A 56,667-nucleotide genomic window follows, 5' to 3' on the forward strand; every position below is an offset into this window, starting at 1 on the left:
TCGCGGCACAGGATTGGATCACCGTCTACGCTCGGTTGGCGTGCGCGCCAAATGTTGATCGCGCGCTCGATCTGCTCGATATGCAAAACTGTTGTGCTGTTCATCGTTTTCGCTCCGTGGAGTGCGCCGTGTACACGGCGCACGCAGGTTAGTCGATACATTCGTCGAAGTGCCAGCGCGACTCCATTTCCTTGGCGGCACCGATCGCCTCCTGAAGCGTCTCGCGTGGATGGCCGGTGTTCGGCTCGCAATCGCCGCCACGATGAGACACTTCGAGGGCGGGGACATAGCCGTGCCGGGTCAGGCTCACGCTCGGGCGCGTTTCGTTCAATCCGTCCATGTCGCTGAACCATTCTCCAAACCAGACGACCCGACCGCATTCCTCGGCTTCGAAGCCGTCATCCCAATACGGAAGAAGAGTGGGCTCGTCCGCCAGCATCAGCGACATGTCGGACCCTTCGCGGCACGCGCGCACACCGCTCTCTCGGGCGCAGATAACGGCGTCAATCAAGTGCTGCTCCGCGTTCCACTGGTTTCCGGCAATCGCGGCGATGCCGTGCAGCGCAAGCTGTATGCGCGCTTCGAGGGCAAAATCGAAACTGTCGATGGGAGGGCGATCATTTTTCACAGCTCGCTCCGATCGGCGCGCCAGCTTCTGCGCGCCGGCAAGTGGGTCAATGGAAGATGCCGAGCGCTTCACGAACGACGCGTTGAGCGCTCGCGGCGCCGTAGCGCTCGCCGCGCGCGTACGCCTTTTCGTAGATCATGATCGCGACATTGATTTGCCACGCAGTCCAGTCGATCGTGGGCAGCGTAAATGCCAGTTCGCCATCGTCGCCATGATGTACCCCGATGGAGGACGCAGCACGTTCGGAACACGCAATTGCGAAAAATCCTTCGGTGATACCTTCGATCATCAGTTCGTCAGTCTCGTAGCTCATCGTGAGTCTCCGGGTTATTGCCAAACCGGCGACCACGCGCCGGACGAAAGGCGAAACAGGGTGATGCGCTGAGCGCAACCGTCGGTCCTCGTTTCGAGCCGCACAGCGCGCGCGTCGTCATCAGGGCGGGTCCAGCGGTACAAAACGCGAATGGGGGCATCGACCGGGCAGCCGAGCCAGTGCGCGGCGGTCGCGCGCAGGCGATTTTTCGTGTGTCGAATGCCTGCCTGGCGGTGAGCCTCGGGGGGTGCGGGGGGAACGCCCGCGCGTGTGTGCGTGATTCGGTCGGGGGTGGTTGTGCTCACGATTTCGTCCTTTTGTGTCGGGTTGTGGATCTGCCATTGGGAGCCGCCTCGACGCGGGTTTAGCGCGGGCGGGCACGGGTGCAAGGGCGCGCCCGGAGGCCGCATGCGGAGCGCAGGCGTAGCCGAGCACCGAACGGGTGAGGACGTGGGCGGAGCGAAGCGCAGGCTTTACCCTTGCGCCCGTGCCCGCCCGCGCTATGCGTCGAAAAGGGGCGGCTCCCAATGGCAGATCCACGCGCTTAACCCGGCGCAAAAGGATGGAGCGCAACCACGCGGTTTCCCCGACCGGATCGCGCACACGGCGCGGGGCAGCCGGCCCCGCGCCCCCTCGGCCGGCGTAGCCGGCCGCTAGACCTGCTGTCCGCCCGCGCGTAGCGGGCGCGTACTCCACGAGCAAGCGAAGCGCGCAGCGCCGGCACGGCGCGCAGACGTCAGGGATTGAAGCCCGTCAGGGGCGAGACACGCGCAGCGGGGCTCGACGCGCAGCGCGAAAGCCCGGCCCGGAGCGAAGCGGAGGGAGACGCCCCAGCAGCGAGTCAGGAAAGTGCCGCCAGCGCATGCGCCACAGCGACGGGCGCGCATGCGCAGCATCGGAAAGGTGATCCTTTACGGGAGCGGCAGAGAATCGAAAAGTGAGAACTTTCGGGAGTAGATCATCATGCTGCGGACGGCCCGCCGAAGGACACTGACCGGCACACTGCGCCAGCGGGCGTAACGCACCCGCTGGCGTCGATCCGGTCAATCTCGCGGCGGCATGCCTTTGCCTTCCGCTACAGCGGCATCGTCGCGCACGTCGTCGGCCGACACGGCCAGAGCACGGGCGTCGGGCTCCGCTTCCTCAGCGCTCGCCTCGGCATCCGACGCCTTCGCCGGAACGTCCCACAGCTTCACCCGCACGACTTCGGCCTTCGCGAAATGCTCAGGCAACCAGCCGCGCCCCCCGATCAGCCGTTCGGCCTCTGTCGCCGCGTCCCCCTTCTTGAGCTTCGCCACGCGCATCGCATCGGAAGGCGACACGGCCGCGCTCACGACGTCCACGATCCGATCCTTCGAAACATGGTCGAAATATCCCGCCTTCGTCGGTTGCCACGCATCCGCGAGATTCAGCCCGAGCGCCGGGATCAGCGCGTTGATCGCGTGCGGCCGCTCGTCCGGGCGCACGCTGTCCACGCTCGCCGCGACGTACTGCGCGAGGATCAGCTGCAGGCGCTCGTCGGTCTGCTCGATCAGCCAGCGCAGCAGCGCGTCGCTGTCGTGGGGGATTACGCCTCCCCAAACCCGGCGTTGCTCTCGGCGCATGGTGAACGCAAGGTCGTCGTCCAGTTCCGGCGCATGCTTCGTCAGGGTGTGGGAGTGGTCGCGGAACGTCACGTCCAGCGCGCTGCCTTCGGTACTGTGGCCGTACTCGCCCGCCAGCAGCCGGTGCACGAGCGCGGCGAGCGCGACGTGCGGCTGCTGCGCGAGGGCGGCGGCAACGGCCGCCGTGCGATGCGCGTTCAGACGCAGCGCCAGCCGTTCGGAGTGCGGCCCCTTCACGGGCTTCACAGCCGACACGGCGACGCGCGCGGGCTGACCATCTGACGAGTCGTCGTCATCGTCGTCACCATTCTCGCCACTTTCGGTCGTCGCGGCTGCAACCGGCTCACGCGTAACGAGTCCGCGCTCGATCACGGGCTCGCCGTCAGCATCGAGCGAGAGAAGCGCCCCAGCCTGCGCCATGTCGTCGGGATGGTAGACGAGCAGGGACTCTTCGATTTCGTCACGACGCACGGTCAACGCTTCTTCTTCCGCCTCGACGCGCTCGGCGACTTCGTCGTCTCTCTCGTCGGCATCCCAAAATTGGGCGAGTTCGGCCAGCCGCTGATCGATCGCTGTCAGTTCTTTCTCCACCTCATCGGTGGGTTCCGTTCGACGCGGCAGCACCGGGCGGAACTGCGACCGGGTGGCATGGTCGCGTTCCGGCATGGCTTTCACCCACGCCCAGCCTTCGGCCAGCACCGACGCGCCGAGCGCTTCCAGTTGCTCGGTCGCGAGGCGCAGCATCAGCGCATGATCGCGATACCACGCATCCTCGGCTGCGGAGAACAGGTCGCGTCGCACGGCACCGCCAGCCGCTTCGAACGCCTCGACGCCTACGAATTTCGCGACGCGGTTGCTCACGAACGACTGTTCGTCGCGCACGAAGCGGCGGCGGATCGCGTGCGCGTCGCGGTTGTACGGCTCGGCGTCGAACCACGCGGCCTCTTGCTCGTCGTGACTGTCCGACAGCGCGAGCGCCTGCATTTGATCGAGCTTGATTTCACCGGTGCGGAACAGGTCGACCAGCTTCGGAGAGACGCGTGCGAGCTTGAGGCGGCGCTGCACAGTTTTCGGATGCACGCCGTACAGGTCCGCGATTTCCTCGATCGATCGACCGGATTCGACCAGAATCCGGTAAGCGTCGCATGCGTCGGCCGGGTGCATCGGCTCGCGCATTTCGTTCTCGGTTGCCGACAGCAGCACTGCGTCCTCGACCGGCACGACCCGGCAGCGCACCGGGTGGTCGGCGGGGATGTAGTCGTGTTCGAACAGGTAGATGAGCGCGAGGCGGCGGCGTTCGCCAGCGGCCGCGCCGAACGTCTGCGCCCTCCGCGCGCCGACCTTCATTGGATGGACGATCAGGTTCTGGAGCAGACCGACTTTCCAGATATTGAGGGCGAGTTCCTTGATGCCGGTGGGCGGCACGCGCCGCACGTTGTAGGGGGACGCGACGAGCCGTTTAAGCGGAATGTCGCGCAGCTCGTCTGCCGTTCGGTGAGCCTCGGGGGGTGCGGGGGGAACGCCCGCATCGTGGGCGAGGGCCGGGATCTCGGTGGTCACTGCGTTCATAAAAGCCTCCTTTACGTCGGGGTGGAAAAAGCTGCCATTCGGAGCCGCCTCGACGCATGGGGAGTGCGGACGCGCAGGCACTGCAAGGGCGCGAGCAAGGCCGCAGCGCCGCGGCCGCCAGGCCCGGCGACCGGGCGCCGCGCGCGGCAACGCGAACCCTTGCGGTGACGGCGGGCCGCACTATGCGTCGGGATGAGGCGGCCCGATGGCAGCTGATGCGCCGACGGGAGAGGCTGGAACGCGGGGACGGCTGCCGAGACCCGGACATCGCCGGCGCGGGGCCGCACGCGCGGCCCGAGCGCGAACTCCGCGCGGCTCGCCGCGTGGCTGACGGGGCGGCCAGCGCCGGGGCCGGACGCCGGTGGCGGCCGAGCCCCAGGAGCGGACAGCCCGTTTCTCTGGCGCGCGGGTGCCTGCGGCTTGCGTGCCTGGCGCAGCCGGGCGCGCAAGGTGCCGCGCGCCGGCTGGATATTGGGAACGGTGAAGATCCACCGCGGCCAGCTGGGGCGAGCAGTCCCCGCCCGCGCCGGCCGCTCGATGCGGGCGGGGTGGGCCGCCCCGGATCAGTGGAACATCTCGCGGTACGGAATCGGCTTTCCGCGTTCCAGGCGCCGGCCGGGCCCGCGGGCCCACGCCGGCGGTGGAACATGGTCGAGCGGCGAACACCGCCGGCGCCAGGCGCGCGCCGGCCGCCGCGAGTCACTTCGAAGCGTTTCGGCGCCCGTCAATAACGCCAGCGTCGTACGCCGCGGTCAATGCGGCACGGATACACCAGACGGCACAATCGTGGAAATCCAGCCGGTCGCTGTAACGCGTTTCAAGCGTGTCGATGTTCAGATGGATACGCGCGATCGCAAACAGCAACATTTCGAATTCGCCTTTGTTCATGGGTTTCTCTGGAAAGGCCGGCCCCGGGCAAAGCCGGGGCCGGCGAGTGGATTTATCGCCGCGCGCACTGGCCGGCCTGGAACGCTTCCAGCATCGCGTAACGCAACGACGTCGGCAGGACTTCGATTTCCGTATCGGAATCCCATACGTCCGAGATCTCGGGACCGAAGGCGTTTGCAGCGATCGCGGCCAAAATTGCATCAATCAAATATCGGGGCATGCTGTTCTCCAGTTGCGCCGGCCGCAGCGCGCGGCCGGCGCTCGTGTGGTCAAGAAAGCTGCACAGCGCCGCAGTTCTCGGCCAGGCAGAAGGCGAAATACCAATTTCGGTACAGTTCGGCGAACAGGTGATCGCAATCGGCGTCGATTGCCCCAAGGAACTGACTGAAATCGTCGGCCAGCTTTGCGGAAGTCCGAGTGCCGATCGTTCCCGACGTGATCGAGAAATCGATCAGTTCCTTGAACGGGCCGTCCTTTGCCGCGATGGCGCCGTTCGTATGGCAGATCCGCGCGGCGCCGATCGAGATCGCCGGGTAATCGGCGAGCTCGGCCAGGCGCTCGCGGAAGATGTCGTGCATGACGTAGGTGCCGGCGCTGAACTCGAACGAATTCCGGTAGCGGTAGATACGCGCCATGTCCAGGTCGCTGGCGCGGTGCGGGAACCGCGCCGCGGCGTCGAGGCGGACGCAAAACACGTCGACAGGGTCGCCGTTTTCGTTCGTGCGGGGATGGTCGAGCTGCTCGAGACCGGAATAGGCTGAAACGATCAGTTGCATGATGAATGTCCTCTGTTCGGGTCTTAGGCGGCGGCCAACGCGGCGCCGGCGACGGGCGCCGTCAGGCGCGCCTTGGCGGCCGCAAAGTAGGTCGCGTCCAGTTCGATGCCGATATACCGGCGCCCGAGCTCGCGGGCGGCAACGCACGTCGAGCCGGAGCCGGCGAACGGATCCAGTACGACGTCGCCGGGCTGCGTAAAAGCGGAAATGAGTGTGCGCAGCGCGGCGACCGGCTTTTCGGTCGGATGGTGGCGATTGCCGCTGTACGGAAACGGCATGACGTCGGCGATCGGCGCCGCCGGCGCCACGGGCCGCCCCTTGGCGAGCAGGTAGGCGGATTCGTGTTGGTACTTCACCAGGCCGGCCTTGGACGCGTAGGATTTCGTGAAGACGAAGTGGCCGGCCACGCGAAAGCCGGCGGCCTTCCAGGCGTCGAAAAACAGGTCGACCTTGTTCCAGCCGTAGAACGAAATGCACACGGCATCGCGTTTCAGGACGCGGAACATTTCGGCGAACGCCGGCGCCAGCCAGTCGCCGTTCACGTCGTTCGCGATCGAGCGACCGCTCCGATCGCGGAAATTCACGAGGTAAGGCGGGTCCGTCACGATACAGTCGACGGATTCGGGGGCGAGTTTGGGCATGGCGACCAGGCAGTCGCCGTTGTACAAATAGCTCACGGTCAGCTCCATAGAGTTGAGATAGGGGCAGCCGGAGCACAGCCAGAACGATCTGGCTCGCAAACCGTGCTACCCGGAGCTGGCGAGCGCCCGCAGGGGAATGGCGGGCAAGGGGACCGTGGAATACCGGAGTGCGCGAAGCGCGCGAGGATATGCCGCGAAAGCCCCTTGCAGGAGCGGGGCGCCGTGCGACATTCGTCGCGCACGGCGCAGCGGTCCGTCCGCCAGGACACGGCGGGCGAACGTGGGCTCCGGGTTGAAAGGTCGACGGCTGTGGAATGCCGACGGAAGGGGATGGACCTGCAGGACGTAGCGGACCGACGGTGCTGCGTCCCGGTCATGAGCGCCGCGGCGATCTCCGATCGCGCGGCGCGATCGCGATTCCGTCAGCGCGGCCGCGAGAGCGGCCGCCGCGCAAACTTGCCCGTACGACGGCCGAGCAGGTTAAGGTACGGCAGCGTCAGAACAGCGCCAGTTGCTGCGCCTCGAGGCGCACATCTCGACGCTGCACGTCGACGTCGCTCGCGAGCAGCTCGATCGATGCACCATCCGGGTCTTCAACGCTCGCGTCGAGCCGAATGTCCGCACGTCGCGTGGCGTCGGCCGCACAGATGCGCTCGAATTCTGCACGCGTAGCGGCCAAAAGGGCACGCGTGGCATGCTCGGGCAGCACGCAGTCGGCCGACGCGTACTGGCCGTCAAAGAATCGTGTCACGCCATACCGTTCTCCGCCGCCGTGCCTCGGCTGGTATACGACCAGAGCGATACGATCGGCGTCGCGCAGGCCGTTGGACCAGCCCGCTGGCCCGCAAGGCGCTAGACCACATTCAGCGGCGATCGCCGCGCCGCGCGCAATCAGATCGGCGTGCGCACGGTCGATGACGCGATGCAGATTGGGCATCTTCAGGAAAAGTTGATTCATTGGGTCGTCCTGGTCGTGCTCGAGGCAGCCGAACCACGGCGGCTGGCTGCCCGCAAAATGTGAGATCGCGCACCATCCATCATCACCATGTGCGCGACGATCGGCGTCAGCTCATCGGGAACTGTCGGGACGCTCCCGCCACGCCTGCACCTCGTAAACTTTCATGAGCTCGAACGGGGTCTCGCCGTCTGGCTCGATGCCAGGGTTCTCCAGAATGACGTGCAATGCATCTGCGTCGCTCAGGGCGGCCAAGGCCGTCAGGAGCTGCTCGCGGCCAGCCTTGCGCGCACGAGCCCACTCGCTCCCGTCCTCGTCGTTCCAATCCGGTACGGTGCGCAGCTGAAGGCCATACGCGCGGGCCGCTTCAATTGCTGCAGTTTCGATCGCTGTCATGTTTCGCTCCTTGGTCACTCCGGTCAGTGGACATCGCGGCGCACGAATAGACGCGCGGCCGTGGCCGAACGGGGAAAGCCATGCACGTCGGACGTCTCGGCAAGCATTGCGGCGACGTCCATCTGCACGTTAGATCCCGAGCGAACGCTGCCCGCCCGATGCACGCCGATCACCTCGAGCAGCTGCAGGTCGCCCGCGCGATATCCGTCGACCGTCATCGAGGCGCGCACGTCCGGCGCCAGCCGATCGCCGTAGCGCGACGCGAGCCGCGTGAGCACACGCTCAACCGCGCGATCGCTGAATTGTCGCGACAGCGCGATCCGATCTGCGGCGAGGCGGACCGTCCGCCGGCCGCTGGACGTCAACATGAAGTGTTCGACCCGCTCGAGCCTGCCGCCGTCGGCCAGACGGGTGGCCTGCAGCGGCATCACAAGGCGCGCGACCTGGACGTCTCGCGGGCCATCGGTCCAGTCGATGGTCAGCTGCGTGCCGCGTTCGTTCTTTGCGACGCGCACTGCGAACGACGTCGCGGGGAAACCTTCACGCAACACGGTCTGCACCAACTGCGCGGTCTCGACAAGCGTCAGCACGTCGGCCAGCACCGCGGGCGCGGTTGCGGAATCCCGGCTGCCCCGCGCGCGGACGGACTCGGAGATTTGGGTACGGCGATCTGCAATGTGATGGAACATGTTGAACCTCGAATGATGGTGTACGGGACAACGTGAGGCGAGGGCGCCGGCGGCGGCCGCCGGCGCGTTCGGGTTAGCCCTTCAACTTGCGCATCTCTTCGGCGAGCACCCACATGGCGCGATTCAGGCGGAGATCCTGATCGATACCGGTCACACCGCGTGTCGACATCCGACGGCCGGTGGCCGAGCGACCACGCACCCCGCCCTTGATCACGTTCTCCTGCACGCGCTGGAACGTGGTCCAGAGGTCGGGGCGGTTGTCTTCGGTACGACGCGCGCGAAGCAGCTGATCCTCGGTGATCGGCGCGGGCGCTTCGGTCACGTCGTACCGGAGAGCCAGCACCGACCGCGCGAACGCCTGTTGCTCGCCTTCATCAAGCTGCGCGGCTTCCATCTCGCTCTTGCATTCGCGGATCAGGTCGAACCCGTCGAGCACCTCGTGCGCGCCGTCGACGACGTGGTCGACGACGTCGCCTTTGTGCGGCACCCGGATGTCGTGCGTCGTGTCGCCGAATACGAGACCGTTCTGGCAGACGAACCGGAAGTAACCGGCCAGCATCTGGTAGCTGCTCGACCCATCGTGGCTGTTGAGGAGGATGATTTCCGGGGTTTCCGGCGACGCGACCTGCGACGCGTGCCGCAGTCGGAGCATGTGCTTCGTATGCTCGCGCTTCGCGGCGACGCGCACGCGGGTCTGACAAACCATGAAGGGCTGGAACCCTTCTGCGCGAAGCTTCGTGAGGATCTCGATGGTCGGAATGTACGTGTATCGGTCCGACCGTGAGTCGTGCTTGTCCCCGGCGAAAATCGACGGCGCGACCTCACGAATCTGGTCATCGGAGAGCGGCGTGTTCGAGCGAAGGATCGGGGCGTTACTGCCAAACTTGGTTGCGAGTTGCATGGTTTTCTCCAGTGAAGATTCAGGTTCGATGCGAGTCGTTCAGGAATTCGCTGGCGTCCGTCAACACCAGACGACGTGGTCGTAAGCGACGGTGCGCCGGTAGTAGTTCCGTCCATCCCAGGGCGTGTACGTGTATTCCATGTACGCACAGTGCAGGACTCCTATCCAATGGTGCAATCGGTTCGTTTCCATCGTGACCTCCATCTGCGGTTGGTTTGCTCTTCAGGCCGACCGGGACCCAAGATTCCGAGTCCCCACGTAGGGGTTGTGCCGGTGCTGCCTGGACTTCGGCAGAACTGCTGCCGCCAGTCCCCTGAGTTCGTCGTCCCGCGACTGAAGGAGCCTGCCGGCGGGCGTGTTCAAGGGCGGTCGCAAAGCCGCACGCGGAGCGCAGCCCGAAGGGCGAGCACCGAACGGGTGCTGCGGCCGGCGGAGCGGACCCTTGAATGCGAACGACGGTGGGCTACGGTCGCGTTTGGGACGGCGAGCTCAGGGGACTGGCGGAATGCGGATAGTTGAGACGGCACCGGCTCGCCGCGCGGCGAGCGCCCCGTCTTGCGGCCGCGGCCGCAAGACTGGTGAGGTGTGTGCCGCGTGTCGCGGTCGTTCGCGACACGCGGTTGCGCTATCCTTCGGCGTGATCGTGTGAAATCTAAGACGAGTCGATGCTCATTCGAGAACAGGGAAACCTCATCAAGGTGCTGCGCGTCGAGCCTCCCAAGCAACCGCGTGCAAGGGGACGTCGGCGCGAACATGTGCTCGGCACGTTTCGCGCCGACGAGCCGATACCGCCCGAGCTGCTCGCGGCACTAACTCCCGACGAACGCGAAGGGCTCGCACGCTGGCTCTCGGTCTACCGGGAAGGCCAGGCGCGCACGGAGGCGCGTGCGATGCTGGCCTCGGCGCCTGCGCAACTGGAATCGCTCGTCGGTGCACTCGAAGTCGCGGCCGACACCATGTCGGCCGCCGAGGCAGACCGTGTCTGGGCGCAGCTGCAGGCGATCGCGCGTACACTGAAGCGTTCCGGCCATCCGCGGCCGCGCGCTGTGCGCCGGCCGCCGGCGCCGCTTCCCGGACAGCAAGATTTCTTCGGCGAATGCGACGAGCTCGAGCAGCTGGCCGAACAATGAACACGTTCCACGCGAGAATTCGACCCATGCGTCCACACCGTATCGTCAAAGACAGCGGGCGCACGCGAATCCCGACACGCCGGGCAGAAGCTCAGATCGCGCATTTGCCGGGATGGCGACGCTGGATCGCGCGGCTTGCCCGCGCCTTCAGTAAGACGACCAAGGTCCATTGAGGATCGAGCAGACGAGGTCGTCGCCGCGCTGATCACGTGGCACGGGGACCAGTTGGGCGCGAGCCGCTGGCGGTGTTCGTCGAGGCGCTCGAGCGACTTGAGCGGATGCGGGAGGGTCGATCGTACGGCCGGCCGCCCGCGCGGCACCTTGCCACCGGATCCAGGCTCGGCTGACACCGCTGCAATTTCGACCGGATGTTGCGCTCGCCCCAGCCCCCTGATGTATATACAGTGTTTCGGCGGCACCGGCCGCCGCGCGCGAGAAGGTGGGACGGACAATCTGATTCGAGTGATCGACGTTCGAGAGATCGCAGTGCGCTCCCTGGACGGTCTGGCTGCATCGGCGACTACAAGCTGGCCACCGCGCGCGGGAACCTAGTCCGCGTCCCTCGGAGTCAAGCATGATCGCCCCGCTAGGGCACCTGCTTGTAGGCGTCGAGGGTGCGCCCCGTCATCCGCACGAAACCCAGATGCAAGGCAACTGCCAGCCGGTAGAGATGCGAGCGGCGCCCATCGATCAGCGCTCGCTCGCGAGCGGAGAACGTGAAGAATATGTTGAGCTCGAACTCAGAGAGCTCTTGCGGGAAATGCCGCATGCCGAGATACGCCAACTGTCCGTGGTCCATCGCCCGCACTCCCGCGCGAAAAACGGACTGTGCAGCGTAGCGAGAAATTATTCGGCGGGCAATCGCAAACCGAAATATGACAATCGTGCAAGATGTTCAGAGAAGCGAACCTGAGCGAAGCGCAGCTCCATCGCTTCTTGTGATGGAGGTTCCCACGATCGGAAGGTCAAGAGTATTTATTGGGGGTTAGAGCACTTTCAACATGACCGTAGCAGATCCCGGACACACGCCCTGGAACTGGCTGGATGCCAGCAAGAGATGAGGCACGTCGTTGCGCGCGACGCGCATGAAACCTTCCTTTGCGAAGTAGTCCTCGGCCGTCGTCGTGAGCAAGGCAACCGCTTCGACTGCACGGCTGCGGCATTGCGCGAGCAATCGCGAAACAATCGCCTTTCCCACACCGGCTCCTCGCGCCTGTTCCGCGACCGCGATTGAACGGATCAGCGCGAAGTTGCCGTGGAATTCGATGCCGCCGCATGCGACAAGGCCCTGGGAATTCACCACCACAACGAAGTTCGTTAGGTGTTCCGCCGCGCCGGCGGTCGGCAAGTTGGACACGCGCAGGAGTGTCTCGATTGAGACCAGATCGGATACGGCGGCTGCACGAAGTTGCATGGTGTCGGTCCTCAGGTGGTGACGGCATCGGGTGTTCGGATGCGATTGACAATGCTTCGGGCTCTAACGACGTTCATGCGGCCGGCAAGCCGCGGCGAATTCCCGCGGTCACGGCATTTTGGCATGTCAGATACTGCGTTGATTCACGCGCTTAGACAGTTCCTCGGCGCTTTCCTTGCGTTCGCTGTACCGATCGACCAGGTAGGGACCGACGTCGCGCGTGAGCAAGGTTAATTTGACCAGTTCCTCCATCACGTCGACAACCCGATCGTAATACGCCGAAGGCTTCATCCGCCCAGCCTCGTCGAATTCAGCAAACGCCTTCGCGACCGACGACTGGTTCGGGATGGTCAGCATGCGCATCCAGCGGCCCAGCACGCGCATCTGATTCACCGCGTTGAACGACTGCGAGCCGCCGCTGACCTGCATCACCGCGAGCGTTTTGCCCTGCGTCGGCCGCACGGCGCCGACCGACAGCGGAATCCAGTCGATCTGCGACTTCATGATCCCGGTCATCGCGCCGTGCCGTTCCGGCGAGCACCAGACCATCCCTTCCGCCCACATCACCAGCTCGCGCAGCTCGACCACCTTCGGGTGGCTCTCGGGCGCATCATCGGGCAGCGGCAGGCCGCTCGGATTGAACACGTGGACCTCGGCACCCATCGCGGTGAGCAAGCGCTCGGCTTCCTCGACCAGCAGGCGGCTGAACGAACGCTCGCGAAACGAGCCGTATAAAAGCAAGAGCCGGGGCGGATGAGTCGACGGCGTCGCCGGCCGAAGTTGAGCGGCGTCCGGCACGCGAAACAGTGTAGCGTCGAGCTGCGGCAGGTCATTCAGATGCTCAGACACGCTTGCCCTCCGCATCGATCACGACCTCTCCGTCTTCCTTGGTGAACGGTCCCTTCTGCGGGTTCGGCAGAATGTCTAGGACGGCTTCCGACGGCCGGCAAAGCTTCGTGCCAATCGGCGTGACCACGATGGCCCGGTTCATCAAAATCGGATTCTGCCCGATGAAATCGAGCAACTCCTCATCGGTCCACTTCGGATCGCCAAGGCCGAGTTCCGCATAAGGCGTGCCCTTCTCGCGCAGCACCTCGCGCACGGTCAGGCCCGCGTCGGCCAGCAGCTTGATCAACGTTTCCCGCGACGGCGGCGTCTTGAGGTACTCGATCACGACGGGCTCCTCGCCGCTGTTGCGGATCAGGGCCAGCGTGTTACGCGACGTGCCGCAGTCGGGGTTGTGGTAAATCGTGATGTCGCTCATGTAGAGGTTCCTTTGTTTGATAGGTCGATGGCTTGCTGCCGGATTTGCGCGATCGCGAAGCGGAACAGAATCGCGCCCGCCGAGCCAATACCGGCCAAGGCCAATAGCGTGCCGGGATAGCCGTTCCCGGCGGCATACAGAAGTGACGCGACGAACGGGCCTGCTGCGATAGCGATCTGTACCGGGGTCGCCATTGCCCCGCTGATCGCCCCGTACGCAGCTCGCCCGTACAGTTCCGCCGGCAGCGCTCCGCGGACGATGGTCATGATGCCGTTGCTGATGCCATACAGTGCGGCGAATACGACGTACAACGGTAGCCAGTCACCCGATGCAAAGAGCAGGATCAACGACAACGGCAACAGGGAGATCGCTGCCATGCCGACGTGGCGCGTGCTGGCGCGTTTGCCGATCGTCGTCTCGAGCACGCGACCAAGAACCTGCATCGGCCCAACCAACGCACCCACCCATGCCGCGTTCGCGGCGGAAATGCCGTGTGCCTGCAAGACCGGGATCATGTGCAGCGACATCGCGGCGAACACCAGCGCATTGAGCGTGACCGCTGCCGTCACCAGATAGAAAGCCGGCTCGCGCAGGACAGCGATGAGGTTGGTAGCCGGATCTTCCGTGCGCGCCGCTGCAACCCCGTGCGTTGCCTTGCCGCGCTTCGGTAAGGTGGCGTGAATGGGTAGGCAGACCAGCAGGTTCGCCACGGCATAGAGAAGCCATGTCTCTCGCCACCCGGCATGCTGCAACAGGGTTTGCGTCAGCGGCCAGAAAACCGCGCTGGCGAAGCCGCCGAACAAGGTCAGATGCGTGATGGCCCGGCGATAGTTGGTGCCGAACGCCTGCGTAATGACCGCGAACGCGGGCTGATACAGCGTCGCGCTCATTGCGACGCCAATGCCGGCCCATGCGAGATACAGCCCTACAACGCCATGCACGCGTGACAGGCAAGCAAGCATGAGCGCCGCAAGTAGCGATCCGGTTGCCATCAGCAAGCGCCCACCCATGCGATCGATGATGGCGCCAGCCGACGTGGAGCACAGCCCGGAGATCAGTAGCGCCACCGAGTAAGCACCAACGACAATCGGTTTCGACAGCCCCAGCTCGTCCTGCATAGGCTGCATCAGGACGCCGTACGCGTAGAACATCGAACCCCACCCGATGATCTGCGTCAGCCCGAGCGAGGGCGTCAGCCAAGCGCGCGGACGGGGCGTCCTGTTGGACATGTCAGGTCCGGCACTCGTACCAGCCCTTCGACTGGTTCACGATGCGCACCACCAGAAGCATGACCGGTACTTCGATCAGCACACCGACGACGGTGGCCAGCGCCGCACCGGAATGGAAACCGAACAGGCTGATCGCGGCCGCGACCGCCAGCTCGAAGAAGTTCGACGCGCCGATCAGCGCCGACGGGCATGCAATGTTGTGCTTTTCGCCGATCGCACGATTGAGCCAGTACGCGAGCGCCGAATTGAAGAACACCTGAATCAGGATCGGCACAGCGAGCAGCGCGATCACCAGCGGTTGCTTCAGGATCGCTTCGCCCTGGAACGCGAACAGCAGCACCAGCGTGGCCAGCAGTGCGGAGATCGACCACGGGCCGATCTTCGCCATCGCGGCATCGAACGCCGCCTGTCCTTTCGCGAGCAACACCTTGCGCCAGACCTGCGCGAGGATCACCGGAATGACGATGTAGAGCACGACCGACGTAAGCAGCGTCGCCCACGGCACCGTGATCGCGGACATGCCGAGCAGCAGCCCTACCAGCGGCGCGAACGCGATCACCATGATGCTGTCGTTCAAAGCAACTTGGGACAGCGTGAACAGCGGATCACCGCCGGTCAGCCGGCTCCATACGAACACCATCGCCGTGCACGGCGCCGCAGCGAGCAGGATCAGGCCGGCGATGTAGCTGTCGAGCTGATCCGCCGGCAGCATCGGCGCGAACAGGTGGCGGATGAACAGCCAGCCGAGGAATGCCATCGAGAACGGCTTGACCAGCCAGTTTACGATGAGCGTGACGCCGATGCCTTTGACGTGCTGACGCACTTCGTGCAATGCGCCGAAGTCGACCTTGACCAGCATCGGGATGATCATCACCCAGATCAGCAGTCCGACCGGGAGGTTCACCTGCGCGTACTCCATCCGGCCGATCTGCTGGAACAGGCCGGGAAGCACCTGGCCGAGCGCGATGCCGGCGACGATACACAGCGCGACCCAGACGGTCAGGTACCGTTCGAAGAAGTTGATGGAGGGCTTTGCGACGGCCTTGCCGGGCGGGGCGATGTTGGACGTGTTCATTGGACAGGGTTCAGTCTCGAAGTCGTTGGCGGCCGCTAGTTTCGGCAGACCGCCGCGCGAATGATCAGGTTTGCGAGATCTCAGTCAACGCCGTCTGGAGTTCGGCATTGCTCATGCGGTCAAGCGGTAGCGCCAGCAACTGCAGCATGCGGTAGCCGATCGCCTGACGTGTGAGTTCGAACGCGAGGCGCTTGCCTTCGTCACCGCCCGTCGCATTCGACGGATCGGCGTAGCCCCAATGGACTTTGACCGGGCTGCCGGGCCAGTATGGGCAGGTTTCCGCCGCCGCGCTGTCGCACACGGTGATGACGACGCGCATTTCCGGTACGCCGTCGCCGACGAATTCGTCCCAGCTTTTGCTGCGATAGCCGTCGACGTCGACGCCGGCGTTCGTCAGCGCTTCCAGCGCGAACGGATTGAGGCGACCGCTCGGCGCGCTACCTGCGCTGTACGCGCGTACATCCTTGCCGAGCTTCGCGGCCCAATGATTGAGCATCCCTTCCGACAGCACGCTGCGCGCCGAGTTGTGGGTGCAGAGGATCAGTACGTTCGTAGTCATGTCAAAACATCCGGATTTACTGTTGGCCGATATCGCGCACCGATTTCTCCAGTGCGACGTTATCGAGTTTGGTGAGCGGCAATGACAGCAGCAGGTCGATCCGACGCTTCAGCGTCAGCGCGGCGTCGTGCATGGCCTGCTGCTTCTGTTCATCGGAGCCCTCGACATCGGCCGGGTCGGGCACGCCCCAATGTGCGGTAACCGGTTGACCGGGCCAGATCGGGCAGACTTCGCCGGCGGCCTTGTCGCACACAGTGAAAACGAAGTCGAGCGCGGGCGCGTCTGGCGCGGCGAATTCGTCCCAGCTCTTGCTTCGATACCCTTCGGTCGACAAGTGCCACCGTGCCAGCTCGCGCAGTGCGAACGGGTTCACCTCGCCTTTCGGATGACTGCCGGCGGAGTAGGCAACGAAACGCCCGTCGCCGAGCTGGTTCAGTAGCCCCTCCGACAGGATCGATCGTGCGGAATTGCCGGTGCAGATGAACAGCACGTTGTAGCGCTTGTCGCTCATGGTTGGACCTCAGCAGCAGGCAGATTTCACGGCCGCGCCGGTCGGATTGCCGCGCGCAGGAGTACAGCAAGCGGCAGTGTCGGCATTCGATTCGGCCGGCTGCGCATTACGGGATTCGCCATAGGTCGGGACGTTCCCGAGCGTCTGGTACGTCTCCCATGCAATGCCTTGCGGGTCCACCGTCCAGTACTTGTCGGAGCGCGCGTAGCAACACGTCGTACCCGTTTGTTCGTCGAGGGGCAGTGCGGCGTCGCTGAGACGCTCGTGCATTTCGGCCAGCTCGGCATCGTTTTCGACCTGTACGCCGAGGTGATCGAGGCCGGCCGCAGCGCCGCGCTGCGAGATCGCAAAGTTGACACGGGGATCGTCGAGCATCCACTTCGCATAGTCGGTCTTGACGACGGTCGGTTCGGCGGCGAACAGCGCCGAATAGAAATGGATGCTGTCAGCGAGATTCGGCACGCTGAGGTGCACGTGAAAGCGCTTCATGATTGTTGCTCCTTGGATGGAGAACATGCACCAACTGGCGAGCAGGGATTGCCGCCGCAACAGTTCTCCGTGAGATAGGCCAGCAGGCTGTTCATCGTGGCGAAGTTCGCGCAATAGAAAACGAAGCGACCTTCCTGCCGGCTGGTGACAAGCTGTGCATGCGCCAGCTCCTTCAGATGAAAGGAGAGCGACGACGGCGGCACGTCCAGCAGTGTTGCAATCTGCCCGGCCGGCATGCCTTCCGGCCCGGCCTGTACGAGGGCGCGGAAGACGGCGAGCCGGGACTCGTGGGCAAGCGCCGCAAGGGCGGCAATAGTTTGGTTCGTTTCCATGATTCCATATTAGTCGAAATATCGAATTAGAGGCAAGAATTTCGTCCGCTTGCTGATCTCCAGAGCCAGCGGCGCACCCAGAGTCGTGGACGGAGCCCTCTGGAGAATAGATGAAGCGACGATCAGGAAGCCCTTGAATTCGCTGAACATTATTTAAGGGCCTGGCCGCAGACCCTTACCAGGCCTACCGCGCGCAACACCGGTAAAGCGCACGAAAATCAAGGGGAGGCCTTCATCGGGAGCTCGTGGTCGAAGCCGACTCTAACGTAGCCGGCGTGGACATCGATAGGGCGGATTAGGGGGCGCTGGTGAGCGTCCGTCAGTAGTTGTGCGACGAACGGTACTGCAACTCTAGAGGCCAAGTCGCCTGCGTCTTAAGTCGGGGTAGCACGGTACGAATCGCCGTCACGGCGGATCTCGTACCACCTCGTTCCTCCGAATTCGGCCGCCGCGCTGTCCGGGCGTGCATAGAGGAGGCCCAGCATGCGGACGGACTCCCCCTGCCCGGGGAGACGATCGAGGTCACCTCGGAGGATCATGTTCCGACCATTGACAGCAACTGCGAGCGTGCGCCTCCTTGTCATTTGGAGCCCGTCTGGTTGCTCGCGCGTTGCCGGCGATTTCGAACTTCCCCCGGACGCGATTTCCCAAACAGCAAGGTCCGTGAGCGACGGCGTGTGGCGCAGCATCGCTCCCTCGAAAAACCATCCGGCTAGTAACGACATCGTCAGTGCTCCCTATTCAACGGCCGTCGGAAGCAAAAAGCGGTTGCTTGCTGCGTCCGGCGGGTAATACAGCATATTGGACGTTGCGCGATTCTCAACGTATCACTGTATGAAGTGCAGGATCAGTATCGCGCAGCCGCCGACCATACCGACAATCCCCGCAGTTACCCCCGCAGTCTTATTCAACCTTCCGAAAAGATAGATAAGTGCTGCGACAACGGCGATCCAAGCAATCCCGCATCCCAAGATCTCTAGCAGACCTGTTCCGGGCGCGAGAATGCTCCGAGGTTCCAATTCCATTGGCGCTCACCTTATTTGATAGCAATCCGAATGATTTTACATAACAGATACTAACGTCGACATTTTGCACATTTTAAGGTAACGCTCAAGCGCGTCGAGAACTTCGGCTTCAGTCCCGGAAACGTCCCATACTGTCGGCCACCCGCCATACTTATTCACCAGATCGCGCGCCAGATACCAACGACCGCCTGAAGGCGGCCGTTGCCTGGTGCGGGCTTTCGGCATGAAGTCGACGCTCCTGTACCTCGACGTCGGAATGCGTTCCGGCCACCTGCTCGATCATCTGCAGCGACATCAGCGTCAGGCGCGCCTCACCGCATTTCTCTATCGTCGCCTGCAGCTGCGACTTCAGCACCGGCGAACCGTCGCGCAGCGCAGCCGCGACCAAGTCGTCGCGCATCGTACGCAGCGCTGCGCGACGTCGGCCCGCTCATCCGCATCGCGATCGAAGGACAGCCGCTCGATCATCTCGATCGCCAGGCCTTGAACGCGCGCGCGCAAAGCTGTGAATTCGGTACGGCTGTAGCTGCGCAACGGCATCTGTGCCAGCTGCTGCAGGGAACGGTCGGCCATCGTTCAGGCAGTCGCCGGCTGCGTTGCCGCGCCAAAGGCCTCGGCTCGGGATTCGTCCGTGACGGCATCGCGCGTCACGATCGCCGTTGCGCACCGCTTCGAGAGTGGGCGCTTCGCTATTCTCTGAGCGCGCGATCGACGGCTCGTACTAATCTATCCGATGGTTTTCTACGTGCTCGCCCCAAAACTTAATCGGATCGCGACGAACGATTAGTTGCGATCACACTAATCACCAAGCCGCATCGCTACACCTTGGGGCCGCCCGAAAAGCGCGGATTTTACCGCCATCGACTATCAATCAGGCGAATCGATTCCACCAGTGATAGCATCCGCGGCCGCAGAGGCACGGCATCTCATCTGTACGATTGGAATATGCTGGTTTGTCCATCGCGACTCACCAACATGACGTTGTACGGCAAGTGGCGTCCGTTATATGCCGGCCCGTCCATACCAGGAGCCCCAATCGGCATGGAAGGTACAGCCAATCCGATTGCTTTCGGTCGCTCGCGCAGAAGGCGCTTGATTTCACGAGCCGGAACATGTCCTTCGATAGCATATCCCTGCACGATACCCGTATGGCACGAAGCGTAGCGATCAGGCATGCCTGCTTTACGTCTTGCCTCGACTGTATCGTCGACATTTTGCACGGCCACCTTGAAGCCGTTGTTCTTGAGATGTGATACCCAGTCTTCGCAGCAACCGCAGGTTGGTGTCTTCCATACTTGCACGACAGGCTTGCCAGCAGTCTCCTGCGAAAACGCTATGACGGGCAAAAGTGCCAACCCGGCCACGACTGATCGCCTTGCGTGTGAAATCGATCCGACCTTCAAAGGCTTTTTCATACAAACTCCTCCTTAATTGAATGGGTATATCGGCGGAAACTATCCAGTACCGGACATGATCAACTTGCCAAGTATTGAGCGTACTGTACTGTTGCATGGCATTAGCGGATATTACCAGTGTCCCCAAGGGAGTAGCGCCCAGGTTGGGTGTTGATCGCCTTGACGGTGTGGGCGACAATTGCTTCAACGCCGAGCTGCCCGAACTCCGAGCTTGCGTGACGCGGGTCGCCGCCATAGACTCCATCCGCAACCCCGGGTTTAGCCGCGTTGCGCAGTTCTTCGACACGCACCATTTGCGGAACAACCGCCAGTTGCAATGATGTGTCCGCGAGTCCGGCGTGCGTACCGATCTCGTCGCTTCGCACGCGACGCTCGCGCAAAATCTGCGCGTAGCCGTCAAAACTCGACGCATAATATTCTGATGGGACGAACGCACGCGCGCGTGACCCCGTCCAGGGCATGTCGTTATACACAACGTCCTCGTTGTTCGGCGACGGCGACGAAGCCCGTTTACTTTCAATGACATAGAGCGGCGCTTGTAAACTGTCGGCGGATCGCGTCTACTCTCCGCTTTTGAGCGGATGCCTTGGTCACCGAATCGACGCCCTGGACACAAACGGAATTCGAGCAACTGGACCTTGGCGACGCGCGCCTGAACAAGCGAGCGAGGCTTTTGATGGAAAGGATGGCGGCGGACCCGACGGCCAGCGTGCCGCAGGCATGTCACGGTTGGGGCGAAACGATAGCGGCGTACCGCTTCTTCGATAACGAGAAGGTCCAGTGGCATGCGATTCTGGAGCCGCATTGGCAGCAGACGCAAAAGCGGATGCAAACGCATCAGGTTGTGCTCTGTCTTCAAGACACCACCGAGCTTGATTTCAATGGTCAGGATGCGCTCGGATTGGGGCCGCTGACGTATGAGGCGCAGCGCGGGATGTTTGTTCATCCGACCTATGCGGTGACGCCGCAGCGCGAGCCGTTGGGCATCCTTGACGTATGGATGTGGGCCCGCGAGAAGAAGGACGACTCGGGCCGACGTGGTGGCCCGAAGGAAAGTTTGCGTTGGATCGAAGGCTACGAGCGCATCGCCGAGATGGCGCCGGATATGTCCTCGACCCGTCTGCTGTATGTGGCCGACCGCGAAGCGGATTTGATGGCGTTGATGGAGCGCGCCGACGCGTTGGGCAACCCGGCCGACTGGCTGGTACGTGCCGCGCATAACCGCAGCCTGCCCGAAGGCGATAAGTTGTGGGAGTACGCCACGCACGACGAAGCGGTGGGCGAAATCGCCTTCCCGATGGCCGCGCGCCAAGGTGTGAAAGCGCGCACGGTGCGCCAGCGCCTGTGGCTGCGGCGCGTGCAGTTGCCTGCGAGCAAGGGCAAAAGCGTCGCTGCAACGTGCCTGGTCGCGCGCGAGTTTGACGCACCAGCCGGTGTGAAGCCGATCGAATGGCGCTTGCTGACTAACCGTACGGCGACCACGCTGGATGAAGCGACGGAATTGATCGAGTGGTATCGGGCCAGATGGGAAATCGAAATCCTGTTCAACGTTCTGAAGAACGGCTGTCAGGTCGAAGAACTGCAGTTGGGCACGATTGAGCGACTTGAGCGTAAGCGCTCTTTGATTGACGCCATTGCACGGCGAGGCTGATTCACCGAGGCTACGTGTCCATGTTCAATGAGCGTGGACAGGTGTGCATGAACGAGCAACGCGGAGGTTTGCAGAGCCGATTGGTGGTCGATCGCAAGCGAGACGGACGGCGTAAGTACGACGAGGATGCAAAGCGCGAATTGATACAGGCGTGTCTGAAGCCCGGGGTGTCGATCGCGCGGACGGCCATGGAGCACGACGTCAATCCAAACCTCGTTCGGACGTGGATTTCCAAGTATCAGCGCGAACAAGCCGCGGGCGAGATAGTCAGCTCCGTGACGGAGCCGTCACGAGAGGCTCGCGTCGAGCTGCCGGCGGCTTCCGTGCATGAGGAATCAGCCTTTATGCAGGTCGTCACCTCCGCGGTTGCTCCCACTCCGACTAAATTGGCTGCGGCATTCTCACTGAATGTGCACCTGCCAAACGGCGTTTCCTTAGAATTGGGCCCGGCGAACTTCGATGAACTGACGGCCGTTGTGCAAATGCTCGGGAGGCTGCCATGTTCCGGTTCGACGAAGGGCTGAAGGTTTATCTGCATCGCGATCCAGTCGACTTCCGCATGGGCATCAACGGACTGTCGATCCTGGTCGAACAGGCGATGCGCCTGAACCCGATGACCTCGGCGCTGTTCGTCTTCGGCAACCGCCGGCGCGATCGAATCAAGATTCTCGGCTGGGGCGGCAACGGCTTCTGGTTGCTGCTCAAGCGACTCGAAGCCGATCGCTTCATCTGGCCGAACGGAGGCGACACAATCACGCTCAGCGCCGAGCAATTGCACTGGCTGCTCGACGGCATCGACCTGGCCGTGATCCAGAAGCATCCCCAGCGATATTACGCGCGGATGAGCTGAACACCGCGCGGGTGACATGGTCTAATCGGCCATGCCGAACAGCCCCGTCATGCCGAGTGTTGAGGAATACCAGGCACTGCTCGCCGAACGCGATGCGCTGCGCGGTGAGCTTCGACTCGTGACGGCCCAGCGCGATCTGGCCGAAGAGAAGCTGCGGGCCTACAAGCACGAACTGTTCGGTGCATCGAGCGAGGCGCGCCATGCCGACCAGCTCGGCCTGTTCAACGAAGCAGAGGCATTGGCGGCGACTGCCGACGCGCCCGCGCGTGAAGACGTGCCCGGCACCTCGGTCGCCGCCCACACGCGCGGCAAGCGCGGGCGCAAACCACTCAATCCGAGCCTGCCGCGCGAGGTCGTGCGGCACGAGTTGCCAGAAGCTGAACGATTCTGCGCGCACGACGGCCACGCCCTCGTCGAGATTGGCGTAGAAACGAGCGAACAGCTCGACGTGATTCCCGAGCAAGTGCGCGTCGTTCAGCACCAGCGGGTCAAGTACGCCTGCCCTTGCTGTGATCTCGGCATTAAGGTCACGCCAGCGCCGACGCGCATCATCCCTCGCGGGCTGCTCACGGAATCCGCGCTGGCGTGGATCATCACTGGCAAGTACCAATACGGCATGCCACTGTATCGCCAGGCCACGCTGCTGCGTCGCTTCGGCGGCGACATCTTGTCGAACACGCTGGCCGCTAGCGTGGTGCGAGTGGGGCTTGCTACGCAGCCGGTGATCAACCTGATGCGTGACGCGCTGCTCGAATCCGACCTGATCTACGGCGACGAGACAACGTTCCAGGTGCTGAAGGAACCGGGACGAAGGCCGCAGGCAAAGAGCTACCTGTGGGCGCAGGTCAACGGCTCAGGGCCGCCCGTGCGGATGTTCTCGTACTCGCCGGGACGTGGTGCCCAACATGCGCAGAAGCTCTATGCCGGCGTGCAGCCCGACACTGTGCTGATGACGGACGGGTACGAACTCTATAACGGCATCGCCCACGATCACCAGCTCGTGCATCTCGGATGCTGGGCGCATGTACGCCGCGGCTTCATCAAGGCCGAGGAGTCGGTGCCGAAAGCGGCACGCTCATCGGATCTGCTGGCCACGCGCTTCGTTAAGCTGATCGGCAAGCTGTTCACGGCCGAGGCGCGAAGCGCGAAGTGGACGCCTGAACGCCGGCAGCGATTGCGTACCCGATACAGCGCCCGAGTGCTCTCCCTCGTCGAACGCATGATGGTCGAGCATCTGCCCGCCGTCGTGCCGTCGAGTCTGCTCGGCAAGGCGCTGCAATACATGAGCGGGCAATGGCCCAAGCTGGTCCGCTACATCGAGAACGGCAACTGGCCACTCTCGAACAACCTGTGTGAAAACGCGATCAGACCGTTCGTCGTCGGCCGCAAAGGCTGGCTGTTCTCCGACACTGTCGCCGGCGCGCAGGCCAGCGCCAATCTGTACTCCCTCGTCGAGACGTACAAGGCGAACGGCATCGAACCGTATCGCTACCTCGTCTGGCTGTTCACGAAGCTGCCTCTCGCTGCAACCGCCGACGACTACGCGGCCCTCATGCCATGGAGCATGCCTGCCACTCCCAACCTCTGATGGGTGTCGTTAAAAGACCGCATACACTTGAGCGCGCGTTGGCGCTGTTCCTTGTGGTGGCTTGGCGCGTGACCTATCTGATGCGGCTGGGGCGCACCTGCCCTGATTTGGACGCGCGTCTGTTCTTCGATCCCGATGAAATTCGGGCTGCGTACCTGCTTACGAAAACGCCTCGATCTGCGCAACCCAAGCTCAACGAAGTGCTGCGCTTGGTCGCGCGTCTCGGTGGATTCCTCGCTCGCAAGAGCGACGGCGAACCCGGCGCTGAGACGATCTGGAAGGGACTCACGAAAGTTCATATCGCCGCGGAAACCATGCGCTTATTACGCGATGACGGTGACGCCGGCACTTCTGTATAACGACATGCGTCCAGGGCCTATTAAGTCGCGCTACCACGCATTTGATGTCGTCCTGATAGCCGCCATGGTCCCCGAGAAAAACGATATTCACGAAGCCGTGAATTTTGAAACTGTGAGCGGCGGACTCTAGGGTCCTTTCAAATACGTCGTCAGGCACCGTAATCGTACCGGGAAAGCGCATGTGGGACGTGGGTGGCGCATAGCCGCCCTCTGGAACGTAGGCAATCACGGGGGCGACGAGCGCGTTGCCGAGACCCTCCGCGATGCGCCGAGATAGCACCCCGACGCGCGCGTTGTGCTTGCCAAGCGCGACTACGGCCCGCTTTGCTCAGTTCCGCCGATGGGAACGACGATAGTGGTCTTGCCGGCGTGGATCTGATCACGCAGTTCGGTCCAGGTCAAGTCCTCTAGTTGAATCGTCTGAGACGTCTGCGCCAAGACAGAATGTGTCGCTGCCAAAGCGACAGTGGCGGCACAAGCGACTTGAAGGATGAATTGCATACCGGACTCACCAGGCAAATTGGAGAACTCGGCTCACGAGTCTACTCGCACTTTCTACCAAACGAACAGGCTTCGGCACGTCGCGAAGTACAAGTTGGCGTCCGCTCCACTAGCCCGCAATGATTCGCAAAAAAAAGTGCCCCGGACAATACTGCCCGGGGCATAAAAGGTGAGCCACACGGTTAGCGCCTTTCTCGCTTAGACGCTAGGGTGAGGACGACGTGGGATGGCTCACCTGCGTGGACGGTGAAGATCACGGATTGCGGTATAGCGAGCGGTCGTTGATCATGAACGATTCGGAAGCCGAGCGCACACCGCTTTGCGCGGCGCTCGTGGCGTCGTTGCCATAGCCGTCCTGCCCATATTCCTTCCGCACCGTGGCACCAGCTGCTTGTGCGTTGGCGCTCGCGGCTACGCTCGGCAATTGCGGATACTTGTGGTCCGCATCGGCGAATGCCGGTGCAGCGATCAAACTCGAAACGAGCGCGATGGTCAGGGCTACAAAAGCTGCTATCTCTTTCATTTCAATCTCCCAGGCAATTAACTTGAACGATCCGAGGGCCTTCCGTTCTGCATCAAAACCCGCGTGATCGCAATGGTCACAAGCATGCAGGAATTCACCCAATTGCAGCGTGGCAGCAGCATTACATCTTTGTCACATACAGCGCAACGCAAACACGATGGAACGCAGATGAGGCCGCAAAAAAGACCGCATAGAATCCAACCTCGCAAAATTTACCACATTCCTTGATATGTTTGGAGTAGACGAGCACACCCGATTCAAGACTGGAAAGGTTGGAGGGGCACGGAGAGAAGCAAGATCACGGCGCGGGATGGTCGGTCATATTATTTTTTCCTATAAACACCGACAGCATGTTTTGAAAATGTCGATTGAGTCCTATCCTGATGTGACCGCAGATAAGGATCTCGCGTCGATTCGGTCCTTACATGCTTTTGAAGTTCATTGTACTTGCTTTCCGGCATGCCATTCGCAAATGCGGCAGCCGAGATAGAAAGCACACCAAGCATAACTAGCAATCTTGAAGTCTTCATTTCTTCCACCATACCGATTCAAAAAATCTGTTCAGCGGCATCCCGGGACGTCACGTATCTGCCGAACATCATCAGCCCTATCCGGAGTTACCGAGGCGGGCAATTTCCGGTCTTGACGTGAAGATTTTGACAAGGGTACGATTTCGGCACCTGAATTTTCGAGCTCTCCTCGGCTTGGCTGACCTTTCCAGATTCGGCGGTCACACTCCTTGCTGCACAAGCGGAAAGCAGCAACGTGATGCAGCTCGCCAACAGCATGTACTTGTGGCGAAAAGTCTTCATATCTCCTCCAGGCCTTCAATTGCATCGCAAATCTCGTTTTGGGAGCCACCTGAGCGGAATAAAAGCAAATTCACTTCGATCGGCGTACTTGCAAGAGATGCCTTTTCGTATCACCACAATTCCCAAATAGCCATATGCAAGTACCACCGATCCACGGATTTACAGCATCATTTAGTTTGACGAAAAACGTCCCAACCGATAAAGCTCGCGATTTCTCTGGATAGTTGCTTCGCTCGGCGGATAATCCGATTTGCTACTCGGGATTAGACCGTCCTTTTGGGCCTGAATCAGCTCCGCGTATACTTCCGCCCTCGTTTTTCCGCGCACCGGGTTTCCCGATTGGCTATTCGCGGCACTCGAGTATCCGACACCGCTGTCTTGTGACATACCGGAATCAGCGAACGCAGGGTAAATCGTCGCAAAGCTGGCGACTGCGATCAAGATAGTTGCGATTTTCATACAATCCTCCATGTCAGGGAACTACAAATGAATACTACGCAACGCACCCGACGAATGCATGGCTGATAGATTAAGATTCTGAAATCTGAGCGCCATTGAGGATTGTTTCCATGGCCCCAATTCTTGAATGCGATTAACGGCGCTCATATATATGGACGCCGTTGTGTTTTAATTCGATTAAGGGGGCAAAATTTGAGCGAGCTCGCGAGCCTTCGCCCAATAGGAGGAAAACCTTATTGCGGACTTTGGAGGCCGAGTACAGAGACTAACAGGAGGATCGCCGTCGCCGCACCCGACTCGATCAACAAGCTCTTGCGCAAAGCAGCTATTGCACCAACATGATCTCCGATTCGCATTTTCTCTTCGAGACGTGGCGTCAAGTGAAAGCGATTCGCCCCAGCAAGCGCGAGCATCAAAGCGAAAAACCCCAGCTTAGTCAACAAGAGCTGGCCGTACAACGTCGATGTCAAACCACTAAGTGTGAGTCCGGAGATCATGCCGTAGTTGATCAGCCCGGTTGCGGTGAGCGTCAGAACGATCATTGTCCCAATCGCGGCAAAGCCGGCCAATGTCCTTTGCAAAAGCTCGAATTGTTGATTCGGTGATGCATGGTTTACGCGAAGCAGCAATACAAAGGCCGTCAAGGCGCCCACCCATCCGCCCGCGGCAGCAAGATGAAGAATGTCGGCCGACAGATGAAGCACACCTTTGCCACCGCTGTCCATTGCCCCATGACCACCCCAAGCCAAGGTGGCCAACGCGATCAATCCGGCACTGGCGGTGATCGCGAATCCGTACGTCGGGCGACGCACCAAAAGCGGCGTGACTACGAGGGCGACACTGAGTGCGACGAGTCGAAGGACCCATGCTGCGCCCAACGCCGTGCCAGACACAATCATCTCAAAAGCGTGCCGACTCACGCTGAAATAATCTTCCGCGCCCGTCATCATCTTTGCCAGTACGAGCATGCTGAGTAAGGACATCACAATCCCGACTACGGCCGCTCCGCCGAGGATGGCGGAAAATTGTCTCGTGATGTGCAGGGATCGACGCTCGTGATGCTGCAAGGCATACAGACCAAAAAGCGGGAGGCCAAAGAGCAGCATCAGGTCCATGTAAAGAATGAACCGAATTGCGATGTTTACCCAGCTGTCCATAATATTCACTTCACAATAAACGTGATCTTCCCGGTGATCGGGTGCGTGTCGGACGACACGGCGCGCCAGTCGACTCGATACGTACCGGCCGTGAGCGGTTGAGCAGGAGTAATCACCATCGTCTTGGGATCATCGCTTCCGGAAACCTTGGCTGCGATCTTCATGGCGGAATGGTCCGTCATCCCCGGCATGCTCGTCATCACAAGGCCCGCACCGGAGAACTGAGTCATCAGATTCTCCGAAAAGTGAAGTTCGATCTTCTGAGGTGCGGAGCCTTCAGTGTTGTCCTGCGGCGTCGACGAGAGCAGTTTCGGGTGAGCAAATGCAGCCGTTGCGACTACGAGGCCAGCAGCAGCGACGAAAGTTCTCGAAACAAAACGTTGGAGCGACATAGTAAATCTCCCTTTCAAGTAAATAGTGATAGTTATCTTGTTGCCCTACTTTCAATCACCGTACGGCAAGCAAGCTTCTGCGTTTCAGAACCACACACGTACGCCGGCCACGAACGACACCTCGTTCCGGCGCCCGCCCTCGTGCTCAACAAAGCGCGCGGTGTTGCCGTATGAACGATCCCAGGTAATGCCAATGTATGGCGCAAACTGACGATCGACCTCATATCGCAAACGCAAACCCAAGGAACTGTTCGCCAAACCAGCCCCCTGCTCTCTTGCTGCATCGCTTTTTCCATATATGTTGAGTTCCAGCGACGGCTGAAGAATCAGGCGATTTGTGATCAGGAAATCGTAGGTCCCTTCGAGGCGCATCGACGTTTGTCCACTCTGTCCGACGAACGCAGTGGCTTGCGTTTCGAAGTTGTAGAGCGCGAGTCCCTGAATACCAACAGCCGCCCACGTTTGCGACCTTCCCGGCTTGAAGTTATGGCGAACTCCTCCAACCACATCCCACCAAGGGCCGATCGAGTGCCCCCAAAGCGCTTGAACTTCGGCGTCTTCAAGTCCCTTCGTTGTCCGTTTCCCTTCCGACCGCAACCAGAGACGATCGACGTCACCTCCGACCCACCCGGTTCCATTCCAGTTCAGAACACCGCCATCGCTGCCGTTCTGCCACTCGAGGTTATCGAGCAGGAACAGATAGTTGATCTCCTTATCGCCCATATCATGCAAGTGGCCGCCGGTGAAGACCGCTTTACGGTCTTCATCCGTCAATGGCGGTACCGGCGATGGCACGCTTTTCGGCGAGGACTCCATCGGTTGCATGGTCGGCTCCCCCACTCCTGCCGATTGATTCGATCCTGAGGACTCGGCCATTGCCGATACGGGCGCCATGGTGACAAACATTACGGTCGCGGCCGTGGCGGCAAATTTCCCATATTGCTTTTTTTCGAACATGAGAGCCCTCACTCCTCTACAGCCACTTCGCGGAACATGCCAGTCTCCATGTGGAAAAGAAGGTGGCAATGGTAGGCCCAACGACCAAGCGCGTCGGCTGTGACGCGATAGCTACGCTTGGAGCCAGGCGCGATATCGATGGTGTGCTTGCGGACCATGAAACGACCTTGGTCGTCTTCGAGATCGCTCCACATACCGTGCAGATGTATCGGATGAGTCATCATCGTGTCGTTAACCAACACCAACCGGACCCGCTCACCATACTTGAGACGAATGGGCTGAGAATCTCCGAACTTGACGCCATTGAACGACCAGACAAATTTCTCCATATGGCCGGTCAAATGCAATTCGATCGTTCGAGCAGGTTCGCGGCCGTCTGGATCCGCAAACGTACTTCGCAGATCGGAGTATGTCAGCACCCGCCGACCATTGTTTCGCAAACCGATGCCAGGATCGTCAAGCCGCGGGGTTGGGCTCATTGCTTGCGCATCGACGAGCGGATTACCATTTTCCGTCGCAGGATGGGACTGCATTGCGCCCATGCCCTGCATTGAACCGTGATTCATGCCGGACATGGATGCGTGGCTCATTCCCTGCATATCGTCCATGCCCTTCGTTGCACCGCCATCCATTCCGGACATGCCGCTCATGCCTTGCATGGAGCCGTGGTCCATCCCGGACATGCTTTGCATCGAACCATGATCCATGCCGGACATATCACCCATGCCCTTCATTGCACCGCCATCCATTCCGGACATGCCGCTCATGCCTTGCATAGAACCGTGGTCCATCCCCGACATGCTACTCATACCCTGCATCGAGTCATCACTCATGCCTGACATTCCGGACATACCTTGCATCGACCCATGGTCCATTCCAGTCATGCCCCCCATGGAGCCATGGTCCATTCCTGCCATACCCCCCATCCCCATATCGTCCATCGTAACCAACGGACGAGGATCAAGCATCGGAACCGGCGCCGAGAGGCCCTGGCGCACAGCCAACGTCGCTCTCGCGTAGCCCGTCCGGTCCATCGATTGCGCGAAGATGGTGTACGCCGGTTCGGAGGTCGGCTCCACAATGACGTCATAGGTCTCGGCCACTGCGATACGAAACTCGTCGACGCTGACGGGTTTGACCGGTTGGCCGTCAGCGGCAACCACTGTCATTCGCAGCCCGGGGATACGGACATCGAAATAGGTCATCGCGGAAGCATTGATGAAACGAAGGCGCACTCGCTCGCCAGGACGGAAGATTCCCGTCCAGTTTCCATTCGGCGCAAGCCCATTGGCGAGATAGGTGTAGGTGTACGCGCTGACGTCGCCGAGGTCGGTAGGACTCATGCGCATTTCAGCCCACATCTTCCGGTCAGCGATGGTCGCGCTCAGACCGTCCTTCTTGACGTCTCGGATGAAATCCCCGAACGTTCGTTGATGGAAGTTGTAGTAATTCGATTGCTTCTTGAGCTTGGCTTTTACGCGCTTAGGGTTCTCGTCGGTCCAATCCGAGAGCATGACCACGTAGTCGCGATCGTACTTAAATGGCTCAGGATCCTTCGGATCGATCACGAGCGGACCATACACACCGGTTTGCTCTTGCAACGACGAGTGGCTGTGATACCAGTAAGTTCCGTGCTGCTTTACTTTGAAGCGATAGGTATAGGTCTCGCCGGGGTCGATTCCGTTGAAACTCAGTCCTGGCACGCCGTCCATGTTGGCAGGCACGATAATCCCGTGCCAGTGAATCGAAGTTTGATCGGACATACGATTCGCAACGCGTAAGGTAACGACGTCACCTTCCTTCCACCGCAGAACAGGACCGGGCAACGTCCCATTGATCATCGTGGCAGTTCGCGCCCGGCCGGTAATATTGATCGGCGCTTCGGAGATGGACAGATCGAAGTCGTTACCCGCCTGCACGCGAGGCTGGTCCGGGCTTGTCATCGCCCAGACCTGCGGGCGCCAGATCCCCAAACCGCCGACCAAGCCGGCTGCGCCTAGGCCTTTCACGAAGGTTCGTCTGCTGATATTCGATCGCATCTATCAGTATCCAGTTGATATTGGTTTGAGTTTCACCACTTGGCAGCCACGGATTCTAAATCAACAAGCGGCGAGCCCCACGTTCAGCGCTAGAGTCATAGCTGGCGTTTCGACCTGCGACCTCGCTCAACCATCTCAACGACGCCCATCGGATTGTGGCCCCTCGTCGGCACGCGCAGGACGGGCCTTGGGTTACGACGACACGCGACCTCGCGCACCGACCTTGAGAGTAGACAATTGCGCCGCCACTGCGCTCTGACGCTACCAAACCGTTGATGAGGAGACTACCCCCCTCATGTAGTCACACACATTGCCACCAGATGACCATTTTGTCATGAACGTAAGGTCTGGAAATTCCGCACGTTTGGCGATATCTTCTTTCGTCAAAGCGCGCCGGCCGACAGACATTTTTTCGACCGCCGCATTACGAGACGAGACAGCTCACCATCATGCGTATCCTTATTGTCGAAGACGAAGAGAAGATGCTTTCCTACCTCCGCAAAGGTCTCACGGAGGCAAGCTATGGCGTCTCGACCGCAACAAACGGGGAGGACGGCCTCTTCCTAGCATTGAATGAGCATTTTGACCTGCTCATCCTTGACGTCATGCTGCCATGTATGGATGGCTTCGAAGTGTTACGCCGGCTCCGGGAGACAAAGAAGACCCCTGTTCTGCTCCTGACCGCACGCGATAGTGTCGAGGACAAGGTTGCGGGCCTCGAACTTGGCGCCGACGATCACTTAGCGAAGCCGTTCGCTTACGCGGAATTGCTTGCGCGGATACGATCGTTGCTTCGTCGGACGCAGCAAGACGGGCGGGAGGTTTTGCAAATCGCCGACCTAGAGATTGATCTCATCAAACGGCGCGTCCGCAGAACTGGCACACGCATCGATCTCACGGCTCAGGAATTCGCTCTCCTCCAGCTGCTCGCTGAGCGCGAAGGCGAAATTCTGACCCGTGCGTTTATTACCTCTCAAGTGTGGGATATGAATTTTGATAGCGACACGAACGTCGTTGACGTGGCCATGCGGCGTCTAAGAGCAAAAGTTGACTGCTTCGAACCGAAGTTGCTCCACACCGTCCGGGGAATGGGCTACGTTCTGGAAAATAGATCGGAATGAGCCGCACCGCGCAATATTCTTTACTCAAGCGCCTGACTGCGGCGTTCGCAATCGTCGCAGCACTAATATTCTCAATGCTGGGCGCATATCTTTATCAGGCACTATCTTCCAAACTCAACCAACGTGACGATATTGAAATCGCTGGAAAACTAGATCAATTTACAAAATTTGCACGAGAATCCGGCTCACTGGACGGTGTACGGGAAAATTCACTCTTTTTTCACGAGACCCTTTTATCTCACCCCGGCTTGTTTGTCGGCGTATTCGGTCCCGATGGTGCCCCACTGATCCAACATTCCGACATCAAATCGGTGAGTCTGAGTTCGAAGCTGATCAACGGCCAGCAACCGAATAGGCCATTCGAATGCTTCCCACCTGGAATTGGCTTTTCGGAATGCATTTACGGAACCGCATCACTCAGCGACATCAAGGTGATTATTATCATCGCAAGGAGCGCAGATGATCGGCATTCCTTATTGCAAGACTACCGAATGGATGCGTTCATTGCATCAACAATTGGCGCCTTGGCTGTCGCCGTTTTGGGATATATCGTCACGAGGCGCGGACTTCGCCCGATCAAGAATATTGGACATCAAGCATCGAATATCGAAGCCCACCGATTGAGTGATCGATTAAACATCGATCGAGGTCCGATCGAGCTTGTTGAGATTTCATCGTCTATTAATAAAATGCTCGACCGACTGGAGCGAGCATTCACGCGCCTCTCGCAATTTTCGTCAGACTTATCGCACGATATGCGTACTCCGCTGGCCAATATCATCAGCTCCTCTCAAATCACGCTTTCACGCCCCCGCCGAAGCGAAGAATACGAGACACTGATTGAGTCGAATATTGAAGAATGCGAGCGACTACAGCGCATGATTGAAAATATGCTCTTTCTCGCCCGGACAGACAACGCTACTCAACACATCAATCTCGTTAAAATTAAAACAAACGAGGAACTCCCGAAAATCATATCTTACTTTCAGAACACGGCAGATGAGAAAGATGTGACACTGCAGAACAATGGGGCCGCGACGATTTCAGCCGATGCCATTCTCTTTCGTCGGGCAGTTGGGAATCTTCTGTCGAATGCGGTCGAACACGCATCGCCGAATTCCGTTATTTCAATTCGATCATACGAAACTTCGTCAACAGCTTCGATTTGCGTTGAAAACGTCGGGAAAGCGATCCCCCCAGAGCATATCGATTTCGTGTTTGAACGATTCTATCGTGCCGACCATGCAAGGCATGGCTCGGCAAAAAATGCTGGCCTCGGCCTTGCAATCGTAAAATCTATAATGAACCTCCACGACGGCGATGTTACTGTGGTCAGCAAAAATGGGAAAACGTCATTCACGCTAACCTTTAAGGCGCGGGGTACGAACGAATACTCCCCAACCTCTCGAACGTAACCAGAGTTTTGTACTCTGATTCAATAACGCACGACGATGGTGTCAGCGTCGGATAGATACTCCCCCCCTCCAAAGCACAGCCGTGCATTGCGCGGTTAAATCTTGGAATGACGCAGACGCAGCGCATTCATGATGACTGAAGCTGAACTCAAACTCATGGCAAGCGCGGCGATCATCGGTGATAGTAGCAACCCCGTAAAAGGATAAAGCACGCCGGCCGCCAAAGGCACGCCCAACGCGTTATATACGAACGCGAACGCCAGGTTTTGCTTCATGTTCGCGATGGCTGCATCGGACAATTCTCTGGCTCGCGCGATGCCACGCAGGTCCCCCTTTACTAGCGTGACCTGTGCGCTATTCATTGCCACATCCGTCCCCGTCCCCATGGCCACCCCAACATCCGCTTTTGCCAATGCTGGGGCGTCATTGATCCCATCCCCGGCCATCCCCACTACGTGCCCGTCTCGCTGAAGACGCGCCACCAGCGCGAGCTTATCGGCTGGCTTTACCTCGCCATGGAACTCCTCAATTCCAAGCTTTTCAGCGACGGTCTGGGCTGTTCTCAAGCCGTCCCCCGTCGCCATGACAACTCGGATACCGTCGGCCCTGAGGGTTGCAAGCGCTTCACGCGTCGTACTCTTAATCGGGTCTACCACCGACAAGAGCCCCGCCAAGCGACCGTCGATTGCCAGATACATGACGCTCGCACCCTGCGTGCGCAGTCGCTCTGCCTCAGCGGCAATAGGTAGAACAGAAATCGATTCGCTCTGCATTAACACGGTATTGCCCAGTGCAAGTCGATGCGCTCCAATCCTCCCTCTGACTCCCATACCCGTCGACGATTCGAAGTCTGCGGCGCGATCCAGGGCTAGACCTCTCGCACGAGCGGCGGCGACGATCGCGGACGCGAGTGGATGTTCGCTTCCCTGATCGATACTCGCAGCGAATCTCAAGACGTTTTCGTCTGTATACCCGTTCACGCCCAATGCGCACTCGAATGCAGGCCGCCCTTCGGTCAAGGTGCCAGTCTTGTCGACAATCAGCACGTCAACTTTACGCATGTTTTCGATCGCCGCGGCATCACGAAAGAGCACGCCATTCGAGGCGCCCTTGCCACTAGCCACCATGATTGACATCGGCGTCGCAAGACCCAAAGCGCATGGGCATGCGATGATGAGTACTGCGACCGCGTTGATCAGACCGAATACCCAGCTTGGCGCAGGACCGAACATGCCCCATGCGAGGAAGGTCAGCAGGGCGATACCGACGACCGCGACGACAAATGCGCCCGCGACTTTGTCCGCCATGCGCTGCATGGGGGCTCGAGACCGCTGCGCTTCTGCCACCATCTGGACAATTTGCGAAAGGACGGTTTGCGAGCCAACCCTCTCGGATCGGATGACAAGGCTGCCGGAAGTGTTCATGGTCGCGCCAATGACATGGTCACCCACGTGCTTCGTGACTGGAATGGGTTCCCCTGTAATCATCGACTCGTCAAGCGAGCTGGACCCATCGGTCACGACACCGTCTACCGGAACTTTTTCGCCAGGGCGAACCCGGAGTAGGTCTCCCACGTGCACATCAGACAGTGGCACGTCGTCTTCCATGCCGTCGGCACGAAGACGCCGCGCGGTCTTCGGGGCCAGTCCCAATATCGCCTTGATCGCAGCGGACGTTTGCGCACGCGCGCTAAGTTCGAGTATTTGGCCGAACAGAGTCAGCGAAATAATGACAGCTGCAGCCTCGAAATAGACGCCGATCCTGCCGTGGGCAGTGAACGTTGCTGGAAAGGCGCTCGGAAGAGCGGTTGCGATCACGCTGTAGATAAAGGCTGCGCCCGTCCCCAGGCCGATCAGCGTCCACATGTTCGGACTACGGTGGACAAGGGACTGGATACACCTCTCGAAAAACGGAAATCCCGCCCACAGCACGACGGGTGCCGACAGTGCAAGTTCGATCCACGATTGGATGGTCGCTGGCATCCAATCCAGACGATGGCCAAACATCGCCAACACGAACACAATGAGCGTCAGCGGAAGCGTCCACCAAAATCGGCGCCGGAAATCGCTCCTCTCAGGGTTTTCGCCTTCCTCAAGATTCGGGAGAACCGGTTCAAGCGTCATGCCGCATTTCGGGCATTGGCCTGGATGATCCTGCCGTATTTCCGGATGCATTGGGCAAGTGTAAAGTGTTCCACTTGGTGCCGCCGCCGTCGTGGGAGCAGACGGGACAACATATTTGGCCGGTGCCGCTTGAAATTTCGCCAGACAGAGCTCGCCACAAAAGCGGTAGAGGTGCCCCTTATAGCTGTCGCGAAACTGAGCGTCTTCAGTGACCGTCATCCCGCACACTGGGTCTCGAGACTCCACATGCTCATCCGCGCGAGCAGCATGTTCGTGCCCGTGGTGGTGCGTACGGGGATCATGTGTTTGGTCTGCGGCCTCGTGACTCGGAACGCTATTGATATCAGTCTGATGCGAATCCGATGTCGGTTTGTGAGGCGACCCAATTCCGCTGTGTTGATCTGTCACCGTGCGCTCCTCATTCCACTTGTATCGTTCCTTAGACGACCGACCGAATTGCCACCGGTTTCGCGTGGCGAAGCCAGACGAACATTAGTTCCGTCATGTGGTCGACGATTCTGGCCCGGCTCGCACAAAATGACAATCTTGTAATTTGCACGCCATCCAGCTGTCGCCACTAGGTCATCATGCTTACGTATTCATGTCTCGCTGGTGATTATGAATCAGATAGCCGCAATGCGAATGTTCACTCGAGTTGCCGAGACGCTCAACTTTGGCGTCGCGGCGCGGCAATTGGGTGTTTCAAGTGCGATGGTCACAAGAGGGGTCGCTGCCCTGGAGGCGCACTTAGAGGTGCGCCTATTGAACCGAACCACGCGACATGTTTCGCTGACTGATGCGGGACATGCATATTGGCAGGGCTGCAAGGACCTACTATATAGGTTAGATTGCCTCGAATCGACTGTCACGTCCGACGCCCGGGAAACAACCGGGACATTGAAAATCCTAGCGCCGGAAGCATTTGCCGCGAGCGCTCTTGCCGACCTCATTGCTGCCTTCAATCTCATAGAGCCTCGCATAAGCTTTGATGTCGAACTGGTCGAGCGCATTCCGGAGCTGATTACGAACGACTTTGACATCTGGTTCACATTCGATACTCAACTTAAAGATTCTTCTCTCATCTACCGCGCCCTCTCACCAGTTTATGACGTGGTTGTCGCATCCCCAATCTACCTGGCACAACACGGCACGCCGCGACATCCGAGCGATCTCGAGTCCCACCGAACACTCCTTGCAGCAGACAGCACCGAGCGCGTTTGGGAGTTTCAATTTGATGGTATCCCATATCGCTCGTCGCTCCGTCCTGCGTTGAGCGCGCCGAGCACTGTAATGGTTCGCCACGCGGCGATCGCAGGACTCGGCATCGCTTGCCTTCCACATGCGCTTGTCCACCGCGACCTTGAATCAGAGACCCTAAAGGCTGTCCTACCCCAATTCCGAGTCGTCACCGGTCAACGGAAACTGCAAATGCTGTACGCAAGCAACAAATACATGACCCGCAGCGTCCGCCGGTTCATCGACTTCGTGACGGACTTCATTCGCGATGGCACCAGCAAAGCGCAACATCGCCCCGACGACAACGGTAATGTAGGATAGCTACAACACGAATCTGTCACTACAGTATTTCAAAAACCGTAAATTTTTGCACTCTTATCCTTCGGATCTGGACGAAGGCGAAGCGTGCCTCATCCGCGGCTATCCGCCATACACATCCATTTGAAACACTTCAAGAAAAAGGGGGATGCATGAATAAAGTAATCCAGTCGAGCCTTGCCATTGGCATACTGGCTATTCCGTACATTTCGCACGCGCAGTCCAGCGTCACGCTGTACGGTTTGATCGACGAGGGGATCAACTACACGAACAATGTAGGCGGTCACAGCAACTTCGAGATGCAGAGCGGGTTCGCTCAAGGCAGCCGTTGGGGCCTCAAAGGAGTCGAAGATCTCGGCGGCGGCACAAAAGCGGTCTTCCAACTGGAAAATGGTTTCGACGTCAACTCTGGCGCTGCAGGCCAAGGGAAACGGATGTTCGGCAGACAGGCGTACGTCGGCTTGCAGAGTGATCGCTTGGGGACATTGACGTTTGGCCGTCAATACGATTCGGTAGTGGACTACTTGGCGCCGCTGACGGCAAACGGGAACTGGGGTGGCTATCTCCTTTCCCATCCATTCGATAACGACAACACCGACAATTCATTCCGGCTGAACAATTCGGTAAAATTTGCAAGCAACACGTATGGCGGCTTCTCGTTTGGGGGGCTGTACGGGTTCAGTAACCAAGCCTCTGGTTTTGCCAACAATCGCGCATACAGCGTCGGTGCCCAGTATGTAGGCGGCCCGCTTTCAATCGCCGCAGCATACATGCAGATCAACAACCCCGGCGGCACGTCGATTGGATCACTCGCAACGGACGACACCTCGTTCGTCGCCGGTCGCCAACGTGTCTGGGGTGCCGGCATCAATTATCAAATTACGAACGACGCGATGATCGGCTTCGTCTATTCACATACGGACCTCAAAAACACGTCGAGTTCGGTTTATGTCGGAAACTTCGATAACTTGGCAAATTCGCTGAAATTTGATAATTTTGAGATCAATGCGAAATATCAATTCACGAAAAATGCATATATCGGAGGAATGTACAACTATACTCGCGGACGTTTTAACAGCACCGCTGGAAATGTATCCCCGAAATGGCAGCAGGTCGGCCTGATGGTGGACTACCAGCTTTCCAAGCGAACTGACTTGTATGTCCAGGGCATGTATCAACATCTGTCCGGTGGCACCGATAGCATCGCTCCGCTGAATACTGCCTATATCACGGGGGCAGCGTCTTCTTCCTCGACGGCAAATCAAGTCCTTACTCGCGTTGCGATGCGGCACGTGTTTTGATTGGTCTGGGCCGGACATTTCAATATTGAGTCGAGCACAGCCCGCCTAAAAGCGCGACCGGATTCCCAGTGCATGATGCATCTGAGAATCCGCCGCGCACTGTCGACTAAGTGGTCGGCCCTGAACAAATCGTATTGTCGCGCAGATAGGCTCACGCCGGCGACAGCGTAGCAGTGTTGAAATTGAGCAAAGCGGGGAGAATCGGGGCGTAAAATAGCCGCAGCTTGCGCAGTATCATCCGCAGATTGTGGCAGACACGGCACAGCACTGCGTGAATCGCGTCGCCAAGCGCGCCTTTGAGCTAGTTTCGATCGAGCTTGCCGTCGGCCTTCATGGGCCCGATGGCTGGCTCAATCGCGCTTCGGCGCCGGATCATCGCCCGCAGGCCGCGCGTGATGCCTCGTCGCAAACCCGGGTGATAGATCTTCACGCCGTCAATGGCGACTCCCTTGTAGCCTCGGACGGCGACGGCGATCTCCGGTTGGACGTCGCTCAGGATTGCCGCCTGTTCCAGTGCTTCGGCCAGCGTATGTCCGTCGCACGGGTTACCTGGCATCGAGCGCGCCCACCACCAAACCTTCCTTGTGCGTGGTCGTGATCGACACCTTCACGCCGAACTCATACGGTTTGCGTGCCTTGCCCTTCGCCAAGCACTCAACTTCCGGGGGTATGCGCGATCGCCTTCTCCATCACTGTCGTGTCGACGATCACGCACTTCGGACTCGAGCTCTTGACGACTTGGGCCCGTTTGGCTACTCCGATCGTCTCGGCCAGCAGTTCTTCGACGCCGGCTTCGCCCAGCCGCTTGCGCCAGCGCTTCAAGCCCGACGGATCGATCGGCGGCTTCGTCTGCAAGTACATTGCGGATTTCGGTGACGATGATCAGCCGTTTCGGCGAACGTGATCAGTTTGGAAGGTGGTGTTTCGCGGTCAATGGATGGCGGATACCTACGGTGCCCGGCGCCGATATCACGCCGATGTTCGATCGGTCCTGATTACCTGTTCTTAGGGCTTCCGTGCGATGCCTTCGTAAAGGTAAGTAAAGCATCGAGGTCCTGGCGCATATCCGGTACCGATCCGCTCGATACCGAAACCTGCACGCTCGATTAGGGGCAATCGTCCTTTTCGTGCAAAATCTGGCGGTTTATCTAAAAATTCACCTAAAAATCATAAGCTTATGAAACCATCGATTTCGCGGAATTGCGCCCTTCAGGTGCAAAATCTGGCGCTTTAACGCGGCTCTCTGTGGCTCGCCGCTCATTTCCGCGGAGCAAAAGCCTGATCGAACTGCCGAGCCCGCTGCACTTCATCGCTGTGCAGATAGGTCGACGTTGTCGAGATCGACGCGTGGCGTAGATTGTCGCGCACCATGATCAGCTCGGCGCCCCGCGCCAGCGCGTGTGACGCGTGCGTGTGGCGCATCCAATGCGGGCTCGCGCGGCGCAACTTCTCCGCGGTCGCGGGCCGCTCGTCCTGGATCGCATCGGCGACCAGCACGAAGAACCGTCTCAACACCCGCCAAAGCCGCGTGCTTTCGATGCGTGCGCCGTCCTCGTCGAGACTCGCGACGAGCGGCGTCGCCGGGCTCCAGCGCGCGGGCGTGACCGGCAGGCTCCGCTGCACGAGATACTGGTCGAGCGCCGTCCGGGCCAGCGCCGGCAACGTCACCTTCCCACGTCTTCCGCCCTTACCGAGCACGTGCAGCCAGTGATCGCCGTGTTCGTCCCGGCGAATGTCGGCGAGCGTCGCGCCGACCAGTTCGCTCGCGCGCAAGCCGGTTGCGTAGCCGAAGTCCAGCAGGAACCGCAAGCGCTGAGCGGCCGGCACACTCCAGCCATACGACCATTCCAGGCCGTCGGCCAGCGTGCGGATCAGCAACCACTCGCCCTCGGAGAAGCCGCGCGACACGTCCAATCCGGCGCGCGGCGCATGGTTCTTGACCTTCACTCCCGCAAACGGATTCGCGAGCACGTAGCGCTGCTCGATCAGCCATCGAAACAGCGCCGACAGCACGTTCAGGGCGTATGCCGCTGATCGGGGCGCGAGCGCGCCGGTGAACGGTCGCCATTCGACACTGTGCCGCGGCCGCGACGGCCCGACCCACCGTTCGCGCGGTGTCGGGCGGCGCAGGAATGCCCGGTACGCAATCGCGTCGTCGGTGGTGAGCGACGACAGCGCGCGGCCGCGCTCGACAATCGCCCACAAGATCAGCCGCTCCGCTTCCTTGCGGTAAGCGCGCTGGGTGGCGGCCGATTCGTGTAGCGACAGCCAGGACTGGACTGCCTCGTAGTCGTTGGATGCATTGAGCAGGCAGGCGGCCCGCGGTGCGCGGAACTGTCCGTGCGAGCCGTCGACTTCGTGCGGCACACGCAACTGCTCCCACGGCACGATGTCCCCGGCCGGTGCCGCGACGATCAGCGCCCGCGCCCGTTCGGTCAGCGCCGGATGGGCAGCAAAGAACGCCTCCACTCGGCGCGCACTGGCGACGCCGAGACCTGCAATCGCGATCCACCAGCGGCGCCGGCGCGGAATCCGCACGGTCAGCTCGGCCAGCGTCCGGATGCCATGCGCCCGCAGCGCGGCCACCGCGCGCGGCGGCAACCATTGGTCAATCTCGTCGGCGATGTGCGGCACGGGTGCTGGCAGGCTGCGCAACGTCTCGATCGCGCGCGCAACGGTGTCGGCCGACGCGGCGGACCGCTCGCCGAAGGCTTCCGCCAGATCGACCCGGTGACGGCTCGTCGCGAACGCGACCAGCGCGCGCCGGATGCGGCCGAGTACGCCTCGCGCGGAGGCCCCTGGCGCCTTGCGGTCGCCCAGATAGCGGGCGACTGCCGCTCGAGCGCCGAGCCCGGCGTACCAGGCACGCAGCGCGGCCAGTTCGGCATCGTCAGGAAAGGCGATGGGTTCGGTCTCACGCGTTTTCATGCACGCCAGTTTAAGTCAAAAATGTCGCTGGACAGATAATGTTAATTATCGGCCCAAATCTGATATTGGATAGTTCATCAATTGAAATTCATCTACCTGCTGTGCCGCGCGCCGGGGCAGTCTGACACTCGGCATGAAAGGCGGCCGCGACGGCAGTGCGAAGTTCCACGACGTGCTGAATCCGTTCACGCAGCTCATCAACATCGACGATAGAAGTCGCTCGCGATGCTTCCAACCTCGATCGCGCACCGCGGGCTGTCGCCGGCCGAACTCGCGGACGCCGGCGTGAAAGAAGAAGCTGTGCGGCTATCGAACGGCATCGAGCATATCGACGACCTGCTCGGATCTCGACCAATTCCTCGCGCGGGTTTGACCAGAGCGGTCGCGCCGGCTTGCCGGTGCGACCGCATCAAACCGCTTGACCCTGAAGCGGCTTCAAGCTATTCAATCCCCGGTTCGTGCCGAGGCGACACCCGGCGCGTACGATTGTGCAACGCAGCTCCCGCTGCGGCACACCAACCGCTGAGAGGCCTCATGACATCGACCGCGAAGCTTGCGTTGCTCACGTTACCGCCCATCCTGGCGGCCTTTTTCGGCGCCCTCGCGGCCGCGTGGCGCGCGCCTGGGCCAAAAACGTCAAGCGTGATTCAGCATTTCACCGGCGGCATCGTGTTCGCGGCCGCAGCGCTCGAACTGCTGCCACAGGACCGCGAGCATGCGCTGTTTCCGGTCGTCGTCGGCTTCGTGCTCGGCCTTGCGCTGATGCTGGCGATCCACGCGCTGTCGGGCGCGATCGAGACGCGCTTCGAGGCAGCGCGGTTGCCGGTCAGCCTGATCATCGTCACCGCGATCGACCTCGTCGTCGACGGCCTGGTGCTCGGCATCGCTTTTTCCGCAAGCGACGAAAGCGGCATCATCCTGACCGTCGCGCTGACGCTCGAGGTGCTGTTCCTCGCGCTGTCGGTCAGCGCGGCGCTGGCCGCGGCCGACATCGGGCGCTTGCTGTCGATCGTCGTGCCGGTCGCGCTCGCGGCGCTGTTGAGCGTCGCGGCCGTTGCCGGCAATGTGGCGTTCGCCGGGCTGCCGGCGAATATCTATGCGGCGCTGCTGGGACTGGGCACGGTCGCGCTGTTGTACCTCGTCACCGAGGAACTGCTGGTCGAAGCCCACGAAGTGCCCGAAACACCGTTCGCGACGGCTTCGTTCTTCATCGGCTTCATCGTGTTCCTCCTGATCGAAGGATCGGTGAAAGCCGGATGAGCCGCACGCGACGGCGCGACGGCTACCAGGTCGTCGCGCCGGTCGGATAGGTATCGACGATCCGCGTGCCGTTGACCGGCGTGACACCCTCGTTGCGCAGCGCAGTCCACAGATCGATCGCATGCTCGCGCGACTTGCGACTGCCGTCGTCGGTCAGCACGTTCAGCGCGATCACTTCGTCGCGCGTGGTCAGCTGCAGCTGTTCCTTCAGCTTGCGTGACTGATGCGACGCGGTGCGAACGTCGCCGAGCACGATCCATTTCGCCGCGGCGGTCGACTCGTCGCCGACATCGGCAGGAACGAACGTCAGCCGACCGTTGTCGACTTCGCATTGCCCGCGCATGAACGTCGCGGTCCACGCACCGACCGGCACGGCCGCGAATTCGCAACGCATCCGCTCGTTAGCTCGCTGGTCGACGTCGTGTGCCGACGCATGCGACAGCGCACGCTCCGGCCAGCCGGCCGCCATCGCGGCCGTCGACATCAGACATGCCACAAGCACGATTCCTTTCGCGATATTGCGCATGACGCGCTCCTCTTCTTATGGGGTGCGGTGGCCGGCACCGCGGCGGTCGGCCGCGAACGAACGATCAGCGAACCGGAAAGCGGTTGTCGTGCGCATCGACCATCGGCGCCGCCTCGCCGCGATGCAGCGTTGCACGATGGATTTCCTGGTTGCGCGCGACGGTGGCCGGGCTCGCCGGGTAATCTTGTTTCGGGCTTGGGATCACGCCATCGTGGCGCGCGCGCACCGGTTCCTGGCGGACTTCTTGCCGGGTCTTCTGCTGCTCGGCCGCTGCTCGCGAAAAGGCCGCAATCGATAACGCGGCAGCGGCGATGACTATCATCGGTCGCGGCATGTTCAAGGCGTTCGCTCCTTGCTGGAAATCCGTGACTCGAGCCTTCACTTTGATCCGGTGGCGGTGCGGAAACGTGATCGCCGCATGACGGTTTCGTCACCGTTCCGGCATCTCCTGCATTGCACTGCGAATGAAATTCGTCGCATGTTTCGACGCTCATGAGGCGGCGATGACATTTTTCTCATTTGTCCCTCACCTCCACGATTCGAACGCTTTCCAGAATCGCCAGCGCGATCGCGATATTCCGGCCCGCCGCCGCAAAGCTCGGCACCGGGGTCGAACGATGCACGGAACGACCATCTTGAACTTCAGGGACACACCATGAAAACACCAGTTCGGCTTGTGACGATGTCGGCGGCGCTGCTGACGACAGCCCAAGTGGCCCATGCGACGGAAGTCACGCTCTACGGCCTGTTCGATACGTCGCTCACCTATGTATGGAACGCCAGTGCGGACGGCAAGAATCTCGTCGGTCTCGGCAACGGCAATCTGCTCGGCAACCGCTTCGGCGTGAAAGGCGCGGAGGATCTCGGCGGCGGGCTGAAGGCGATCTTCACGCTGGAAAACGGCTTCAACCCGAACACCGGCGCGCTCGGGCAAGGCAGCCGGATGTTCGGCCGGCAGGCGTTCGTCGGACTGGAAAGCTCGCGCTGGGGCACCCTGACGCTCGGCCGCCAGTACGACGCGCTTGCCGATGTCGCGTGGCCCGTGACCGGCGACTTCTATTTCGGCAGCGTGTATGCAACACCCGGCGACGTCGATAACTACGACACGTCGTCGCGAACCGACAACGCGGTGAAGTACACGTCGCCGACGATCGGCGGATTCCAATTCGTCGGCATGTATGCGCTCGGCGGCGTGGCTGGCAAGAGCGGTGCCGGGCAAACTTGGTCGGCCGGCCTTTCATACAGCAACGGCCCGGTCGATGTCGCGGGCGGCTACTACTACGCGGCCAACCGTTCGTCGCTCGCCAACGGCATCCGCACCGGCTGGAACGGCACTTCCGACGGCACGTTCGATGGGTCGCTGGTCAACGGCGGCTACATCTCGGCGAAATCGATCGGCATCGCGCGCGGCGCGCTGCGCTACAACTTCGCGCCCTTCGCGGTCGGTGTCGACTACAGCAATGCGCTGTACAAGGCTGATGCGATGTCGGTATTCCGAAGCACGCAGAAATACGACACCGCACGCGGGTTCTTCAACTACCAGGCAACGGCCAACCTGCTCGTCGGCGTCGGCTACAGCTACACGAAGGCCCGTGGAGATACGAGCGCGACCTACCATCAGGTATCGGCCGGCGCCGACTACGTGCTATCGAAGCGCACCGATCTCTACGCGGTCGGTGCCTGGCAACGTGCGAACGGGGAACAGCGCACGGTCGACGGCGGCACCCAAACGGCGCAGGCGTCGATCGGCTCGTACGGCTATGGCGGCACGCGCACGCAGGGCATCGTCAATCTCGGGTTGCGTCACCGGTTCTGAATCGCGGCGGCCAACCATGCGCGCCTCGTAACGGAAATTTCATGTTCGGATCAGGTCCACGATGCGTCGCGCCGCTACGATCGGAACGGTGACGGGCCACGCTCGTTCACACCCACGCAGCGGGTCGATGTCGTATGGCACGATCCCGCGTTAGGCCCGGACTCGTCGAGTGCCGGGCCATTTTCTCTTTACGCGTGTCCGACGATCACCGCACGGAATTGCGCTGCGGGAATAGGCATGGATGCGTTTTCACATACAGGTTCGGATTGCCGCAGCGATGCCCGGCATAGTCGACCTGCTCGCCAGCCGTCAGGTCGACCGGCGCGGGCTTGCGCGCGGCGGCAGGGGCGGTGGCCGTGGTGCCGGAACGTGTCGACGCGCAGCCCGCGAACAGCGAGACGATCAGGACTGCGATCAAGGCGAGGCGAATGGCGGGACGATGCAATTTTCGACCTGTAATGAAATCGAGGCAGGACCGCCCGCTTTCGATCCTGCTGCTTGCGAACGGCGCGAATGCCGTCCACGCCATCGGCAGGCGGCTGACTCGATGTTCCGCCTTCCGCGCATCGCATTCATGATGCGAACATGACAATTTCGTCATGCCGCACGCATATGCCGCAATTGCCGTGACGCCCCCGAATCTGACGCATTTTTCATCTTTCGATCACGGTAGCGCACGGCCGTCTTTGCATACTGGGCTCATGGTTCGCCACCCGGCGGCCTCGTTCAAATCAAGGAGTATTCACAATGAAGACCGCAAAATTGGCTACTCTGTTCCTCACCGCCACGATGTCGCTCGGCATGGCCGTGCAAGCTGCTCACGCACAGACGCAGGCGCAAGGCAAGACCCGCGCACAGGTCATAGAGGAGCTGAAGCAGGCGCAACATGAAGGCGTCGTACCGGTGGGCAAGACGCAATACCCGCCGACAAAGGACATGGTCTCGCGCAACAAGGAACTGCACGGAATCTCAGTGCATGCGGGTGAGAAAGCCCCGCAGGCCGACCAGCACGATAATCTGGCCCAGCGGTAATATCTCGCTAAGGACTGATCGAGGGTAACGTGGCAGGCGCTAGCGCTCTGGGACCCACGCGCGGCCCCACGTACTGGCGCCGCTATGCGCTAGCGGCCGGCGTCCGCTTCGACTTGGCCGGCCGTCGCGGAAAGCGCAGCCAGAAGGTCGTGCGGCGGCCCGGCTCGCTGTCGACGCCACATTCGCCGCCGTGGTTGTCCATGATCGACCGGACGATCGCGAGGCCGAGCCCCGTGCCCGATGCCGAATTGTGCCGCGACGGATCGACGCGATAGAAGCGCTCGAAAATCCGCCCGACATGCTCGGCGGCAATGCCGGGCCCCGTATCGGACACGGCGATCGTCGTCGCACCACCCTGCTCGACGCAATCGATCGTCACGACGCTGCCGCGCGGCGCATAGGTCAGCGCATTCGACAGCAGATTGCTCAACGCGCGCTGGTACAGCGTCAGATCCGCGTCGACCCACGCGTGGCCGTCGACCTTCACGGTCACGCCTTCATCTTCCGCCAGCGGCTCGTAGTATCCGGCCACCCGCTCCGCTTCCTCGGCCGCATTCAGCCGCCGCACGCTGATCGACGTGCCGGCCTGTTCCGAACGCGCGAGAAACAGCATGTCCTCGATCATCCGCGACAACCGCTGGTATTCGTCGATGCTCGACTCGATCACGCTCCGGTATTCGTCCGCGCTGCGCGGTTGCGACAGCACGACCTGCGCGGCCGCCTGCAGGTTCGTGAGCGGCGTGCGCATGTCGTGCGCGAGATTCGACGAGAACTGGCTCAGCCGCGTGAACGATTCGTTCAGCCGTTCGAGCATCCCGTTGAACGCATGCTCGAGCTCCTTCAGCTCGCCCGACGTATCGAGTTCCGGCAGCGGATGCGCGAGCTGGCTCGTCGACATCTGCTCGGCACGCGCGGCGAACCGCCGCAGCGGGCTCAGCCCGAGCGCGGCGATGCCGTACGCGATCGCGGCCGCGAGCACCACGCCGAACACCTCGATCACGACGATCGTATAAGCATGCGTGCGCAACAGCAGCACGTCGGCGCTGCGATCGTACTGCACGGCGACGCGCATCACGGGCGCACCCGCGCCGGCGAGCGGCACGGCCGTCAGCAGGTACTGGTGCCGTGCGCCCGGCGGCGCGACGCCGACGGGGACGCGCCCTGTGTTCATCGACAGCAGCGGCGCATACGGACGGAAGCCGGGTGTGCCGACGATGCGCGTCCCGGCGGCATCGAAGATCGCGAGGTCCATGTTCGGGTGACCGTGCAACTGGTCGATCCAGATATCGCTGTTGCGCGCGACGTCGGCCGTCGTGCGCGCTTCGGCCAGATGCGTGCCCAATGCGGCGGAAATGCCGGCCATCTGCTCGGCCGACGTCGTTTCGACGCGGTTGCTCAGCGCTTCGTAAAGCGCGACGCCGCTCGACGCGAGGATCACCGACGTCGACAGGACGATCAGCGCGGTCAGGCGTCCGCGCAGCGTGCGCGGCAGCAGGCGCGCGATCATGCGGCCGCGCCGCCGCGCGCTTCGAGCACGTAGCCCATCCCGCGCACGGTGTGGATCAGCTTCGGTTCGTATGCGTCGTCGATCTTCGAGCGCAGCCGCCGGATCGCCGAATCGACGACGTTCGTGTCGCTGTTGAAGTTCATGTCCCACACCTGCGATGCGATCGTCGCGCGCGGCAGGATCTCGCCCTCGCGGCGCATCAGCAGCCACAGCAGCGCGAATTCCTTCGCGGTCAGCAGGATCGTGTCGCCCTGCCGCGTGGCCTTGCGGCGCGTCAGGTCGAGTTCGAGATCGGCCACGCGCAGCGTGTTCGAATCGCGCGGCTGGCCGCGCCGCAGGATCGACTTGATGCGCGCGGTGAGTTCGACGAAGTCGAACGGCTTCGCGAGATAGTCGTCGGCGCCGAGTTCGAGGCCCTTCACGCGATCGCCGACGTCGTCGCGCGCAGTCAGGAATAGCACGGGCGTCGACTTGCTGCGCCGCAGGTTCTGCAGCAGCGTCCAGCCGTCCTGCCCCGGCAGCATCACGTCGAGTACGAGCAGGTCGTACTCCTCCGTTTCGGCCTGATGCTGGCCCGTGATGCCGTCCTCGACCCAGTCGACGACGTAGCCGGCCTCGGTCAACCCCTTGCGCAGATACGCGCCCGTCTTCGGTTCATCCTCGACAATCAGAATTCGCATCACGCATTACCCTTGAAGAAACGCAGCCGGCGCATCATGCCCGCGCCGAACCCGCCGCGCAACGCCGCGCGCCACGACACCGCGTGGCTGACACGGTACAGCACCGGCAGCACCAGCAGCGTCAGCGCGGTGGACGACAGGATACCGCCGATCACGACCGTCGCGAGCGGGCGCTGCACCTCGGCGCCGGTGCCGGTCGCGAACGCCATCGGCAGGAAGCCGAGCGACGCGACCAGCGCGGTCATCAGCACGGGCCGCAGCCGCGTGAGCGCGCCGTCGCGCACCGCGGCGTCGAGCGGCTCCCCTTCGTCGCGCAGGTTGCGGATGAACGAGATCATCACGAGACCGTTGAGCACGGCCACGCCGGACAACGCGATGAAGCCGACCGCCGCCGTGATCGACAGCGGAATCCCGCGCAGCCACAGCGACACGACCCCGCCGCTCAGCGCGAACGGAATGCCAGTGAATACGAGCAAGCCGTCCTTCACGTTGTTGAACATCACGAACAGCAGCACGAACACCATGAACAGCGCGAGCGGCACGACGAGCTTCAGGCGCTCGCTCGCGCTTTGCAACTGCTCGAACTGCCCGCCCCACGACACCCAGTAGCCGGCCGGCACGCGCACGTCCTGCTGCAACTGCTCGCGCGCATCGGCGACGAACGAGCCGACGTCGCGCCCGCGCACGTTCGCGCTGACGACCACTCGCCGCTTGCCGTCCTCGCGGCTGATCTGGTTCGGGCCGGGCGCCACGTCGATCGTCGCGAGCTCCGCGAGCGGCACGTACGGCGCCGCCGCGAGCGGTGCGCCGGCGCCGGCCGTCGGCGCGGGCAGCGCGATCGGCAGCCGCTTGATCGCCTCGATGTCGGTGCGCAGCTCGTCGGGCAACCGCACGACGATGTCGAAGCGGCGATCGCCCTGGAACAGCGTACCGGCCTTCTGCCCGCCGACGGCCGCGGCCACCGAATCCTGCAGGTCGGCGACGCTCACGCCGTAGCGCGCGAGCTTGTCGCGGTCGAGGTTGACGGTCAGCACCGGCAGGCCCGTGGTCTGCTCGACCTTCACCTCCGACGCACCCGGCACCTTCCGCAACGCGGCCGCGATCTGTTCGCCGGTCTGGTTCAGCACGGCCATGTCGTCGCCGAAGATCTTCACGGCGACGTCGCTGCGCACGCCCGAGATCAGTTCGTTGAAGCGCAGCTGGATCGGCTGCGAGAACTCGTAGGCGTTACCCGGCAGCTCGGCGAGCGCTTCCTCGATCTCGCTCACGAGCTGCTCGCGCGGCTTCTTCGGGTCGGGCCACGTGTCGGCCGGCTTCAGCATGATGTAGCCGTCCGACAGGTTCGGCGGCATCGGGTCGGCCGCGATCTCGGCCGTGCCGGTGCGCGCGAACACGCGCTCGATCTCGGGGAAGCGCGCCTTCAGCGTCTTCTCGATCGACTTCTGCATCTCGACCGACTGCGACAGGCTCGTGCCGGGAATTCGCAATGCGGCAACGGCCAGGTCGCCTTCGTTGAGGCTCGGGATGAACTCGCTGCCGAGCCGCGTGGCGAGTCCGAGCGTGGCGAGCACGATCGCGCCCGCCCCGATCATCACGCGTGCCGGGCGCGTCATGAACGCGGCGAGCACCGGTTCGTACGCACGCCGCGCCCAGCGCATCAGCCGGTTCTCCTTCTCCTCGACCCGCTCGCCGATGAATAGCGCGACGGCCGCCGGAATGAACGTGACGGTGAGCACCATCGCGGCAGCGAGCGCCATCACGACCGTGATCGCCATCGGGTGGAACATCTTGCCCTCGACGCCGGTCAGCGCAAAGATCGGCAGGTACACGACCATGATGATCAGTTGCCCGAAGATCAGCGCGCGGCGCGCCTCCTGCGATGCGCCGAACACTTCGGCGAAACGCTCGTCGCGCGTGAGCGGCCGCCCGGCCGCCGCCTGCGCATGCGCGAGCCGCCGCACGCAGTTCTCGACGATCACCACCGCGCCGTCGACGATGATCCCGAAGTCGAGCGCGCCGAGGCTCATCAGGTTCGCGCTCACCTTCGCGTTGACCATCCCCGTGAAGGTCATCAGCATCGACAGCGGAATCACGAGCGCGGTGATCAGCGCCGCGCGGATGTTGCCGAGGAACAGGAACAGCACGGCGATCACGAGCACCGCGCCCTCGAGCAGGTTCTTCTTCACGGTCGCGACGGCCTTCTCGACGAGCACCGTGCGGTCGTACACCGGAATCGCCTTCACGCCGGCCGGCAGCGTGCGGTTCACGTCCTCCATCTTCGCGGCGACGGCCTTCGACACCGTCCGGCTGTTCTCGCCCATCAACATGAACACCGTGCCGAGCACGACTTCCTCGCCGTTCGACGTCGCGGCGCCGGTGCGCAGTTCGCGGCCGACGTCGACCACGCCGACGTCCTTCATCCGCACCGGCACGCCGCCGACGTTGGTCAGCACGATGTTCGCGATGTCGTCGACAGTGCGCGCCTGGCCCGGCACGCGCACGAGATACTGCTCGCCGCGCTTTTCGATGTAGCCGGCGCCGACGTTGTCGTTGTTGCGCTCGAGCGCCCGCACGACGTCAGCGAGCGTCAGCCCGTACGACATCAGCTTCGCCGGATTCGGCGCGACGCGATACTCCTTCACGTAGCCGCCGATCGAGTTGACCTCGGTCACGCCGCGCACGTTGCGCAGTTGCGGCCGCACGACCCAGTCCTGCAGCTCGCGCAGGTCGGCCGCCGTGTAGCGCGTGCCGTCGGGCTTGCGCGCATTGGCGTCGGCTTCGACAGTCCACAGGTAGATCTCGCCGAGGCCCGTCGACGTCGGGCCCATCGCGGGCGCGACGCCGGCCGGCAGCTTGTCCTTCGCTTCCTGGATGCGCTCGTTGACGAGCTGACGCGCGAAGTAGATGTCGGTGCCGTCCTTGAAGATCACGGTGACCTGCGACAGCCCGTAGCGCGAGATCGAACGCGTTTGTTCCAGCCCCGGCAGCCCGGCCATCGCGGTCTCGACCGGATAGGTGATGCGCTGCTCGGCCTCGAGCGGCGAGTAGCCGGGCGCGGACGTGTTGATCTGCACCTGCACGTTCGTGATGTCGGGCACCGCGTCGATCGGCAGCCGCTGGTAGCTGAACACGCCCAGCGCGGCCACGGCCGCGATCGCGAGCATCACGAGCCAGCGGTGCGCAATCGCAAAGCGGATCAGGCGCTCAAACATGTCGGGATTCCTTGAAACGGGGTACGGTCGCCCGTACCGGGCGCGCCGCGCGGCCGGTCACCCGGCGGATCGGAAGGCGCGCCGCATAACGGGCTGCCAGTCGCGCCACGGCGCACGCGTATTGCTGCTCATTCATGTTCCGCGCTCCCCTTGCCGAGTTCGGCCTTCAGCACGAAGCTGTTCGTCGCCGCGTATTCCTGGCCCGGCTTAAGCCCCTTCAGCACTTCGGTCGCGCGTTCGTCGCGCCGCCCCGTTTCGACGGCCTGTGCGACGAAACCCTTCGGCGAACGCACGAACACCGACGGCGCGCCGTCGACGTCCTGCAGCGCGTCGCTCGCGACCGCGAGCGGCACGCCCTGCCGGCCCGCGTCGACCGACACGTTCACGAACATCCCCGGGCGCCACACGCCGTCGGGGTTCGGCAGCACGACGCGCGCCGGCGCGGTACGCGTCTGTTCGCCGAGCAGCGAACCGACGTACGCGATCGGGCCGCTCGAACGCGATTCGAACGCGGTCGCGCTGACGGTCGCATCGCGGCCCACGCGCACGTCGTTCAGCCGCTGCGCCGGCACGGCCATCTCGGCCCACACGGTCGACAGGTCGGAGATCACGAACATGCTCGCATCGGCGGCGATCGCCTCGCCGGGCGTCGCATGCTTCTCGACGATCGTGCCGGCGAACGGCGCACGCAGTTCATAACGGTTCAGCGCGCCCGCGCCCGCCGGCGCGTTCAGCGCGGCGAGCTTCTGTCGCGCGTTCTGCACGGCGATCTCGGCCTCGCGCAACTGCACCTGCGCCTGCTGATAATCCTGTTCGGCCGAGATGCGCTCCTGCCACAGCGTGCGTTCGCGCTCGTAGGTTGCGCGCGCACCCGACAACCGGCGCTCGGCCGTCAGCAGTTCGCTGCGGCGGTCCGCCAGATCGGTGCTCGCGATCACGGCGAGCACCTGCCCTTTCGCGACGTTCTGCCCGAGCGACACCGATACCTGTTCGACGATGCCGGCCACGCGCGGCACCACGTGCGCGGTGCGATCCTCGTTGAACTTGATCTCGCCCGGCAACTGGAACGGCGTCGCAATCTGCGCGGGGCCGGCCTTCGCGAGCGCGATCTTCGACGTCGCCAGTTGCGCGTCGGTCAGCGCGACCGCGCCGTCGGCGCGCGCGAACGGGAACGATGCGGCGTCGTTGCCGGCCTTCACGTCGATCGTCGCATCGAATACGTGCGGCTTCGCGACCGACTGTGCGGACACGAACTTCTGGCCGGCCGCGTCGAACCGCAACGGCTCGTGCGTGCGGTCGTACCGCACCAGCGTGCCGGACACGGTCACGCCGTTGGTCGCGGGCTTGCCGTCGACGAACGGATAGACGACGAGCCGCGCATCGCCGGGCTTTTCCGTCATCACGATCTCGACGGACAGCTTGCCGCGCTTCAGCACGACGCCGCCGTGCGCGCCGGCGCCCTCGGCCGGCTGGGCGGATTCGGCGGTCGTCGGCGCCGATGCGCCGCTCCCGCCCCGCGTGACGGCGAGCGCGCCGATCACGATTCCTGCGCCGCCGAGCACGGCCGCCGCAATGATGAAGATTCTGCTGCGTGACATGATGATCCTTCAGTTAAGAGGGGCGCTCATTGCGCGCCGGCCGCGAGCGGCGTGCCGACGAGCCGGCCGATATCGGCACGGGCCGTATGCGCGTCGGCAAGCGCACGGACGTATTGCGACTGCCCCTGGAACAGCGTGCGCTGCGCGTCGAGCACGTCGAGGAAGCTGAACTTCCCGAGTTCGTAGCCGCGCGACATCGCGTCCAGCGCGACGCGCGCGGCCGGCAGGATGTCGGACTTCAGCCGCTGCGCTTCCTGCTCGGCGGCCTCGAAATTGGCGTATGCCTGCGTCAGTTCAAGCCGCAGCCGCGTGCGTTCGCGGTCGAGATCGGCGTTCGCGCGCTCGGCCTTGTGCGTCGCCTCGAGCAGCGCGCCCTTGTTCGTGTTGAACAGCGGAATCGGGATCGACACACCGACCACCGCCTGGTTGTCGGGCACGCCGCCCGTGGTCACGCGCTTCACGCCGGCGCTGACCGTCACGTCCGGGATGCGGCGCGCGCGCTCCAACGACACGGCCGCGTTCGAGCGCAGCATTTCGGCACGCGCGATTCGCGCGAGCGGCGCATCATCGAGCCGCGCAGTCAGCGCGGACAGCGGCTCGACCGACGGTACGGCTTCGAGGTCGCCGAGCACCGCAAGCGGGTCGTTGCGCGCTTCGCCCATCACCGCGTTCAGCTTCTCGCGCGCAACGTCGACACGGCCACGCGCGGTCACGACTTCGATCTGCACGCCGGCCGCCGCCACCTGGGCCTTGGTCGCCTCGACCGGCGACACCTTGCCGGCCTGCGCGCGACGGGCTGCCAGATCCGCGGAGCGCGCGGCGATCGCGGCCGACTCCTCGGTCACCTGAAGCTGGCGCTGCGCGGCGAGCAGCCCGTAGAAGGCTGCGATCACGTCGGCGCGCACGACGGCGCCCTGCTCGTCGAGCGATGCGCTGGCCGATTCGCGGCCATACGACGCGACGTCGAGCCGCGCGCGACGCTTGCCGCCCAGTTCGATCGTCTGGTTGATCAGCGCGGTCGACGTGCGTTCCGCGCGGCTGAAGCCTTCCTGCAGAAACGACACTTCGGGATTCGGGCGCGCGCCTGCCTGCATCAGCGCGCCGGCCGATGCATCGACATCCGCGCGCGCGCCGCGCAGCGCCGGGTTGTTTCGGGCGGCGACCGCGAGCGCGTCGGCAAGCGTCAATGACGATGCAGGAAGTGCGTCGGACGGCGGTGCGCCGATCGGCGCGGCGGCGGCAGCCGGGGCCGGCCCCGGCGACAGCGATGGCTGCGCATGAGCCGTCGCGGCCATCGCGAAAACGATGGCCACGGCGAGGTTGAGCTTGAACATGTTCAGTTCTGCGGTAACGGTTTGCGACCGATGCTACGGACCGGCCGCAGTGCGAACATGAGGCGAAGATGACAATTCCGTCATGTCCGGCGCGACAGGTGTTGAGGTTGGTAGATCGGCGCGCGTCAATGTAGTTGCCGCCTGATTCATGCAGCCAGAGGCTGTTTGCTGCCGACGTGCGGGGCCATCGCAACGCAGCGTCGCGCCGTTATCGCCGTGCAGCACCAGGCTGTTTTTGTCGCTCGGCACGTTTGCCGTCCATGGACAAGCGGATGCCCGGTGCACATCGAACTGCTGCGCCAGTTCGGCTAGCGTCCGCTCACCTTGACCGCCGCCATCGCCACTTTCGCTTTTAACACGGCTGAGTGCGTCCGTCGGGTTCTCTTCGTCATCTTTCTGGTTCCTTTGTCGGCATTATCGCCGGCTCAGGCCCCGAGCGTTCCACTGATCCCACTGTCCGAATTTGCGCGGCCATCTCTTTCAGACGTCGTGATCGCAGCCGTTACGTTCAGCTAAGCGATAGTGCTCAACATCGGTAAGCACCCGGTAAAGGCACCGAGACTCGTGAGGTGCCGCTGATCAAGCCGCGGCGAGCGTCCAGCGATGCGGAAGCAGCGCCGCGATGTCGTCGGCACGATGCGTGGGCAGTCGGGTAAGCACCTCTTTCAGGTAGGCGTACGGATCATGGCCGTTAAGCTGCGCCGACCGGATCAGGCTCATGATCGCGGCTGCACGTTGCCCCGCGCGCAGTGAGCCGGCGAACAACGCGTGGCCGCCAACCGCGGATATGCTCAGCAATGCGGCGAGCACGACCGGTACGGCGAGCGTCCACAGCCTGCTTGTGCGCGCAACGTTGAGCGCGGCGCTCACCGACAGCGCGAGAAAAAGCACCTCGAGCGTGAGAGCTATCGTGAGGATGAGGCCCGTCTGTTCGCCCGCCGAAAATGCGATACCAAGTACCAGACCATCGACGATGAGGTCGATGGCCGTGACGATGATCAGACCTGTCGGCAGCGTTGCATCTTCCAACCACCTCTCCAGCCGGTCGCACATCTGCCGGATGCCAGCGTCAGCAACAGGCCCAGTACGGAGCCGATGACGACTGGGGTCGTCGTGTGCGTTCTGTCCTGGAGCAGTAACCCCAGGGACGCAGCTGCGAACACGATGCCGCCGGTGAAATGCTGGATGACACTGGTTGTGCGGGCACCGGGCGTCTTCACGGATACGACGAGCGCCCCGGCGCCTGCTGCGAGAAGGGGCGGAAGCGTAAGAAGCGCCAGTTTAACGGCGGGCGTCATCCAGTGACCGGACTGCCGCACTGGCTGCAGAACCTCGCGCCGGTCGCCAGCGCAACATTGCATTTTCCGCATACCACTGGACCCAGCGACGTGGCGCATTGACTGCAGAAACGTGCGCCCTGCGCATTGGCCGTCATGCATTTCGGACAGGTAACGGCGTCCGTGGCACGCTGCGGAGGTGCCGCCGTCCTTCCCCAAGCCTGGTCATGATGACCACCTGAGCCGTGGCCGCCACCATAGCCGTGGCCACCGCCGTGTGCGTCCCGTCCGCCCTCGTGGCTACCGCGGCCGCCATGATGACCACCAAGTATTCTTTCCAACCACCCCATCGCAACCTCCAGTAGAGTCGGGTCAGTTCTGGCACTGCCTGCCGTTCACTTGCGCAGCAGACGCAGGCCGTTGCCCACCACCAGTAGACTGGCTCCCACGTCGGCGAATACCGCCATCCACATGGTTCCGTACCCCGCCACCGTGAGTGTCAGGAAGACAGCCTTGATTCCAAGCGCCACGGTTATGTTCTGCACGAGGATGGAATGCGTCGCTCTGGACAGGCGGATGAAGGCAGGAATCTTTCGCAGGTCGTCATCCATTAGCGCGACGTCTGCCGTCTCGATCGCGGTGTCCGTTCCCATTGCGCCCATTGCGAAGCCAATATCGGCCCGCGCGAGCGCCGGCGCGTCATTGATGCCGTCACCGACCATGCCGACTGTCGCCCCGTCGGCCGCCAATGCATCGACGGCATTGAGCTTGTCTTCAGGCAACTGGTTTCCCTTCGCCTGGTCAATGCCGACCTGCCCGGCAATCGCTTCTGCCGTGTGCGGATTATCGCCGGTGAGCATCGCGGTGCGCACCCCCAGCCGATGCAATTCCG

Annotated in this window: 53 protein-coding genes and 8 pseudogenes (2 of these 61 cut by a window edge); 14 read left to right on the top strand and 47 right to left on the bottom strand. The window is 62.1% G+C overall.

Annotated elements, in window-relative coordinates; all coding sequences use genetic code 11:
• The 12 genes from HWX07_RS33900 to HWX07_RS33955 form a co-directional block, all read right to left on the bottom strand.
• Positions 1-104: the start of a DUF3717 domain-containing protein gene (locus HWX07_RS33900; protein WP_027811054.1), read on the bottom strand. The gene continues 118 nt to the left of window position 1, outside the view; 104 of the gene's 222 nt are visible here — the first part of the coding sequence; the start codon lies at positions 102-104; the stop codon falls past the left edge of the window.
• Positions 105-148: 44 nt separating this feature from the next.
• Positions 149-700, bottom strand: coding sequence for a hypothetical protein (locus HWX07_RS33905; RefSeq protein ID WP_077186813.1), 552 nt, complete (start codon positions 698-700; stop codon positions 149-151).
• Positions 675-941, bottom strand: coding sequence for a hypothetical protein (locus HWX07_RS33910; protein WP_027811052.1), 267 nt, complete (start codon positions 939-941; stop codon positions 675-677). Before HWX07_RS33910 ends, HWX07_RS33905 begins: the two co-directional genes overlap by 26 nt.
• Before the next feature lie 1,043 nt (positions 942-1,984).
• Entirely contained in the window at positions 1,985-4,114 is a 2,130-nt protein-coding gene (locus HWX07_RS33915) for a ParB/RepB/Spo0J family partition protein (RefSeq protein WP_039350079.1), read from the bottom strand.
• Positions 4,115-4,813: 699 nt separating this feature from the next.
• Positions 4,814-5,002 (bottom strand): hypothetical protein, encoded by a 189-nt coding sequence (locus tag HWX07_RS33920; RefSeq protein ID WP_027810081.1) that lies wholly within the window; start codon positions 5,000-5,002, stop codon positions 4,814-4,816.
• 52 nt (positions 5,003-5,054) lie between these two features.
• Positions 5,055-5,222, bottom strand: coding sequence for a hypothetical protein (locus tag HWX07_RS33925; RefSeq protein ID WP_165581456.1), 168 nt, complete (start codon positions 5,220-5,222; stop codon positions 5,055-5,057).
• 49 nt (positions 5,223-5,271) lie between these two features.
• Positions 5,272-5,778, bottom strand: a complete 507-nt coding sequence (locus tag HWX07_RS33930; RefSeq protein WP_027810082.1) for a hypothetical protein — start codon at positions 5,776-5,778, stop codon at positions 5,272-5,274.
• A 23-nt stretch (positions 5,779-5,801) separates the two neighbouring features.
• Positions 5,802-6,455 carry a DNA methyltransferase gene (locus HWX07_RS33935; RefSeq protein ID WP_027810083.1) on the bottom strand — a complete coding sequence of 218 codons (654 nt, stop codon included), beginning with the start codon at positions 6,453-6,455 and terminating at the stop codon, positions 5,802-5,804.
• Positions 6,456-6,915: 460 nt separating this feature from the next.
• A complete protein-coding gene (locus tag HWX07_RS33940; protein WP_027810084.1) occupies positions 6,916-7,377 on the bottom strand; it encodes a hypothetical protein in 462 nt (153 codons plus the stop codon).
• A gap of 111 nt (positions 7,378-7,488) precedes the next feature.
• On the bottom strand, positions 7,489-7,770 hold the full coding sequence (locus tag HWX07_RS33945) for a hypothetical protein (RefSeq protein ID WP_034175683.1): 282 nt from the start codon (positions 7,768-7,770) through the stop codon (positions 7,489-7,491).
• 23 nt (positions 7,771-7,793) lie between these two features.
• Positions 7,794-8,459: an LPD29 domain-containing protein gene (locus HWX07_RS33950; protein ID WP_027810086.1), complete on the bottom strand. Its 666-nt coding sequence runs from the start codon at positions 8,457-8,459 to the stop codon at positions 7,794-7,796.
• 73 nt (positions 8,460-8,532) lie between these two features.
• Positions 8,533-9,360 carry a DUF932 domain-containing protein gene (locus tag HWX07_RS33955; protein WP_027810087.1) on the bottom strand — a complete coding sequence of 276 codons (828 nt, stop codon included), beginning with the start codon at positions 9,358-9,360 and terminating at the stop codon, positions 8,533-8,535.
• 665 nt (positions 9,361-10,025) lie between these two features.
• Here HWX07_RS33955 and HWX07_RS33960 point away from each other — a divergent pair.
• Entirely contained in the window at positions 10,026-10,490 is a 465-nt protein-coding gene (locus HWX07_RS33960; RefSeq protein WP_027810088.1) for a hypothetical protein, read from the top strand.
• Positions 10,491-11,079: 589 nt separating this feature from the next.
• Here the strand turns inward: HWX07_RS33960 and HWX07_RS33965 are convergent.
• The 13 genes and pseudogenes from HWX07_RS33965 to HWX07_RS34025 form a co-directional block, all read right to left on the bottom strand.
• Positions 11,080-11,289, bottom strand: a pseudogene (locus HWX07_RS33965) (DUF4158 domain-containing protein); the annotation flags it as partial.
• A gap of 186 nt (positions 11,290-11,475) precedes the next feature.
• Positions 11,476-11,904, bottom strand: coding sequence for an arsenic resistance N-acetyltransferase ArsN2 (gene arsN2 / locus HWX07_RS33970; protein WP_027810089.1), 429 nt, complete (start codon positions 11,902-11,904; stop codon positions 11,476-11,478).
• 126 nt (positions 11,905-12,030) lie between these two features.
• Positions 12,031-12,768 carry an arsenical resistance protein ArsH gene (gene arsH / locus HWX07_RS33975; protein ID WP_077186795.1) on the bottom strand — a complete coding sequence of 246 codons (738 nt, stop codon included), beginning with the start codon at positions 12,766-12,768 and terminating at the stop codon, positions 12,031-12,033.
• Entirely contained in the window at positions 12,746-13,168 is a 423-nt protein-coding gene (gene arsC, locus HWX07_RS33980; RefSeq protein WP_027810091.1) for an arsenate reductase (glutaredoxin), read from the bottom strand. Before arsC ends, arsH begins: the two co-directional genes overlap by 23 nt.
• Positions 13,165-14,397, bottom strand: a complete 1,233-nt coding sequence (locus HWX07_RS33985; protein ID WP_027810092.1) for an MFS transporter — start codon at positions 14,395-14,397, stop codon at positions 13,165-13,167. Before HWX07_RS33985 ends, arsC begins: the two co-directional genes overlap by 4 nt.
• Position 14,398: 1 nt before the next feature.
• Complete coding sequence (arsB, locus tag HWX07_RS33990) at positions 14,399-15,472, bottom strand: ACR3 family arsenite efflux transporter (protein ID WP_027810093.1); 1,074 nt, start codon at positions 15,470-15,472, stop codon at positions 14,399-14,401.
• Between the two features lie 64 nt (positions 15,473-15,536).
• Entirely contained in the window at positions 15,537-16,031 is a 495-nt protein-coding gene (locus tag HWX07_RS33995) for an arsenate reductase ArsC (RefSeq protein WP_027810094.1), read from the bottom strand.
• A 16-nt stretch (positions 16,032-16,047) separates the two neighbouring features.
• Positions 16,048-16,542, bottom strand: a complete 495-nt coding sequence (locus HWX07_RS34000) for an arsenate reductase ArsC (RefSeq protein ID WP_027810095.1) — start codon at positions 16,540-16,542, stop codon at positions 16,048-16,050.
• Between the two features lie 9 nt (positions 16,543-16,551).
• On the bottom strand, positions 16,552-17,031 hold the full coding sequence (locus HWX07_RS34005; protein ID WP_027810096.1) for an ArsI/CadI family heavy metal resistance metalloenzyme: 480 nt from the start codon (positions 17,029-17,031) through the stop codon (positions 16,552-16,554).
• Positions 17,028-17,363, bottom strand: a complete 336-nt coding sequence (locus HWX07_RS34010; RefSeq protein WP_027810097.1) for a metalloregulator ArsR/SmtB family transcription factor — start codon at positions 17,361-17,363, stop codon at positions 17,028-17,030. The genes HWX07_RS34005 and HWX07_RS34010 overlap by 4 nt, the downstream gene beginning before the upstream one ends.
• Before the next feature lie 1,287 nt (positions 17,364-18,650).
• A pseudogene (locus HWX07_RS34015) lies at positions 18,651-18,961 on the bottom strand (integrase); the annotation flags it as partial.
• Positions 18,962-19,314: 353 nt separating this feature from the next.
• A complete protein-coding gene (locus tag HWX07_RS34020; RefSeq protein WP_077186796.1) occupies positions 19,315-19,803 on the bottom strand; it encodes a DUF411 domain-containing protein in 489 nt (162 codons plus the stop codon).
• A 101-nt stretch (positions 19,804-19,904) separates the two neighbouring features.
• Positions 19,905-20,276, bottom strand: coding sequence for a creatininase family protein (locus HWX07_RS34025; protein WP_306172480.1), 372 nt, complete (start codon positions 20,274-20,276; stop codon positions 19,905-19,907).
• A gap of 113 nt (positions 20,277-20,389) precedes the next feature.
• Between HWX07_RS34025 and HWX07_RS34030 the strand changes: the two genes are divergently transcribed.
• The 5 genes and pseudogenes from HWX07_RS34030 to HWX07_RS34050 form a co-directional block, all read left to right on the top strand.
• Entirely contained in the window at positions 20,390-21,454 is a 1,065-nt protein-coding gene (locus tag HWX07_RS34030; RefSeq protein WP_077186797.1) for an IS4 family transposase, read from the top strand.
• A gap of 47 nt (positions 21,455-21,501) precedes the next feature.
• Positions 21,502-21,978 carry a transposase gene (locus tag HWX07_RS34035; protein WP_027810101.1) on the top strand — a complete coding sequence of 159 codons (477 nt, stop codon included), beginning with the start codon at positions 21,502-21,504 and terminating at the stop codon, positions 21,976-21,978.
• Positions 21,954-22,304, top strand: a complete 351-nt coding sequence (gene tnpB, locus HWX07_RS34040; protein WP_027810102.1) for an IS66 family insertion sequence element accessory protein TnpB — start codon at positions 21,954-21,956, stop codon at positions 22,302-22,304. The genes HWX07_RS34035 and tnpB overlap by 25 nt, the downstream gene beginning before the upstream one ends.
• Positions 22,305-22,335: 31 nt before the next feature.
• Positions 22,336-23,892, top strand: a complete 1,557-nt coding sequence (locus HWX07_RS34045; RefSeq protein ID WP_046544050.1) for an IS66 family transposase — start codon at positions 22,336-22,338, stop codon at positions 23,890-23,892.
• Positions 23,856-24,251: pseudogene (locus HWX07_RS34050) on the top strand (IS4 family transposase); the annotation flags it as partial. The gene HWX07_RS34045 and the pseudogene HWX07_RS34050, both read left to right, overlap by 37 nt.
• Positions 24,252-24,267: 16 nt before the next feature.
• Here the strand turns inward: HWX07_RS34050 and HWX07_RS34055 are convergent.
• From HWX07_RS34055 to HWX07_RS34085, 7 genes and pseudogenes are all read right to left on the bottom strand, one after another.
• A pseudogene (locus HWX07_RS34055) lies at positions 24,268-24,752 on the bottom strand (creatininase family protein); the annotation flags it as partial.
• Positions 24,753-25,005: 253 nt separating this feature from the next.
• Positions 25,006-25,377, bottom strand: a complete 372-nt coding sequence (locus tag HWX07_RS34060; RefSeq protein ID WP_143282329.1) for a hypothetical protein — start codon at positions 25,375-25,377, stop codon at positions 25,006-25,008.
• A gap of 881 nt (positions 25,378-26,258) precedes the next feature.
• Positions 26,259-26,546: a DUF4148 domain-containing protein gene (locus HWX07_RS34065; protein WP_075687087.1), complete on the bottom strand. Its 288-nt coding sequence runs from the start codon at positions 26,544-26,546 to the stop codon at positions 26,259-26,261.
• A 233-nt stretch (positions 26,547-26,779) separates the two neighbouring features.
• Positions 26,780-27,706: a copper homeostasis membrane protein CopD gene (gene copD, locus HWX07_RS34070; RefSeq protein WP_027810008.1), complete on the bottom strand. Its 927-nt coding sequence runs from the start codon at positions 27,704-27,706 to the stop codon at positions 26,780-26,782.
• A gap of 2 nt (positions 27,707-27,708) precedes the next feature.
• Positions 27,709-28,095: a copper homeostasis periplasmic binding protein CopC gene (gene copC / locus HWX07_RS34075; RefSeq protein ID WP_027810007.1), complete on the bottom strand. Its 387-nt coding sequence runs from the start codon at positions 28,093-28,095 to the stop codon at positions 27,709-27,711.
• A gap of 84 nt (positions 28,096-28,179) precedes the next feature.
• A complete protein-coding gene (locus HWX07_RS34080) occupies positions 28,180-29,052 on the bottom strand; it encodes a copper resistance protein B (protein WP_089444650.1) in 873 nt (290 codons plus the stop codon).
• Positions 29,053-29,060: 8 nt separating this feature from the next.
• A complete protein-coding gene (locus HWX07_RS34085; protein WP_027810005.1) occupies positions 29,061-31,091 on the bottom strand; it encodes a copper resistance system multicopper oxidase in 2,031 nt (676 codons plus the stop codon).
• 449 nt (positions 31,092-31,540) lie between these two features.
• Between HWX07_RS34085 and HWX07_RS34090 the strand changes: the two genes are divergently transcribed.
• Both HWX07_RS34090 and HWX07_RS34095 read left to right on the top strand, forming a co-directional pair.
• The gene (locus HWX07_RS34090; RefSeq protein WP_046544051.1) at positions 31,541-32,212 is read left to right on the top strand and encodes a heavy metal response regulator transcription factor; all 672 of its coding nucleotides are present in this window, start codon (positions 31,541-31,543) and stop codon (positions 32,210-32,212) included.
• Positions 32,209-33,627, top strand: coding sequence for a heavy metal sensor histidine kinase (locus HWX07_RS34095; protein ID WP_080289663.1), 1,419 nt, complete (start codon positions 32,209-32,211; stop codon positions 33,625-33,627). The genes HWX07_RS34090 and HWX07_RS34095 overlap by 4 nt, the downstream gene beginning before the upstream one ends.
• Positions 33,628-33,722: 95 nt before the next feature.
• Here the strand turns inward: HWX07_RS34095 and HWX07_RS34100 are convergent, their stop codons facing one another.
• On the bottom strand, positions 33,723-35,996 hold the full coding sequence (locus HWX07_RS34100; protein WP_223274452.1) for a heavy metal translocating P-type ATPase: 2,274 nt from the start codon (positions 35,994-35,996) through the stop codon (positions 33,723-33,725).
• Between the two features lie 390 nt (positions 35,997-36,386).
• Here HWX07_RS34100 and HWX07_RS34105 point away from each other — a divergent pair, with 390 nt between their 5' ends.
• Together HWX07_RS34105 and HWX07_RS34110 are read left to right on the top strand one after the other, a co-directional pair.
• Positions 36,387-37,307 (top strand): LysR family transcriptional regulator, encoded by a 921-nt coding sequence (locus tag HWX07_RS34105; protein ID WP_159068963.1) that lies wholly within the window; start codon positions 36,387-36,389, stop codon positions 37,305-37,307.
• 149 nt (positions 37,308-37,456) lie between these two features.
• Positions 37,457-38,605 carry a porin gene (locus HWX07_RS34110; RefSeq protein WP_027810002.1) on the top strand — a complete coding sequence of 383 codons (1,149 nt, stop codon included), beginning with the start codon at positions 37,457-37,459 and terminating at the stop codon, positions 38,603-38,605.
• 151 nt (positions 38,606-38,756) lie between these two features.
• Here the strand turns inward: HWX07_RS34110 and HWX07_RS34115 are convergent.
• Positions 38,757-39,463: pseudogene (locus HWX07_RS34115) on the bottom strand (IS5/IS1182 family transposase); the annotation flags it as partial.
• 399 nt (positions 39,464-39,862) lie between these two features.
• Positions 39,863-41,533: a phage integrase family protein gene (locus HWX07_RS34120; RefSeq protein WP_027810000.1), complete on the bottom strand. Its 1,671-nt coding sequence runs from the start codon at positions 41,531-41,533 to the stop codon at positions 39,863-39,865.
• Positions 41,534-41,648: 115 nt separating this feature from the next.
• On the opposite strand from HWX07_RS34120, the pseudogene HWX07_RS34125 reads away from it, so the two are divergent.
• Together HWX07_RS34125 and HWX07_RS34130 are read left to right on the top strand one after the other, a co-directional pair.
• Positions 41,649-41,906 (top strand): annotated as a pseudogene (locus HWX07_RS34125) (PLP-dependent transferase); the annotation flags it as partial.
• A 161-nt stretch (positions 41,907-42,067) separates the two neighbouring features.
• Positions 42,068-42,793 carry a hypothetical protein gene (locus HWX07_RS34130; RefSeq protein WP_027809999.1) on the top strand — a complete coding sequence of 242 codons (726 nt, stop codon included), beginning with the start codon at positions 42,068-42,070 and terminating at the stop codon, positions 42,791-42,793.
• Positions 42,794-42,815: 22 nt separating this feature from the next.
• Here HWX07_RS34130 and HWX07_RS34135 read toward each other — a convergent pair whose 3' ends face one another.
• Positions 42,816-43,319: a hypothetical protein gene (locus HWX07_RS34135; protein WP_027809998.1), complete on the bottom strand. Its 504-nt coding sequence runs from the start codon at positions 43,317-43,319 to the stop codon at positions 42,816-42,818.
• Between the two features lie 64 nt (positions 43,320-43,383).
• Entirely contained in the window at positions 43,384-43,659 is a 276-nt protein-coding gene (locus tag HWX07_RS34140) for a DUF4148 domain-containing protein (protein WP_027809997.1), read from the bottom strand.
• 315 nt (positions 43,660-43,974) lie between these two features.
• On the opposite strand from HWX07_RS34140, the gene HWX07_RS34145 reads away from it, so the two are divergent.
• Positions 43,975-45,135, top strand: coding sequence for a porin (locus tag HWX07_RS34145; protein ID WP_027809996.1), 1,161 nt, complete (start codon positions 43,975-43,977; stop codon positions 45,133-45,135).
• A gap of 205 nt (positions 45,136-45,340) precedes the next feature.
• On the opposite strand, the gene HWX07_RS37080 is transcribed toward HWX07_RS34145, so the two are convergent.
• Positions 45,341-45,736, bottom strand: a complete 396-nt coding sequence (locus HWX07_RS37080) for a hypothetical protein (protein WP_223274451.1) — start codon at positions 45,734-45,736, stop codon at positions 45,341-45,343.
• A gap of 146 nt (positions 45,737-45,882) precedes the next feature.
• Here HWX07_RS37080 and HWX07_RS34155 point away from each other — a divergent pair, with 146 nt between their 5' ends.
• Complete coding sequence (locus HWX07_RS34155) at positions 45,883-46,167, top strand: DUF4148 domain-containing protein (RefSeq protein WP_027809994.1); 285 nt, start codon at positions 45,883-45,885, stop codon at positions 46,165-46,167.
• An 82-nt stretch (positions 46,168-46,249) separates the two neighbouring features.
• On the opposite strand, the gene HWX07_RS34160 is transcribed toward HWX07_RS34155, so the two are convergent.
• From HWX07_RS34160 to HWX07_RS34200, 9 genes and pseudogenes are all read right to left on the bottom strand, one after another.
• The gene (locus tag HWX07_RS34160; protein WP_027809993.1) at positions 46,250-47,674 is read right to left on the bottom strand and encodes a heavy metal sensor histidine kinase; all 1,425 of its coding nucleotides are present in this window, start codon (positions 47,672-47,674) and stop codon (positions 46,250-46,252) included.
• Complete coding sequence (irlR, locus tag HWX07_RS34165; protein WP_006490455.1) at positions 47,671-48,354, bottom strand: heavy metal response regulator transcription factor IrlR; 684 nt, start codon at positions 48,352-48,354, stop codon at positions 47,671-47,673. The genes HWX07_RS34160 and irlR overlap by 4 nt, the downstream gene beginning before the upstream one ends.
• Positions 48,354-51,566, bottom strand: coding sequence for a CusA/CzcA family heavy metal efflux RND transporter (locus HWX07_RS34170; protein ID WP_027809992.1), 3,213 nt, complete (start codon positions 51,564-51,566; stop codon positions 48,354-48,356). The genes irlR and HWX07_RS34170 overlap by 1 nt, the downstream gene beginning before the upstream one ends.
• Positions 51,567-51,694: 128 nt before the next feature.
• The gene (locus tag HWX07_RS34175) at positions 51,695-53,164 is read right to left on the bottom strand and encodes an efflux RND transporter periplasmic adaptor subunit (RefSeq protein WP_039349346.1); all 1,470 of its coding nucleotides are present in this window, start codon (positions 53,162-53,164) and stop codon (positions 51,695-51,697) included.
• A 26-nt stretch (positions 53,165-53,190) separates the two neighbouring features.
• A complete protein-coding gene (locus tag HWX07_RS34180) occupies positions 53,191-54,498 on the bottom strand; it encodes a TolC family protein (RefSeq protein ID WP_039349349.1) in 1,308 nt (435 codons plus the stop codon).
• A gap of 279 nt (positions 54,499-54,777) precedes the next feature.
• Positions 54,778-54,890: pseudogene (locus HWX07_RS34185) on the bottom strand (IS3 family transposase); the annotation flags it as partial.
• A 187-nt stretch (positions 54,891-55,077) separates the two neighbouring features.
• Positions 55,078-55,281 (bottom strand): annotated as a pseudogene (locus HWX07_RS34190) (transposase domain-containing protein); the annotation flags it as partial.
• A 511-nt stretch (positions 55,282-55,792) separates the two neighbouring features.
• Positions 55,793-56,125, bottom strand: a complete 333-nt coding sequence (locus HWX07_RS34195) for a zinc ribbon domain-containing protein (RefSeq protein WP_034175768.1) — start codon at positions 56,123-56,125, stop codon at positions 55,793-55,795.
• 45 nt (positions 56,126-56,170) lie between these two features.
• Positions 56,171-56,667 carry the end of a heavy metal translocating P-type ATPase gene (locus tag HWX07_RS34200; RefSeq protein ID WP_080289699.1) on the bottom strand. Its footprint extends 1,897 nt past the window's final position, so the window shows 497 of its 2,394 coding nt (coding positions 1,898-2,394); its start codon lies beyond the right edge, outside the window; the stop codon is at positions 56,171-56,173.

Origin of the sequence: Burkholderia sp. BCC0097, from assembly GCF_902832985.1 — a bacterium.
Classification (GTDB): domain Bacteria; phylum Pseudomonadota; class Gammaproteobacteria; order Burkholderiales; family Burkholderiaceae; genus Burkholderia; species Burkholderia orbicola.

Excerpts from the sequence above, each read along its gene's own strand:
- HWX07_RS34135 (WP_027809998.1), bottom strand. The coding sequence starts at position 43,319 with ATGCGCAATATCGCGAAAGGAATCGTGCTTGTGGCATGTCTGATGTCG.
- HWX07_RS34085 (WP_027810005.1), bottom strand. The coding sequence starts at position 31,091 with ATGCGATCGAATATCAGCAGACGAACCTTCGTGAAAGGCCTAGGCGCA.
- HWX07_RS34170 (WP_027809992.1), bottom strand. The coding sequence starts at position 51,566 with ATGTTTGAGCGCCTGATCCGCTTTGCGATTGCGCACCGCTGGCTCGTG.
- HWX07_RS34020 (WP_077186796.1), bottom strand. The coding sequence starts at position 19,803 with ATGAAAAAGCCTTTGAAGGTCGGATCGATTTCACACGCAAGGCGATCA.
- HWX07_RS34045 (WP_046544050.1), top strand. The coding sequence starts at position 22,336 with ATGCCGAACAGCCCCGTCATGCCGAGTGTTGAGGAATACCAGGCACTG.
- HWX07_RS34110 (WP_027810002.1), top strand. The coding sequence starts at position 37,457 with ATGAATAAAGTAATCCAGTCGAGCCTTGCCATTGGCATACTGGCTATT.
- HWX07_RS34160 (WP_027809993.1), bottom strand. The coding sequence starts at position 47,674 with ATGATCGCGCGCCTGCTGCCGCGCACGCTGCGCGGACGCCTGACCGCG.
- tnpB (WP_027810102.1), top strand. The coding sequence starts at position 21,954 with ATGTTCCGGTTCGACGAAGGGCTGAAGGTTTATCTGCATCGCGATCCA.
- HWX07_RS34065 (WP_075687087.1), bottom strand. The coding sequence starts at position 26,546 with ATGAAAATCGCAACTATCTTGATCGCAGTCGCCAGCTTTGCGACGATT.
- copC (WP_027810007.1), bottom strand. The coding sequence starts at position 28,095 with ATGTCGCTCCAACGTTTTGTTTCGAGAACTTTCGTCGCTGCTGCTGGC.
- HWX07_RS37080 (WP_223274451.1), bottom strand. The coding sequence starts at position 45,736 with ATGACGAAATTGTCATGTTCGCATCATGAATGCGATGCGCGGAAGGCG.
- HWX07_RS34130 (WP_027809999.1), top strand. The coding sequence starts at position 42,068 with ATGACATCGACCGCGAAGCTTGCGTTGCTCACGTTACCGCCCATCCTG.
- HWX07_RS34145 (WP_027809996.1), top strand. The coding sequence starts at position 43,975 with ATGAAAACACCAGTTCGGCTTGTGACGATGTCGGCGGCGCTGCTGACG.
- arsN2 (WP_027810089.1), bottom strand. The coding sequence starts at position 11,904 with ATGCAACTTCGTGCAGCCGCCGTATCCGATCTGGTCTCAATCGAGACA.
- arsH (WP_077186795.1), bottom strand. The coding sequence starts at position 12,768 with ATGCGGAGGGCAAGCGTGTCTGAGCATCTGAATGACCTGCCGCAGCTC.
- HWX07_RS34090 (WP_046544051.1), top strand. The coding sequence starts at position 31,541 with ATGCGTATCCTTATTGTCGAAGACGAAGAGAAGATGCTTTCCTACCTC.
- arsC (WP_027810091.1), bottom strand. The coding sequence starts at position 13,168 with ATGAGCGACATCACGATTTACCACAACCCCGACTGCGGCACGTCGCGT.
- HWX07_RS34155 (WP_027809994.1), top strand. The coding sequence starts at position 45,883 with ATGAAGACCGCAAAATTGGCTACTCTGTTCCTCACCGCCACGATGTCG.
- HWX07_RS33920 (WP_027810081.1), bottom strand. The coding sequence starts at position 5,002 with ATGAACAAAGGCGAATTCGAAATGTTGCTGTTTGCGATCGCGCGTATC.
- HWX07_RS34180 (WP_039349349.1), bottom strand. The coding sequence starts at position 54,498 with ATGTTCAAGCTCAACCTCGCCGTGGCCATCGTTTTCGCGATGGCCGCG.
- HWX07_RS34000 (WP_027810095.1), bottom strand. The coding sequence starts at position 16,542 with ATGAGCGACAAGCGCTACAACGTGCTGTTCATCTGCACCGGCAATTCC.
- HWX07_RS34005 (WP_027810096.1), bottom strand. The coding sequence starts at position 17,031 with ATGAAGCGCTTTCACGTGCACCTCAGCGTGCCGAATCTCGCTGACAGC.
- HWX07_RS34035 (WP_027810101.1), top strand. The coding sequence starts at position 21,502 with ATGAACGAGCAACGCGGAGGTTTGCAGAGCCGATTGGTGGTCGATCGC.
- HWX07_RS33960 (WP_027810088.1), top strand. The coding sequence starts at position 10,026 with ATGCTCATTCGAGAACAGGGAAACCTCATCAAGGTGCTGCGCGTCGAG.
- HWX07_RS33940 (WP_027810084.1), bottom strand. The coding sequence starts at position 7,377 with ATGAATCAACTTTTCCTGAAGATGCCCAATCTGCATCGCGTCATCGAC.
- HWX07_RS34120 (WP_027810000.1), bottom strand. The coding sequence starts at position 41,533 with ATGAAAACGCGTGAGACCGAACCCATCGCCTTTCCTGACGATGCCGAA.
- HWX07_RS34195 (WP_034175768.1), bottom strand. The coding sequence starts at position 56,125 with ATGGGGTGGTTGGAAAGAATACTTGGTGGTCATCATGGCGGCCGCGGT.
- HWX07_RS33925 (WP_165581456.1), bottom strand. The coding sequence starts at position 5,222 with ATGCCCCGATATTTGATTGATGCAATTTTGGCCGCGATCGCTGCAAAC.
- irlR (WP_006490455.1), bottom strand. The coding sequence starts at position 48,354 with ATGCGAATTCTGATTGTCGAGGATGAACCGAAGACGGGCGCGTATCTG.
- HWX07_RS34095 (WP_080289663.1), top strand. The coding sequence starts at position 32,209 with ATGAGCCGCACCGCGCAATATTCTTTACTCAAGCGCCTGACTGCGGCG.
- HWX07_RS33945 (WP_034175683.1), bottom strand. The coding sequence starts at position 7,770 with ATGACAGCGATCGAAACTGCAGCAATTGAAGCGGCCCGCGCGTATGGC.
- HWX07_RS33955 (WP_027810087.1), bottom strand. The coding sequence starts at position 9,360 with ATGCAACTCGCAACCAAGTTTGGCAGTAACGCCCCGATCCTTCGCTCG.
- HWX07_RS33995 (WP_027810094.1), bottom strand. The coding sequence starts at position 16,031 with ATGACTACGAACGTACTGATCCTCTGCACCCACAACTCGGCGCGCAGC.
- HWX07_RS34010 (WP_027810097.1), bottom strand. The coding sequence starts at position 17,363 with ATGGAAACGAACCAAACTATTGCCGCCCTTGCGGCGCTTGCCCACGAG.
- HWX07_RS33985 (WP_027810092.1), bottom strand. The coding sequence starts at position 14,397 with ATGTCCAACAGGACGCCCCGTCCGCGCGCTTGGCTGACGCCCTCGCTC.
- HWX07_RS33930 (WP_027810082.1), bottom strand. The coding sequence starts at position 5,778 with ATGCAACTGATCGTTTCAGCCTATTCCGGTCTCGAGCAGCTCGACCAT.
- HWX07_RS33915 (WP_039350079.1), bottom strand. The coding sequence starts at position 4,114 with ATGAACGCAGTGACCACCGAGATCCCGGCCCTCGCCCACGATGCGGGC.
- HWX07_RS33910 (WP_027811052.1), bottom strand. The coding sequence starts at position 941 with ATGAGCTACGAGACTGACGAACTGATGATCGAAGGTATCACCGAAGGA.
- HWX07_RS34105 (WP_159068963.1), top strand. The coding sequence starts at position 36,387 with ATGCGAATGTTCACTCGAGTTGCCGAGACGCTCAACTTTGGCGTCGCG.
- HWX07_RS33950 (WP_027810086.1), bottom strand. The coding sequence starts at position 8,459 with ATGTTCCATCACATTGCAGATCGCCGTACCCAAATCTCCGAGTCCGTC.
- HWX07_RS34080 (WP_089444650.1), bottom strand. The coding sequence starts at position 29,052 with ATGTTCGAAAAAAAGCAATATGGGAAATTTGCCGCCACGGCCGCGACC.
- HWX07_RS34175 (WP_039349346.1), bottom strand. The coding sequence starts at position 53,164 with ATGTCACGCAGCAGAATCTTCATCATTGCGGCGGCCGTGCTCGGCGGC.
- arsB (WP_027810093.1), bottom strand. The coding sequence starts at position 15,472 with ATGAACACGTCCAACATCGCCCCGCCCGGCAAGGCCGTCGCAAAGCCC.